The sequence below is a fragment of the Paraburkholderia sp. RL18-085-BIA-A genome (assembly GCF_046027075.1).
In the GTDB taxonomy this organism is placed as follows: Bacteria; Pseudomonadota; Gammaproteobacteria; order Burkholderiales; family Burkholderiaceae; genus Paraburkholderia.
The window spans coordinates 1-49,437 of the sequence record NZ_JARESU010000063.1 but is presented as its reverse complement, the minus strand read 5'-3'; the positions used below and the strand labels follow the sequence as shown (position 1 = coordinate 49,437).

Here is a 49,437-nt window from a genome sequence, read left to right as displayed (position 1 = left end):
CGCGTCGTCGCCAGTAAGGTATTCCAAGAGGACTTCCGCGGACAAGCCGCGACGTGATCTGTTCGAGGTGTTTCAGCTCGTTTTCGAATTGATAGTGCAGCATTGCCGTCCTTTGAGTGGCCACTCATGCGCAGGCAGCAATTATGTGGCGACCGGGCATACACGTCTGCACGCTACCGTACAGGGTTAGGAGCGAGTTGAACTTTTCACGCACGGCGCAGAACCGGCTGTATCTGGCAGTCGCGCTGAAAGCGACCTGGCGGTGTATTAACAGGCCGAACTCAATGCAGTGGCAAGACGGTTAAATGAGCGTCCGAGGAAAACCCTGAACTATGAAACGCCGGCCGAGCGATTTCAGCAAACTATTGCACCCAGCAGTTGAATCCGCAGCTTGTGGCATTGACGGCGTCGAATCAGGCGCCGGCCACCTTGATCGCACGCATCGCTTTTGCAAATCCCAGTATTCTGATGACTCGCTTGAGATTGTAGGCGAGCATCTGCAAGCTCATTTCAGTTGCGACGTGACCAGGCCTGCGTGTCAGGAAGTGTGTCGGACCCATCCAGTGCTTAAGCGTGCCGAACACGTGTTCGACCGTGCGGCGTCGCAGCGTCATTACATCGGGCCGGCGATCCAGCCAGCGCTGCTTCGCCTCAAGTACCACCTCCTGCTCCCATCGCCGGATGCGCCGGTAGTCGGCCGGCTTACACTGGCTCTTGAGGGGACAGCGCGGGCCCTTCGCCGTCACTCCATGTCGAGCGCATGCAATTCCAATGTATTGCAGGTGGGTGCGTGCGGGTATGAGTTGCTCGGTGTGGTCATACATCAACTCCACTACCGCCTGAGCATTGCGCGTCAGTTCTGCAAACGAATCGTCACTCGCATCGGCGTTCGGAAAGTCGGGAAACTGACGCGAAAGCCAGTATTGCTATCCCAGTGGACATACAGCGGATATTGCATGACCTGCTCCTTGCGAGCGGTGCGCCGACTGACGCTCACTGCGCAACGCTATGCAGGGGTGTTTTTCGTATGAGAGACAGCCAAGGAAGTCTGCACGCACGCTTCATTAGACGCTTCATGCACGAGTACGCAATGACTTTCTCGTTTCATGCCGACGCATCATCCGGGAAAGCCAGAAACCGCATACGCACAGGCTGATCTGTTCAGATAGCGCCCTGTTCTGGCTGGATCTCCATGCACTCCAGCCCATCCATGCGGAAGGGCTGCTTTCTACCGACATACGGGGCGAGTGACACAGACCCACAGGAGCGCCATTAACTCGTTCTCCCAGTTCTTCCAACGCTGACTGTGAACCCACCATGGCCGGTCAATGGCCACGCCGTTTGGTTCGACCAGCGGATCTGCACCGGCCAGGGACACCGGCACGGTCGGTATCCGGTCGATACACGGCACAAGAATGTATGTCTTCACCTTCTTCACCTCGACGGCTTTGGTGTAGACAACTGGCAGGATAGGCGCTGGCGACTGCGGCGTGTGCCCCGGTACAACAAGCAGCACCATATAGGGCAGCGCGCAGACGATCGGACGGACGTCAAGCCGAACGGAACGGCCTGACCGCAACTGTGCAGCTTTACGCCTTCCAGGATGCCCGCCATGATCGCCTCCATTGTGGCTTTCGAGGAGTCGTGCCACGCGACGAAAGGCAGAACACGCGGAGCGTGTCAGGCCCTCATGCCAGGTACGAAGCGCCCTGAATTTGCGTCTACTCCGCGGGGCCAAGGATTACGTCGATAGCGGCCTGGCCGGCGATCTCCGCAACAAAGTAGGCCCAGCGACGGGAAAACGGTCCGCCTCGGATCTTGATGCGCTCGCCGAGCGCTGCTACGCCGGGAGGCTTGACGGGTCCCTCAATACGAAACCAGACGTCGAACATGTCCTTCGATGTGGACAGCAAATCAACGTAAATTTCGAATCCGCGATATTCGACCGTTCGTTGCACAAAGACCTCCGGTTCCCGCACCGCCGCAAGACGGGCAAATCAATGGTGGGCCAACTTTTCTTCGGCCATCGCCGTCATGCGCGCGTCGCCCGCATCTTTTGCCGCGGATTCTGTCGCGAGATTCCCCCCCAGAAACACGATCCCATGAGGTCGCCGCAGTTGAGGTTCAGGAGCGGAATCAATCAAACATAGCCGCCCGCTTGCCCGGCAGTCTGACCTACAGCCCGTGGCTTTCCCGTGTTCGCAAATCCCATGACCACCTGCCGACAGAGATAGGTTGGAGAATCCCGCAGGAAAGAGTGCCTGATTCCTCTCACCGGCGCCATCGTGCCAGTTATTCTCCGCGGCCGCGAGAGAACTGACTCCAAGGGCAAATGTGCTGGGCGCGTGCCCATGCAACTCGCGCGTACTGAGCTTGAACCGCAGCCGTCTGCCGATATCGTCTGGCGAGCTGAATTCGTCGGACGAGGGAGAAAATCGGGCTTCGAGTGGCCAGACCCCGGGCAAAAAAGATGGGTGCCGTGAAATTGCGTCGAGGTACTGATCCTTTGTTGCAGGCGACCTGTTTCCCCCTCAGGCGTAAGTGTTGCCACCGGGCGCACCGTGCCTTCGTGACGTGGCGCGCGAATGTCCATTTTGGTCTCGTCAATTGCTCCTTGGGTCGGCACCCTTCTGCCGATTGCCCGCCGTCAACCGTAGCGAGACTTCGCAACCACCGCCTACGAAGGCGTGGGGGCGACATTGGCGACACGCCCGAAGGAGTTGTTCCTCCAGATGCACGCGCAGGGCGTGAGTATGCCTGCTTCCAGGCGGGTACCCGCACCGGGTGGCCGGTCGACTCTTACCTGCAGCCCAATGCAATGGGGATCTCATTCCGCCTTATCGAAGACGCCAGCTTCGAGATCCTGTCTGAAATGCTGCACCCAACCGGTTTCGAATCCGATGGGGTATTCCCTCGCAATTTGTGTTGATAGTCTGGTTACGGTGACATAGCCCTGCAGGCCGACGTTCTCGTCGCCCTTGGGGTCAGTCGTATCCGTTTCCAGCAGTTCGAATTCACCTTCTGCCAGTCCCTTGCGCTGCAAAGTCGCCACGAAAGCCTGGCGCTCATCCGGTTCGATCAGTTGCATCTTCCACCCTCCCGTCTGTCCGACACCGATATTCGTGGTCCCCTTCACGACGTCGCCATAACCCCAGAACGTTACGCAGTGCCCGAGTGCGTCGCTGCTGTGGCTGACGTTGTGAAAGCCGAATGCCATGCGCTCGCCAGGGTCCGATCGGGTTGCACTCGGGCATCACCAGCGTACAGCTTTTGTGCACGCGCTCGATGGAAAACTGTCAGGACAGTTTTGTCATAGTTCCTGCCTTCCTTCATGACCCGTCGCAATTTGCATCGCGGCGCGCATCGCCATGAGCGGTCGAAGCCGCCTGCACGTGTCACAAAAAGACGCAAAGCCACGCTCGAGGTATGTCCGTTCTGCGTAGTGCCCTGCGTTGAATCATCTCATCGCGTGACATTGTCCCGCCCGGGGATTGTTTGCACGGTGCCGCAATCAGCAGCGATTGCGGAAAGCGCCCGGCTCGTACCTGTGCCGATAGCAACGTCCGTTCGCTGGACGGACCGATGCGAATGGACGATCAGTCCATGCGCAGCCGATAGTTGAGGCTCGTTGGCCACAACAGGGCTACACTCAAAATGGGACAAATTCCGGAGCAATACCATGACCGACGCTACCCCCCAAAGCACCTTTCGCGGTCTTCCCCTGACGCCGGAGCAGGACGCAGAAGTCAGACACTACATAAAGAAGAAAGAGCAGCATGGCGCGCCGTGGGATACGCCGGAGTTGGAGGCCATGCTTCGAGACATGCTGGAGCCCCCGAGCGACGACGACGGAGGACTCGGTTCCGCCGTCGACGAAACGAAGGCGGCCACAGAACGCGCGACAGCTTCGGTCGACGAGACCATGGAGCCCATTGAGGCCTGCGAAGAGCGGAATGCTGCGATGGAAACCGAGGGTATGAGGGGACCGAAGCGTTGAATCCCGGGCAGGGCTCGCGACTGATGTTGAAATTCACCCGACGCGTTCGGACTGTGGCATGAGCCTGTTGGGAACCCGGAATCACATCGATTGCGGCGCCGACGGTCAGCTCTGCAATCAGCGCGCCCCGCCAGCGAGAAGAGGGGGCGCGCCGTATACTTCGATGCCTGCGATAGATGGAACGTCCGGTGGCGTTCCGTCTAATGAACGTCGATCGTGGATCTGAACGGCTCGCGTCGTTCCACCCTTTCGGCGCAACCGTGCGGAAGCGCAAAGAGCCGTGCCGCAATCCGCACCGGTATGATTGCGCGGACGTTGTACCCGTGGCGTCCTTTCGATGTATGTCCTATCTGCGAAAGGAGGAGACCGTGAAACGCGATATGAATCTGGCACTCGCAATATTGAAGACTCTCGAGGAAAACAAATCCCCGCACCTCAGCGAATTTGACATTGAAAGCGCGCTCAAGGACGCGTTCGACGTTTCGAACCGGGGTGTGGGGTATCAGTTGAACCTGCTGGCCGACGCAAATCTCGTCCGCCCGATGGGTAGCGACTGGCGGCTAACCTGGGATGGCCATGAGTTTTTGAAGTCGGCGGTCCCGAATACCTTCGAAGAGACCTGAAGGGCTCTAGTGAAGACAACCCGATTGCCGGGGCATCGCACAGGAGGCGCCGAACGCAAAAGTAGTTTGCCGAAGCGCGTTCGATTCCACGACTTGATGACGACCGCGCCCCAGCGTCCAGCCAGCCGGTTTTGTACAGCCGCATGTGCGGATATTCCTGGTCTGAGGAGAACATGGACCGGTTAAGGCATGCGATGCTTGAATATCACGAGCGCAGCAAGCATCGCGTCAGCGGCTACGCTCCTGGCCCCGGAAAACTCGACTGGGCGACCCAACCGGATCCGTTCCGGGTGTTTCACGGCGCACCGCGCATTGGTCTGCCGTTAGCCGCGGATAGCCTGACTACGCGCTACAACGAACTGCGCTGCGGCGCTTTGCCGCCCGTGCGCAGATTCGATCTTTCCAGTCTGGCAATCCTGTTCGAACTTTCGCTCGGCCTGTCGGCGTGGAAATCCTACGGCACCCAGCGGTGGGCACTGCGCTGCAACCCTTCGAGCGGAAATCTGCATCCGACCGAGGGCTATCTTCTGTGTCCCACTCTGCCCGGCTTGTCCGGTGGGGTCTACCATTACCTGAGCCGGGACCACTCCCTTGAATGTCGCGCTGCAGTGGATAACGAACGATGGAGCGAGGCGTTCCCGCAAAGTGGTGTCCTGGTCGGCATAAGCTCGATCCCCTGGCGCGAGGCTTGGAAATACGGCATGCGCGCCTGGCGTTACTGCCAGCACGATTGCGGCCATGTCATCGCCGCGGTGAGTTACGCAGCGGCAGCGCTTGGCTGGCAGACGCGACTGGTGGAGGCGGCTGCAGACGACGCGGTGGCCAACCTGCTTGGATTGAACCGCGGAGGAGATTTCGGGAAGGCAGAAGCAGAGGCGCCGGATGCCTTGCTCTGGATCGGTAACCCTGAACTGCCGCCTGATCTTGAGCGCATGCTGATCGTCTTGGATAGCGTACAGTGGCACGGACACGCGAATCAGCTGAGTCCAGGACATGTGAAGTGGCCGGATATCGATTCGATCCATCGCGCCACGCATAAGGCCCGTACTCGCGAATCGACCTTGCCGAATCCGGAAAAGCGCCCGTCGCCCGCGGCGCCCGCCCTTGATCTCAGCTTTGCCCGGATCGCGCGGCAGCGTCGCAGCGCGGTGAATTTCGACGGTACTACGTGCATCGCCAAGGCGGCGTTTTTCAGCATGCTGGCCTGCCTGTTACCACGTCATGACACGCCGCCATGGAATGCGCTGATGTCTCCTGCAGCAGTGCATGCAGCGCTAATGGTGCATCGCGTGGGCGACCTGGAGCCAGGCCTGTATATGTTCGTGAGAAATCCGGGCGCGCTGCCGGATCTCAAGCGATCTCTACGTCCAGAATGGCTGTGGCAAAAGACCGGCCCCGATCATCTGCCACTCTATCTTCTGCTGCCTTACGATTTGCGCGCCACGGCAAAGTTGATCTGCTGCCACCAGGATATCGGCGCCGATTCCTGCTTTGCGCTGGGAATGATCGCAGGATTCGGAATCGCGTTGAAGCAGCCATGGCGTTATCGCCATCTGTTCTGGGAATGCGGCATTCTTGGCCACGCGCTCTATCTCGAAGCCGAAGCCGCCGGCGTGCGTGCGACAGGAATTGGCTGCTTTTTCGATGATGAAATGCACACACTGCTCGGCGTGGAGGATCACACCTGGCAAAGCCTGTATCACTTCACCGTCGGCGGCGCGGTAGACGATCAGCGCCTGTCTACATGTCCACCGTATCAGGTTCAGCGTTGAAGCGAGAGCCTCACGTCCCGATCGTGGTGAGGCGGTATTTTCCACGAGGGCCCGGCGATTGAACGTCACACACAGTCCTTGTTTTCCTTATAGGCGCGGCGAACCAAACGTATTGGCGCGAGAATAAAAAGGAAAGCGACTTTCCCGCATGCGAAGAACAGAACCGTCGCCAGAAAGTTTGCTTTAAGGTCTCTCTTTTCCAAGGCTGAAATGGTTGAATGCATCTCTTTGAAGTGATTGAAGCGGACATTTTCTCGGGTGATCTCAACTGGAAAGGCATAAGCGGTCGCTTCGGCCGAACGTTGCCACGCTAATCTCCGCGAATGTCTCCTACAATCGGAGGTGTGCATCCCGTTCTCGGCCACCCGCGGCTCCTGGGCCGGTTCCAGCCCAAGACCTTGCCCGTACCGACACCGAAAGCCTCACCGGCTGTCGCGCCAACGCCGCAAGCGTAGCGGCGTGGCACCGCGGGTAAGCAACCTTATAGAAGTCGACGTGCGCGTAGAGCGCCTTGAACTCGTTTTGGTAGACGTTGCAGACGTATTCTTGGTGAACGGTCATTGCACCGATTGGGCACGCTCCCATCATCGGGTCTGTCGATCCGCAGTCCGGGCACTTCGCTACTCCATCCTGCACAATAGTCTTATTACATTCACCTGAGCTGAGCGTCACCATGATCTCCGGGAGCGGTGCGCCTCTCCGCGAAGAGTAGGCGATCGCTGACGGGTATCCGCGGCGTCCTTTCAATGATGGCTACGCTGTGACAAAGGCAACGCTGGATAACCTTCGATGCCGGTCAAGCAATGATCACACTCCCCTTTTCATCCCGCCTCATGCAGCGGCGATTCATTCACCTAGTCCACCAAGTCGGCCCGCACGGTGCAACGCGGATTCACGAGCCACGCGACGAACGCGTCGTGCCATCGCTCAGACGCGTTCACGTCGAGGTCGTACTCCTCGTCGAGTCTGCCGTTGTCGCGGAGAAACACGTCAGCACATCGCGCCCGTCCCACTATGCCACGGCGAAGCCGGTCAGGTCCGCGGTCGTTCCGCGCGGCTGATCGCACAGTAGCATCGCCAACTGCGATTTGAACTCCTGGAATGTCATGGCTATCTTCCAGTGGAGGCACAACCCTCGGCATGAAAGGTGGCTAGATCTCGTCAGGGACTTCGTCGCCGAACTTGTCTGCAACGTAGGCACGCATGGCGGCGATCAGCGGAGTGTTTCCGTAGAAGCAAAAGCCGGCCGGTGTGGATGCTGCGTAACCGCCATGGTGTAGTGCGCCAGCATTAGTGTTGACCCGGGGCAGACAGTAGTCTTCGCGTTCGATGATCGGGCCGCCCTGAGCCCAGTCCGTCGACGGCGAAAAGGCGGCGTCAATTTCGACGGACTTCTCGTGTTTGTTGTCGCAATCAACATACGCCACCCAGCAGAGGCCATCCTCCACCTTTGGGTTTGATAGGCCTTCCGCTTTAGCAACCCAGTAATCGAGTTGCGCACCTTCCAGATCATTTGTCTTCACAGGCTCTCTCCATCGGGCACTTCCTGGCCGAACTTGCTGTCGACATACCAACGCATAGCCGCTGCCAGATCATCATCTCCGAGCCACCAATCACTCCCCGACCGTGCCTGGGCGGCGATCTCCGCCGGTCGTCCGACCTGAGCAATCAACTGTTCTTCGAATACCGGATCCACGATAGAACTGATCTCGATTTGCTCGTGCGCAAATGATCGGCTGCGTCTGCTCTGGGTTGCGCAGACCCTGTCGTTACCTTCGGCTCGTGACGGGCACGCGGGAGCCGAGCTCCCTTCGTGACAAAAAAGTCCGCACGACGGCATTGTCTGGAATTGGGCGTCATGTCCTTTTCTTTGGGGCACCGTCTGACAGGTCATCCGCTCGAAGCGTCGCGTTGGCCGCCACAAGGAACGTCGCACCCCGCTCAAACAGCGCTGTATTGACCGCGTCAAACGTCTCCGCCAGCAACTTTCGGCTTGCCTTGCTCTCACCGCTGGTGTCTTCCACAGTGACCGCTTCCTTCTTCAGGCGTTTAACGAGCTTCGCGGCACATCGACTGTCCAGTGACTGATCCGCTTCAAGGTCTGGATGTGACTGGCCAGTGCGACGAGCGCCGACTGGGTAGTTTGAGTCCCGGCGAGTTCCGTGTCAGTGTTTTTTTACTCACGATGCTTCTCCAATGTCAATTTCTGGGGCCCATCTTGAGCGCCGGGCATGTCACATGCGGAAATTCGTAGACTGCCTGGACTCGGACCGTATTCAAGGCTTCCGCCACAGCAGCCAGGCTCGTTGCGTCTGTCCGACTGAACAGATAGATGGCGCTCCGCTTCGCCAGGATCAGCGCCGCCTCGTCCACGCTCGCGACGACGAGATGGGCACCCACGGCGACAGTGACGAGCACGACGAGACCACTGCCGCAGACCTCGAGATCAGTCAATGCACGGTCGCGAACCACCGAGCCGCGATCATGAAGAAGCCCGGCTGCCGCTCGCTGCCCGCGTTGGCCCGTCCGGCGCTTGCCGCTGCTTCGCTCGATGCGCAAGCGCCATTGCCGGCGCACAAGGATTCCGGGGAGGCGCCCGGCGTGCGAACGTTGAAAATGACAGGTCGGATCCGATGATGGACGACTCGTCCTGCCACCGGCCCCCCCATCACAGGCGTTCAACGTCGCTGGCCCGCGATGGCCACTTGATCAGGTAAGCAAACGCTTATCTTCGTTTTGCGTGCAATGTCTTCCTGTGCGACTTCTGATGATCGGGTGCAACGGTGATTTTCGTCACGCCGCCGATCGAGGGAGGATCGCTAGCTGGAAATGTGTCCTCGACAGCTTCGTCGATGTTGTGTTCACTCTTTTCGCTATTCGGATGCTTCTCGGGATGCTGGGTGCGCATGATGACCTCCGCTAACTGGTAGCTAGGGCGCTATGCCCCGGACATTCGAGGCAAAGCATGGTGTTATGGGCGAAACCACGCCCTGCGGCTAGCCGGGGCGCGCGCAACTTCGCCGCAGGACTTCTGTTGGAACGAAAACACGAAGCGTAAAGTCAGGGACAGGTTGTGCGCGAATGCGCGCCTTACAACAGCGGTCACGAAATGGCCGGTCCACGCAGGGCGTAACGTCACGTTCTCACCTGCGACCGAACAGGTCTGTACGGTAGCGGTCAAGACCGCTTACCCACTGCTTCAATCGATGCTCGTATATCATCGACCGAACGGACCAGCCAGGTTGATTTGCGGACAGTGTCTGCAGACATCACAGCGGCCAACGACAGCAGTCCGCAGATCTGAACGACCTAAGCGCCGGCCAGTTGGACCCGCTGATCGTCATGACCGGCCGGCCCACAAACAACCAGAGCCTCAGTTCTCGAGGCGTGTGCGGATTGCCTGCAGTTCCCGTCGCCGGCTGGCAATCGATCTTGGGCAAGTCATCTTCAGGGAAGCGAGCGGGTCAAGTGCGATCTGGTTTTGATTCCGCTCCCGTTCAGTGTCACGCCCGCATCCATCGCGGCCCGTCGATCGCGAGTCCCTGTATGGACGAAAGCGCTACCGCGCGTTCTACGCAATCCTCAGACGAACGAAGACGGGTATCTTGATCGTGTCGAGCACGTCCGCAAAAACCACCGTCGCAGCAAGGCCCCCCGTGACCAGTGCGACGGGCAGCGACGTGATCGCGATTCCACCAACGGCAAGGATCACGGCGATCACGACATCTGTCACCGACAATCACACCCGCTATCGTCAGGTTGCCGATTCGCCATGCATTGGGCGACGGCGAGGGATCGACGTTGTCCGTCGTCACGACATAGCGAGAAAATCACCGGCGATCATGAGAATCACCATCAGCAACGAAGTCAGGATTGCATGCCCCGTCATCAGCAGACCGAACACCAGCAGGAGCGCTGTCACAATCTTCTTGATGATCGAATTCAGCGTATAGCTGAGGATGCGCTGGAACCCACGACACGACCCGCGCGAGATCGATCTCGACGAAGATCCAAAGCCCTTTGCCGTCGTCCATATCTAGTTCCAGCAGTGCATATGTATCGTCATTAGGCGCCGGAATAACGTGCTCGCTTCGGTCATACATCCGCTGCACCCTGTCCTGCGCATTGCATTCGAGTTCTTCGAACGAGTTTCCGCTCGCATCGGCGCCAGGAAAGTCGGGGCAGCTGCCGCGATCGAGCGCCTCTCCGTTTCGATGGACATACAGTGGGTATTGCACGAGCAATTCCGAAGTCGCGCGATGGGAATCGCCGCGAGGCATCGATCATCCCGCCAACCCACTCTCGTGTCTGTACACTGATGGACTTTCCTAAAAGCCGGCGATCGGTAACTTGCTGCCGGATTGCAAAGACAGATTCGAAACCGGGCAGTTCGTACGCTGTCGTACCGTGTGCCGTTGCATTGCCTCGTTAGCGATTGAAAGCTGAGGTGGCTGGCCGGCCTGCATGCCCAACAGGCCTCCTACTTTCCGCGCTCACGGCTGGGCGCCATCATCCGTGGCCGCCTGTGCCTCGAGCGTGCTGTCGACCATCGCCTGGGCCTCGCTAACGATGCGTGTCAGGTGATCCTCGCCGCGGAAGCTTTCCGCATAGATCTTGTAGATATCTTCGGTGCCCGACGGGCGCGCGGCGAACCAGCCGCTCTTCGTGACCACCTTGATGCCGCCAATGGCCGCGCTATTGCCCGGCGCCCGGTCGAGCACCTGCTCGATTTTTTCGCCGGCAAGTTCAGTGTGAGGAAACTGCGCGGGCGAGAGCCGTGCAAGCAGCGCGCGTTGCGGCGCCGTCGCCGCCGCCTGTACGCGACGTTCGACCGGTTCGCCCAGCCGCTGGGTCAGATCACGGAAAATCTCGGCGGGATCCCGGCCGGTGCGGGTCGTGATTTCCGCCGCAAGCAAAGCGGACACGATACCGTCCTTGTCGGTGCTCCACGCCGTGCCGTCGAGCCGCAGACAACTGGCGCCCGCGCTCTCTTCACCTGCGAAACCCAGAGAGCCGTCGAGCAGTCCATTAACAAACCATTTGAAGCCGACCGGCACTTCGTAAAGCGTGCGGCCGAGTTTTTCCGTCACACGGTCGATCATCTGGCTGCTGACTATCGTCTTGCCGACCGCCGCGTGAGCGCGCCATTGCGGTCGATTCGCGTACAGATAGTGGACGAGCACCGTGAGATAGTGATTCGGCGGCAGCAGCCCCGCGTCTCGGGTGACGATGCCATGACGATCGTGATCCGTATCGCACGCAAAGGCCACGTCGAAGCGGTCCTTCTGGTCGATCAGCATTTGCATCGCATAAGGCGACGACGGATCCATGCGAATCCGTCCATCCCAATCGACACTCATGAAGCGGAAGGTCGGATCGACCTCGTCGTTGACCACGCTGAGATTCAGGTTGTAGCGCTCGGCAATCGGCCCCCAGTAGTGCACGCCCGCCCCGCCAAGCGGGTCGACTCCCAGGCGGATCGGCGCGCCACGCACCACAGCCATATCGACGACATTGACGAGATCTCCAACGTAGGCGTTGAGGAAGTCATGCCGGTGCGTCGTCGTGGCGCGCAGCGCTCTTGACAGACACATGCGCAGCACGCCATCAAGCCTGCTTTCGAGTAACCCATTCGCCGCTCTTTCGATCCAACTGGTCACCGTCTCGTCGGCGGGGCCGCCATTCGGCGGGTTGTACTTGAAACCCCCGCTTTCTGGTGGATTGTGCGACGGCGTGATGACAATGCCGTCCGCCAGACCCGCGGGCCGGCCGCGATTGTACGCAAGGATGGCGTGCGACACGGCCGGTGTGGGCGTGTATTCGCCGTTTTGCGCGATCATGACCTCAACACCATTGGCAGCGAGCACCTCCAGCGCGCTCGCGTAAGCGGGTTCAGACAGTGCATGCGTATCGATGCCGATAAAGAGCGGGCCGTCGATACCATGCTGCTTCCGGTAGTGGCAAATGGCCTGCGTGATGGCGAGTACGTGCCACTCGTTGAAGCTGCGCGTGAACGCCGAGCCGCGATGCCCGGATGTGCCGAACGCGACCCGGTGCGCCGGGATAGCCGGATCTGGCTTGTCGGTGTAGTACGCCGTGACAAGCCGCGGCACATTGACCAGCATTGTATGGGGCAAGCGCTTGCCGGCGAGAGGACTGATGTTCATCGCGGTCTCCATGGGTAATCGCGAACCATGACGGCAACATCTGCAACGGCGGTAACAACGGCGCTAACGCCGGATCAACGCATAGCTCGAGCTTTCATGTCATGAGCCGTCGCGTTGGCATTCTCCGCTTCATCTACGCTGCCGTCTTGAGCGGACTCACACTGCGCCGGTAGCAGGATCACGTCCTGCGATTGCGAGCGCCAGCGCCGGATTCAGACTGTCCACCATCGACGTCGGCATGGGGATGGTCGCCCCGCGCTCCTTGGTGGTTTCATAAATGATGTTCATCGCACGAAGTTGGAGCGCATCCGGCTGATTTTCATAGACGCGAACCGCTTCGACGAAGTTCGCAGCAATGGCTGCTTCCAGTCCGACCAGGATGCCGATGATGATCAAGGGGGGCGCCAGATAGATGCTGATCCATTGGCCGGCGGCGGCACCGGCCAGCACGAATGCGACTGACAGAAACAAGGTGATCGGATTCATGGTTACCAACCCCGTCTTGTGGGTGGGCGCAGTCGGTCGCGGCGATCGGACAGGATCGTGTGTCATGCGGCCGTCTCTGAAGCACCTTGAAAGGACAAATTCAAGGCAACACAGACACGGTGCCTATCATTGAGATCGGAGTCGGTACGGTGCCGTACCGGCCACGCGCCGCCCCGCGGAGGTGCGGCCGCATCACGAGTCCGCGAGCGTAGAGACACTCGTAGCGTCTATCGACCCGGCACGCTAGCAGCCAAACAGGTCGGAATCGGCCGTTTGCCGGTCGCCTGCTCGCGGCGCAAACCGCTGCCATCGCGCTTCGACATCCCGCTTTCTGGTACGAAACCGTACCGACATCGTCGGCCGTGGCGTACATCGTGTAGACGATCTCCCCTGAGTCGTATAGCGGCACGACGGGGCGGCCAAAGACGCACGAAACAATCACGTCCGGTTTGCCCGGCCTGGTTGTCTGGCAATCGTTTCGCGCTGAATTCGTTTCTGTCGCGCCACAGACAATCGGGTGGGGCAGGACCCGAATAAAGCGAGGGAAACGGAGCGGGTTAGCCCGCGACATCCCGACGCTCTGCTCTGCTTTGCTTAGAAAGAAGACCGACTTGTTTAGTACTTCCCTGGCATTTCTCTCGAACGGCTTGCTTTCCCTGTTGTGGTGGCAGACTCTGCTGGCCACGCTGGTATTGACGCATGCCACGATAGTCAGCGTGACGGTCTACCTCCACCGCTGCCAGGCGCACCGCGCGCTTGATCTGCATCCGGCAGTGAGCCATTGTTTCCGCTTCTGGCTGTGGATGACGACGGGCATGGTTACCGGCCCGTGGGCCGCAGTCCATCGTAAGCATCACGCGAAGTGCGAGACCGATGACGACCCGCACAGTCCGCAAACCCGTGGTATCTGGAAGGTGCTGCTCGGGGGCGCTGAGCTCTATCGCGTCGAAGCGAAAAACGAAGAAACACTGCGCAGGTTCGGCCACGGCACACCGAACGACTGGATGGAACGCAACGTCTACGCGAAGTACCCGAATCTTGGCATAAGCCTGCTCTTGGTGATCGATGTTGCGCTGTTCGGCATCGTCGGCATGTCGGTCTGGGCCGTCCAGATGATGTGGATTCCGTTCTGGGCAGGCGGCGTGGTCAACGGCGCCGGACATTTCTGGGGTTATCGCAATTTCGGTACTGACGATGCGAGCACGAATCTGATCCCCGTCGGCGTTCTGATCGGCGGAGAGGAACTGCACAACAATCACCACGCTTATGCGACATCCGCAAAGCTGTCCAGTAAGTGGTACGAACTCGACATCGGTTGGACGTACATCTGCATCCTTTCCGCGCTGGGTCTCGCGAAAGCGAAAAAAGTGGCGTCCACACCGCATCGGGTCAAAGGCAAGGTGGTGCTCGACGACGATACGCTGCAAGCCGTACTTCGCAACCGCCACGAGGTCATGGCCGGCTTTGCAAGGGCGGCCGAACGCGCCTGCCGTGAGGAAATCGAGCGCATGGGGCACGCCAGCCGCCGCGAAAGGTACCTTCTTATGCGCGGTGCAACGATGCGGCTTCGCAACGGGCTGGAGGCCCAACGAAATCAGGATCGACGACCGTTGCCGGAAACATACGACCACAACCAGAAGCTACGTGCCTGCATGGAATTGAGGAGGGATCTGTCGGCGATGTGGGAGCGCTCCAATGCATCGCGGGAGCAGTTGCTCTCCCAGTTGCAGGACTGGTGTCGTCTTTGCGAGCAGAGCGGGATCAACGCGCTCAGGGAATTTTCGTTGAGTCTTCGACAATACGCCTGATCTGCAGCCCCCGTTCCGTCGCCGCTTACTGAGCACTGCCGGCGCAAAAGAATGACGCTGATCTATTCCGGGCAAACCAGGCGGAGGGCGATCGATGCGGTTGTTTTTACTGACCTGAACGCCACCGTACAGACTTACCGTACCGTCCGTGGGATCGTGCTATCTCAACCTGCGCGTTGCAGCGATCTTCAGCGTCAGATCGCTCTCACGATGCAGGCATTGGTGAGCTACCGGCGCTTTGTGCATCGCGACCTGAAGGGCGCGATCTGGGGAAAAAATATATCAGTTCACCCTACATCTTTCCGGTGGTCTGTTAGCGCTCGCGACGAACGCCACGCGGATGGGAGAGAAGAAATTATCGAAGGCGCTCCGCGACAGTCTACCGTCGTCGCATTCAATGCGTCCCGTCCAGTCGGCGACCATGCCGGTGCACCGAAACTGAAAAATCAGGTTCTGGCTATGGTGGCGCATGAGCTTCGCGCACCGCTCACCCCGCTGCAGTTCGCCACTCAGCTCATCCGCAGGGCGTCGGCGGACCGACCGGAGGTGCTTCGGTCGCTTGACATGATCGATCGGCAAATCGCCAACATAGCTCGGCTCGCCGAGGATTTGATGGACGTTACCCGGACCTATCGGGACGTCCTTCGCATTTGCCAGGATCACGGCGCTAAAAGAGTCGTCAGTGCAGACACGGCAAGCCACAATTGAGGCCGTTGCATGACACAATGCCGCCCGGTGCACGATCTATAATTTAGGCAGATTCCGGGCGCGCGTTGCAACACGGCGGCGTCATCGCCAGTTTCGTGGGGCCTGTTGTCCAACCGCCGTCGAGACCTGACATTGTCATGAACAATTTGGCGAGCAGGGGCAGTTTCTGGACAGCATGTCGGGGAGCGACACGTGGCAAACGAGCAAAATCCCAAACGGAATCACCTGCTCTCCGTTCTGCCCGAAGCAGAGTGGGCGCGCCTTTTCCCCCATCTGGTCAGCATTGATATGCCCTTGGGGCAGGTTGTATATGAATCCGGCGACCGGCTCAATCACGTTTACTTCCCCACCACGGCGATCGTCTCGCTACTCTACGTTATGGAAGACGGCTCTTCCGCCGAGATTGCGATCGTCGGGAACGAAGGGCCTCACCAACCAGCCATCAGCGATACTAAACCGTCAGCATTGTTGCGATCCGTTCAGTGACTCCCCGGCTTGGTGCGCTTTGGTCCCATCCGATTGCTGTAACATGGTTGGCCAGCGTTATCGAATGCATCGCTTCGTAAGAGGAGAAGCAATATGACATCGAACGAGATTGCCGAGACAAAGACGCGTGCGAGGATTGAACGCCTGTACGAGGCGTTCGCGCACCACGACCTGGAAATGTTGCGCGAAGTGGTTACTCCTGACTGGGAATACATACCCGAGCCGAAAGGGGCGATGCCCGGCCCCGACCAGATGGCATCGATATTTCAGAACATCGCTGCCGCTCTTCCTGACATGAAGATCGATATCCTCGACATGCTGATCCACGGCAACCGGATTGGAGTGCGAGCTGAAGTCACGGGTACTCAAACAGGGCCGCTTATGGGCATCGCGGCAACATCAAAGCGCGTCCGCTTTGCCATTCACTCATTCCACGAGATGCGGGGCGAGCTGGTCGCGAAGACCTGGCATCTCGAGGATTGGCTAGGCGTGTTCCAGCAACTCGGGCAACTGCCACGCCAACTCGATCTGCGGGAATAGCGCAAACAGGTTCCGCAGTCGCTTTCCTGACATTCGCACATCGATAGCTGCGAAGGTCAGGCTTCGCTACAAACGTATGCGTACTTTCCACCAGCAATCACGCCGTTCGAAACGAATGGGTGATGGGCACCCGTGCAATCATCTGAGGCCGGTTCGACGAGGGCTAGCCGCACCCGGAATGAAAGCCGTATCGAGCGGCGTGCCCTGCCCGTGTTGCCTCTGCTCAGATTCTGATACGCCACCTGAGTATTGACACCCGTACGCCTGGACAGCAGTTACTCGCCCATCACGTCGGACTGATGGGCTTTCTCGCCGTCATTCTGGTGGTGCTGCACCTCGGCTCACTGCAAAAGATGGCTGAACTCATGCGCTCGGCGCGTCCCGGCTGGATGCTGGTCGCGCATGCGGTTCAGCCCGGCACCTATGTCAGCGCGGCGTTGGTATGGCGCGAGACTTTGTGCGAGGCCGGACACCCCTGTCTCTACGCACCTTGACTCCACTCGGCATCGCCAAGGTCTTTACCGATCAGGTGCTGCCGAGTGGCGGCATCAGCGGCACGATGCTGGAGGTGCGCGGCCTGACCGGCCGCCGCGTCCCTACCGGGATAGCAATGGCAGACATGAATTTCGAAAAATACAGCATCAACATCGTCGTGCTGGGGAAATCGGGCGCGGGAAAGAGCAGCTTCTGCAACTACTTCTTCGATATGCCTGAACGATTTTCCACGGGACGCGGCAAGCCCGTGACCACATGGGAGCAAAACTTCCAATCTCACGAATTCGAAAAGCAGGGATTCGCGTTAAAGATGTTCGACAGCGTTGGTCTCGAAGCCGACAACTATTCTCAGTGGACCTCCGATTTCCGACGTTTTCTCACCGAACGCAACGTGCCCGATGAACCCGGCAAATGGGTTCACGGTTTTTTTTTACGTGATCAACGCGAATTCCGCACGATTCGAAGACGTCGAGGCAAGCCTGATCAAGGAGGCGTCCAGGCATTCGGCGCCGCTGCAGATCATTCTCACCGACAGCGACGGGGACGGCAAAGACAAGGCAAATACGCTAGCGGCAGTCATAAGGCGGCAGTTCCCGGCGTTGACCATCCATCAGGCCTGCTCGGTGACCGCGCGCAAGCGGGGCGGTCAAACTGTTGATGCATTCGGACGTGACGAGGTACTCGCCTCATATCTGGAGCAGTCGCAGTCATTCCTGCGCCAACGGCTAGGCGTCGTGACGTGTCGGAAAGTGCGGCGTAGCTTGGTCGAACTGAGGGATCGGGTTGTCGAGAAAATCAAAGCATCCAGCCTGAACGTGTTCAACGTTTCCGATTTCGACCCCGATCAGATGCTCGCGATGCCGGATCTCGAGCAGAAGTTTTCTGAGTACGATTTCTTCCGCGACTATCTGTCATCTTTCGGATTCAAATCCGGAGATGAGTACCCCTACGAACTTCTGCAGGCAGTGTCAGCGAGTTTCGAGAAGATCGGATCTAGCAGCACGGCAAAGTTTGAGCGCCTCGGCGAACAACTCGAAAGCGGCACGTTCGGACAAAAGGTCTCGGCTTTGTTCAACATGGGAAAAATCGCGGTTACCCTCAAGAGCACGCTTGCCGATATATTCGGGAATGCGATCAACGAGTGCATCGAGGAGGTCGACCGATTTGAGGCTCATTGCAAACGCGATGACGAGTCATTCAACGCAATCTCTCGAGCCACGCCAGTCGTCGGCTCAATGTTCGGAATGCGTTGACTGGAGCATCAGGCATGCCGCTACTCGTTCTGGCCGGATTCGTTTTCGCTGTCTTTGTGACGAACAAGAGAGGACATCGTGATGGATTCATCTCGACCGTCAACAAGCTGCTTAACTGCCTGTTGGCCATCATGGAGCTGTTCGTCTTCGCCTGTATCGCCATGGCGCTTTCAGGAATTGGCAAGAGAGCATAGTGACTTGGTCGAGTGCGTTGTGGGCGTCGGAACTTTCAATGCGCCTTTGATTGCGCCGGCTGGAACACGCGTGGGCGGTCGTTCAAGACCGACGGATTCCCTGTGTGTCGCCTGGCTGCGAGGGTCGAAAATCGAGGCGTCTTTGGCTTTCGCCTCGGATCGACCGCGCCATGATTAGTCTAAGCCCATAACCGACACGTAAATTTTCACTACTATCGAGGTTCCCTGCCAATTGCGCTAAAACGCGTTCGCGAAGTTTCTCCTGGCCGGTTGGAGATAGCAGGTCGACATCGTATGTCGTCGAGAGAAACTGGTCCCAAAGTTCCAATGGGTCTTTACGAACGACAAATTGACGTCAAGAAATTGGCAGTCGGTGAATGATGACGACAAGAGAGTTCTCCCAGCCCCCTTCGGCCCCTGTTCCAGGGCATCTCCGTTTTCAAAGACGGAGTCTTCCTGCGTTCATCGAGATGAATTTATTTTCACGGTTCCACAATCGACCCGCCAGGCGCAAGCGGCTACGCTTTCGCTTGATCGATCTGCAAACAGCCAACGCGTGAGGAATCGGTCGTACACTCTGCACACTTGCGGATATTGCAAATGAAATCCTTGGCGAGCGCAATGGCATTTGCTGGAACCTTGGCGGCAGCATCCGCGTTTGCACAGTCGACTCCCTCAGTCGACACGCAATCGACGAACAGAGCAACGTTGAGTGCGCCGAATTCGCCCGTTCAGATTCTCATCGAATGAGCTATTTTTTGCTACGATGGGCAAGGACGCAGTTGAAGGTCCGCCAAACTCACACCATCGCCTGTGCAAATACCGCTTTGGCATGACCTTCGGGTGGACGACAACGATTCTGCGGCGGCTTGCTTCAACAATCCGGATGCAAGCGAGTGGTCGCCGAAGAAGCGGGTGAAGCGCACATCGAGCTTGCCCGCATTTTGGTGAGCGTCGGCCACGTGTGTCCGACGCTCGCAAAACCTATATTACGTTAGCCCATCATCATGATTTACGTAGACGAATTGAAAAGCGGCGCCTGGAGCGCTCGCGGTCCGCAAGCCCAACATTGCCGGCTGTTTTCGGACGATCCGACGCCCGATGCGCTGTTTGCAATGGCCTTGCAAATCGGACTTGATCCCGCCTCGTGGATCCCCGCACGCGCGGCCGACGGCACCTTCACGCCGAACGGTGCGCCGTACTACTGGATTCGCCTCGACATGCGAGCGAAAGCTGTCGCTGCCGGCGCACTGCGCCTTAAGAACAAGGACGCCGACCGACTTCTGGCGCGAGTCACGGTCAATGTCTCGAACATGCCAATGCCGGTTGCGGACTAGAAGGGCGTGTTCGCACTAACTGCAGTTGAGCATATGGTTGAGTGATGGAAATCACTGAAGCCCAATATCAACGGATCGAGCATTGCCTGCTGCGACAGCGCGGCAACGTGAGCCTGGGGCCGACCAATCGACCGCTGCATCTGTCGATGGACAAAGCATATGAGGGCGACGAGACCCGGCAACTGGCGCTCGATCCGGGATTCATTTCCGTGGTCCCACCGAAAAGCACGCGTCTCCAGCCTTGGAAATACGATCGTGAAATGTACAAGCGCCGTAACGAGGTTGAGCTACTGCTCAGGCGACTCAAAGGCTTTCGCCGGATCTTTTCTCGATTCGACAAACTGGACATCAAGCAGCTTGGACTCTTTCACGCCACCAGCGGCGGCGAGGCAGCGCTGGCTGTCCACCACCGGCGTATTGCCATCCGGTCATCGGGCCCGTCTGCAGCGTGATATCAATGTCATCCAGTTTTCCTAGGAAACTACCTCCACCGATGGGCGACACCCGACCCACCTCGGCCGTTGGAACCAGCGCGAGGTGAACGGCGATTTCAGGGGCCAGCGGTCATTCATGCACGCGTGCTGCCCGTCAAGTCATTGGCCCAAAAAACCGTTTGTGGCTGCAAGATGCAGTCGTTCGGCAACGCCTTCCAAGTCTTTGCCACCCAGCCAGGCGCGCCATACTGCCTCGCGCGTCACATGTTTGTGTCGTGCCCGGCTTGCCACCGTTTCATAAAGGCAATTTCTTTCTTTTGCGCCTTGATGATGTTCTTCGCCAGCGCCCTCATTTGCGGATCCTCGCCGTACTTGAGCTCGACTTCGGCTTGGTCCACCGCTCCTTGGTGATGCGGGATCATGTGCGCCACAAAGTCCGCGTCTGTCTCTCCTGTGTATCCGGGGGCACTCATATTTTTCATCATCTTCGCTGCGTTGTTCTCGAAGGCCTGCGTTGATGCAGGCAGCGGACCGCCGGCTTGTGCAGGCGTCTCCATTTTTCCAGCGGGCATGCTCATCTGCCCATTCGCCACGGCACCTGATTGCTGCGCGCTCGCGTCGAGTGCCATGCCAGACAACACGATTCCGACGTGGATCGAGAGGACGATAAGTAAACGGTTGGCTTTCATCTGAATATGCTCTCAAAGTGGGTAACTTGATCGTTAGCGGGCGACCACGGTTCTCATCAAAGACCCGCATATTCATCATCAACCTTCCCGTCGCTGGAAGGTCAAGCGCACGGGGACCAGAGTCGACTTTCTCGGAGACGCAGACTTGCAGCTGTGCGAGCCGAAGCTTTGGCCGACGACTTACCGGATTGGGTCCGTATCTCAATGTCCGGTACTTGAGCGCCCGAGACGTTCGAACGGCGAAGTCTAAGCGCCGTCCAGTGTCCGAATGTGGCCGAACTCTGCCCGATGCCGACGCGCGCCAGAACTCTCAAACCGCGCATCGCGCGGAGGACCGTAGCCGGCGTTCGGCCAACGTAGCAAAAGGACGCGTGCTTCCTTATATTTTCCCTTCACGTCGCCTACACTCCATCATCGCCGCTCGACAAGAGACATCGAACATGACCCCCGAACAGCGCTTCCATTCGTACGTGACTGCTGGGACTGTTTTAGTCATGTTTTATTTTATTCAGCGCGTCGTCCCGATGCTGACGTTTCCACCTCGGTTTGAGCAAATATTTCACCCTGCTTTAACATTATTACTCTCCGCTGCGATCTACCAATTCTTGGCGTCCCATCCGGTGTCGCTCGACGGTCGCCCTGCGGCGTTCGTCATCCTTCGGATCCTTGCACTGGCAAGAATCCGGCTCTGCGTACATCCCTTTTTCCTGTCGGTCAACAATCGCACCCATGGATTCTTTCCTCATACTCGCGGCCGATCCCACTGCCTGGGTTGCACTTGCAGCGCTGATCGTGATGGAAGTGGTGCTCGGCATAGACAATCTCATCTTCATTTCAATCCTCAGCAACAAGCTTCCGCCCGCGCAGCGCACGCGTACCCAGCGTATCGGCATCGCGCTTGCGCTCGTGATGCGACTCGGTCTGCTCGGCACCATCGCGTTAATCGTGCGCCTCACGCAGCCGCTGTTCGAACTGTTCGGCCATGGGTTCTCGTGGCGCGATCTGATCCTGATCGGTGGCGGCCTGTTTCTCGTCTGGAAGGCGACGACGGAGATTCATCATCATGTCGGCCACGATGAGGAGAACGGTGCAGGCCAAGGACGGGCGGCCTCGCTAACACCTTGGGCCGCCATCGGACAGATTCTTGTTCTCGACCTCGTGTTCTCGATCGACAGCATCATCACCGCAGTAGGCATGACCGAGCATATTCCGGTCATGTTCATCGCCGTGATTGTGGCGGTGGCGGCGATGCTGTTCGCCGCTGGACCCTTGTCGCGCTTCATCGACCGGAACCCGACGTTAGTCATGCTTGCGCTCAGCTTCCTGCTCGTGATCGGCATGACACTGATTGCCGAGGGCTTCGGCACCCATGTCCCCAAAGGCTACATTTACGCGGCGATGGCATTCTCAGCGTTCGTCGAGGGTATGAACATGCTCGCGCGACGAGCCAGGGCAACGAAGCGGGCAGGCTGATGATCGGGGTAGGCCTACGACCGGTCGGCCGGCGACCAGGAATGCAGGTGCAACCCCGCGCTCCTACCTTCCGTGCGGTCCATTGCACCCTTCTCACGGACGGAATGCGTCGATGGCGGGTATCGCGGCCAGGCGTCTCGGCAGAGCTGGCATCTGGCTATCAAGCCAGGACACGACGGGCCTTGCAGTGTTCACCAGGATAGCGGGATCAGTTCTCGTGGGCTGTCTTCACGAACAGCCTGATGTGAGTGGCATACGGAATCACCCGCCGCCATCACCGGCTTGGGGCGGCGGGCACCGCGGGCGCGCCGTCTGCGACGGGCAGAGGCCATGATGGCCGTCTCGGCGACAGTAATGGCCCCTCGCCGACCCGCACCGGTCAGTTGCGGTAGCGGGTGCGACGACTGCGAGCAACGGTATCGCCCCAATTCGACTACTCTTGTCTAAACACTCGAACTCGATCTTGCTCATGAACGTCGTCCGCCCACTTAAACGCGACTTTGGCAGGCCCGGTCATGGCTGGCGGCGGCGCCTGTACGCCATCGTTGTTGAAGCCGACACGGACGCCGGGCGGCGCTTCGATGCCTTGCTGCTGTCGGCAATCATACTCAGCGTCGCTGTCGTCATGCTGGACAGTGTCGAGGCTGTTCGCGCCCGTGAATTGGTAGTACTCGATGTTCTAGAGTGGCTCTTTACGCTGCTGTTCACTGCCGAATACATTCTCCGGCTCCTTTGCGTGGAACGTCCGTTGCGTTATGCATTGAGCTTTTTCGGTGTCGTCGACCTCATATCGATCCTGCCAACCTATCTGGCCATTCTCCTGCCAGGCTTTCATGTCCTCGTGGACGTCAGGCTGTTGCGCATGCTGCGCATCTTCCGCATCCTCAAGCTGCCCTTGTACTTCGACGAGTCCCAGGCTCTCTGGCGCGCGTTCGTCAGGAGTCGGCACAGGATCATGGTGTTCCTCGGTGTCGTGCTGATTCTAATCGTGGTACTCGGCACGGTTATGTATCTTGTCGAGGGACCGTCGAACGGCTTCACGAGCATCCCGGTCAGCATGTACTGGGCTGTGGTCACCATGACCACCACAGGCTACGGTGACATTCATCCGAAGACTCCGCTCGGGCAATTCGTCACGTCGTTGGCCATCCTGCTCGGCTATGGCGTAATTGCGTTCCCGGCGGGCATGGTCGGTGGAGAAATGGTAACGGCCATGCGGCAGAGGCAGCAGCCCGCCCGCGCCTGTCCGCAATGCCATACCGCAGGGCACGATGGTGATGCAATCTATTGCAAACACTGTGGCGCACAGCTTCCCCCAATTGACGGTCGATAGCCGGGTCACCCACAGCGAGCGGCTCTGATGCAATGGACGAGACTTCTCTGACCGCTCAGCTGCGCTCGCGAAAATGGCGTCACCTGCCGCTTGCGCCGTATTGGTATTTGGCAGCGTCACATAAGTCTGACGCCCGCGAGAAACGCACCGCGTCCCTAAAATTGCCCTCTGGGAGCCGCTCATGTCAAAAAGTCGAAGAAAAGGCTGCGCGACGTGGACTGGTTCAGTCTATTCAAACGGGATAGGCCGCACGCCAGCGTATCGATGGCTCTCGAGTTCTTTTTTCGGCGAGACGAGTTCCCGGCACAGTTACGCGACGAAGAGATAGCTCAATTTCTGGAACGTCGGATCACCACGCCCGTCGAGGGTACGACGATCGACAACTACGTTTATGGCATTGCGTGCGTCCTTGCCCTCTCGCTCCCTGATCCGGTGCTCCGCGTATTGCGATCTAAGCCCGACGACCGCGGCTCGCTCTCCGTGTTGGATGCCTTCCTTGTGCACGGTTATGACTCCCACCATCTCAGCACCGTAATTTTCCAGTTTTTTAACATTTACAGAACCGAACCTGACGGCTTCGACAATCCCGAAGACACCTTGCAAGCGATCAGTGACGCTGTGGACCAGATTCTCGCGGACGGGATATACAGGGCGCTCTACTTCGCATGGCAAATCAGTAAGGATCGCGTGGAGCATCACTTTCGTGAATCGCAGGTAGATGCCCCGGCGGACATGCCGTCCGACGGGCTGGGAGGGCTGTTCAGCCCTCCCTTCCTTTCAGGCATCGCTGAAGAGGACGCTGAGGCCGCTGCCAGCGCCTTCTCGCCTGGTTACGCCCGATCGCGGTGGTCTCTCAAAGCGGCTCAGGATGACGTCGAGCAGGCCTACGCGCCGCTGACATTCAAAGACGCAATTGCCGCGCGTGGTTCCGAAGGATTTCTGATCGGACTCTGCGCGTGCGTCGGCGCGCTCGTCCTGCTAATCAACGCGCTAACCAGCGGCGGCCTCAGCCTCATCGCAAACGCACATGCCCAAACCGCGACGGGTGCACCGAGCCATGAATTTACGCCGCCCGTTGGGCTGCCGCTGTCCGTCTGGGTCCCGATGGTAATTGGGTTCTATCTCTTCCTGCTCGCGGTTCTAGTCGTGTTTCTGTACAAGGGCTACCTGGCATCGCCCAAGAGCGAGAAAGCGGCAGCCTTCATCGATCGCTTCGGGACGCTGGCGCTGGGCGTCCTTCCCGGAAAGGTGACCGGCTTCTAGATCCGACATAGATGCCAGAGCGGATAACCCCGCTCTGGCATCTATGTCGCTTACGCGTTCCAGACGGGAAAATTTCTGACACCCTCAGAATCTATGTAAGCTCGCAAGCAAGCCCACAATGAAAGTACTCAGGAGGTGCGTGTATGAAAGCTCCTTGCGGATCGATGTTGAATAAAACCTCAATATCTTTTGGCGAGAGAATCATGACCAGCACGAACTACGACGCGTTCCGCCTTTCCACGATCGCACATGGTAACCACAAAAGTCTCACCAGTACTTGCCCCTGCAGGTTCAGCGTACCGACAACGAATACTGAAAGAAGATAACGAAAACGTCATCAGTGGGTCAGTTCCAAGACACTTCATTTGCCTACAGTAGAAGTCTCAGATTGCAAAACCGGAACAGATTCCATGAAGTTGATGAGACGAGTCCTCACAATCGTCGTGCCGTCATGCATCGCGTTCGGGATGGCGGGCCATGCGTTCGCCGATCAGGATAGTCAGACACTGGTCCCGCCGTCCGTCGCAATTCAGCGCACGCCGGAAGAGTTGCAGCAACTTGTTGCTCCCATCGCGCTGTATCCGGATCCCCTGGTCGCACAAATTCTCGCGGCAGCCACACATATCGCGGAAGTCGTCGCAGCGGACCGCTGGATGCAATCGAATTCCCAATTGACGGGGGACGCACTGGCCGCTCAAGTCGATCAGCAGGTCTGGGATGCCAGCGTCAAGGCGCTGACAGGATTTCCCGCCGTGCTCGCGAACATGGACCAGAATGTGGTCTGGACATCATCACTTGGCGACGCGTACCTGAGCCAGACCCAGCAATTGATGGCGGCCATCCAGACGATGCGGCAGCAGGCCAGCACAGCGGGCAACCTGGAAATCAACCAACAGGAAACGGTAACGAACGATGGTGGATTGATCAGCATCCTGCCAGCCGATCCCGCAGTCGTGTACGTGCCCGAATACGATCCATCGCTCGTGTATGGCGCGCCGATGGCGCTCTGGCCGGGCTGGTATCGCGATCCGGACCTCTACCTTGATGGGCCGGGAATCGTGTTCGGCGTTGGATTCGATTTGGGATATTTCGGCGGCTACGGATGGGGCTGGCGACACTGGAGGCCCGACTGGCATCATCGGGCGGTATGGTTCGATGGCGGCCAGTATGTGTGGCACAACCGCAGTCTAATCGACGCCAATCACTTCTTTCACGGCAACGATGGTTTCAATTCTCCGCATGGCGCTTACGACATGCGCGGCATGTACGGCGCGGCGCGCACGCATCTGCCGGCGATGTCGCCGCGACAATTCGTCGGATCGCATAGGGTTCCGGGCGTCGGATTGAGCCGGTTCGGGGGAATCGGCCCTGAAGGCTTCGGTCGCGCAGAGTTCGGTAGCGGGCGTCCGGGCTTCGGCTCGACGGGACGCGCCGAGATAGGACACATGAGCGCAGGCGCCCGTGGGGGAAGCGGACGCGGTTAGGCGCAGTGCCAACGTCCCGCCCGCGGTCAATGTCACCGCGCTGGTTCCTGGCGGCTATTCGGCGACACCCAAAGTCTCGCCGCGTCGCGCAAATGTCATTTGTGCGTGCAGGCATTCTGTCACCGCTTGGCACATGGCATCATTGATTCGCCCCTGTCGAACACGCCCAAGGCGTGGCGCCTACGTGGAGAGGTCGAACATATTGTCGACGATCTTGGTCAATCGGTCGAATGACCGTAACTGGCCGCTCAGTGCCTCAGGCGTGACGCATATCTCGACCCGACATAGACGCTCACATTGCCCAAAGCGGACATTGGAAGAGGCTTACCACACGACGCGTGTGAATTCGAGTTCAGAGGGTTACGTCGTTCGACGACGGCGGTAAATGCGGCCTGCTGGTCGCGAGCATCACCCCTGCCAGCACGACAATTCCGGTGAGAATGCCCGACAGCCGCATCAGCGCAGGTACCGGATCGGCCGACCAATGATGGTCCTGCACGAATACCATGATGAACGCGATCGTGAATTGGCGGCCAACGTAGCTTGCTCCTTCCCGCCCCGTCTGCACGTGACATCCTATCCATACGCCGACAGACAGCGCGAACATGCACAGTATCACTTGCCCCTGCATCAAGGGCAGCAGGGCCACACCAAGCGAACCGGCCAGCAGACAGCCGGCCACGCGTTGCACCATCTTTTCCATGACCGGCTGTTGTGTTCTGTCTGCTGGCAGACCTGCAGGCAATATCAGCACCGCGATCGCCGTGACCATTGCCTGAGCAAATCCAGGCACATGCAAAACATAGGCAAGGGCTGCAAGGATTGCGATGGCAAGTACGCCCTGCAAGCACAGCAGCATGCGCGTCGGGCGCATCGCTTCTGGAGACAGCGGAAGAAATGGTGCTGAAGGCGCCGCGGATTCGCCCGCTGCGCGAACGGTTGCAGACACCGATGGCCGCCCGTTCTTCGCATACCGTTTCGGCCCGAAGTGAAACACGCTCGCCACCAACAGGCAAGCGAGCGTTCCAACCATGACCTCGGCAACTCGCAGTGCTGCAAATAATTCAGTTGATCGCACTGACGCGAGCTTATGCGCTTCGTAAGTCACCATCAGGGCAGTCACTCCGCCCAGGACCCAGGCGTACGCCGCTCTGGGCCCGTTGGCCTGATAGACCGTCACACCGCCGATTGCCCCCAATACGGGCACAAACAGCCAGGGCCTATCGCCGATCCATGGCCCCACCATGGTTCCAAGCGCCGCGCCAATCAGAGTGCCTATGATGCGGTGTGCGGCACGTTGCACTGAGCCTGCGAAACTCGTTTGCATCACGGCGAAGCCGCTGATTGCTGCCCACCATGTGTCTGTAAGATGCAATGCGTTCGCGGCTGCCACCGAAAGTGCGACCGAAAGCATCGCTTCCGTCCCGAATGTCGCGCGCTCCCTGGAAGGCTTCCAGGCTGCCAACTCACGTCCGAGCGACGATATGGCCGTCCGGCAGATTTGAGCAAGTGTGCCCACGAGCATCGTCCACCCCTCCGCAGTCTCGTACGAGTAGAGCGAGGAACACAGACCAGCGGATCCGTCAGCCCAATCAGCAACGCACCTGGCAGAGCAACATCGGTGACCGTCGTCGCTGAGCTCCTATGTTTGGCCTGTGCGCCGTCACTTTCATCGAGCAGGGTATTGGCTGGAGGTTTTCGGCGTCGTCGGCCGATTGAAAATCATCTAGCGGATCTCCTGCCGCCGCCCTGCCGGGCGGCGGGGTTAAAGTGAGTTTGCCAAAACCGCTTTAACCGGAAGGAGGTCATCATGAACTATAGCGGCATTGACCTGCATTCGAACAACAGCGTGGTGAGCGTGATCGACGAAACGGACCGCGTGGTCGCCGAAAAGCGATTACCGAACGACCTGGCAATGATTCTGGCGTTCCTTGCCCCGTGGCGAACCGAGCTGGCAGGCGTCGTGGTCGAATCCACGTACAACTGGTACTGGCTTGTCAACGGCCTGCAGGCCGCCGGCTTCGTGGTACATCTGGCCAACACTACGGCAATAAAAAAATATGATGGTCTCAAGCACAGCGGTGACGAGACCGACGCGCGCTACCTGGCCCACCTGCTGCACCTGGGGATCCTTCCCACTGGCACCATCCTGCCGGTGAAGCACCGTGAGGTGCGCGACCTGGCCCGCAAACGCATGCAACTGATGCGCAGCCGCACCAGCCACATCCTCGCCGTCGAGAACACAACGGCGCGTCAGTACGGCACGCGAATCACGAGCAATCAGGTCAAGAAACTGGACCAGGCCCGTGACCAGAGATTCCAGCAACTTTATCCCTGCTTCGGTCTAACGTTTCAGCGTTCCTTGCAGGCTCGCGGTGTACCTCAGAAAATGACCTTTGCTTAGCGCCACGTCGAGAAAGCGCTCACAGTGTTCGGCTGCTTACATGGGTAAGCATTTTCACGTCGGGGAGGTCGCTCGCCAGGTGGGCGCACGACCTTTCTTCGGCATTCGCTGTTTCATGAATGAGCGACGCCCGAGGCTACAAGGTCAAGGATGTGGGCTGCACCTGCCCTCGAAAAAACCTTGACTGACCGTCTCAGGGCGTGACTCCGGACGCCCGCGATATTCGCTGCACTCAGCCTCTATTTCGCACTCGGCGAACTCTGCCGAAAATGCGATCGCAACGGCATATAGCCAAACCGGCTTCTATATCGAAACAACGAACCGGCACCGGTGCGCATGACACACTGTTGGTTTATCCGTATTTCTTTCAACCGTTCGACGGGGGAAGCCCTCGCCGAGGTTCAGGAACCCGGGCTGCCTTGCAATTCCTCGCGCATCAACCAGACGATGTCGATCGCGCGGTCGAGCACATCCGTCAGCGAAACCGGGAAAACCCCTGGGCGACGCGGTTAAGCCCCCCTTGCCCAGTTCTGTCACGGTTTTAGCGTTCACGTCGAATGATCATTACCCTTGGGATAACAGACGCGTCCCAAGCGTCATTGAACCGGTGCACCTCGCTCCCTAGACTTGCCTCACGTCCTGAGCGAGAGTCCACATGTCCAGTCAAAGTCAGCCCCATTCCCGCTGGGCCACGCGCCGTGCGGAAAAACTTCGCCGCCTCGCGCGGGTTGCATCGATCGCGGATGGCATGGTGCTACCCACCGAGCGCATCGTCGATGTCCTGCAGGCGCTCGTCGCCTCGGGCGACCGCGTGGTCGTCGAGGGCAACAACCAGAAACAGGCGGATTTCCTGTCGCGTTCCCTCGCGAAAGTCGATCCAGAAGTCGTCCACGACCTGCATCTCATCATTCCGAGCGTGAGCCGCGCCGAGCATCTCGATCTCTTCGAGCGCGGCATCGCCAGAAAGCTCGACTTCGCGTATGCCGGCGCGCAGAGCCTGCGCATCTCGCAGTTCCTGCAGGACGGCATCCTCGAAATCGGCGCGATCCATACCTATATCGAACTCTATGCGCGGCTCTACGTGGACCTCACGCCGAACGTCGTACTGTGCGCCGGCTACAAGGCGGATCGCCAAGGCAATCTCTACACGGGTCCGAGCACCGAAGACACGCCGTCGCTCGTCGAAGCCGCCGCGTTTCGCGACGGCATCGTGATCGCACAGGTCAACGAGATCGTCGACGATCCGAAGGACCTGCCGCGCGTCGATATCCCCGGCTCGTGGATCGATTTCGTGGTGCAGGCCGACAAGCCGTTCTTCATCGAGCCGCTCTTCACGCGCGATCCGCGCCTCATCACGCCGATCCAGGTGCTGATGGCGATGATGGCGATTCGCGGCATCTACGAGAAGCATCAGGTGCAGTCGCTCAATCACGGCATCGGCTTCAACACGGCCGCGATCGAACTGATCCTGCCGACCTACGGCGAGAAGCTCGGTCTCAAGGGCAAGATCTGCCGCCACTGGACGCTCAACCCGCATCCGACGCTGATCCCCGCGATCGAAACCGGCTGGGTCGACAGCGTGCACTGCTTCGGCGGCGAACTCGGCATGGAAGCCTACGTCGCGCAACGGCCCGACATCTTCTTCACCGGCCACGACGGCTCGATGCGCTCCAATCGCACGATGTGCCAGCTCGCGGGGCAATACGCGGTGGACATGTTCATCGGCTCCACGCTGCAGATGGATGGAGAAGGCAACTCGTCGACGGTGACGCACGGGCGGCTCACCGGCTTCGGCGGCGCGCCCAACATGGGCCACGATCCGCACGGCCGGCGCCACGCGACGCCCGCGTGGCTCGATCTGCTGCAAACGGACAGCCCGCTGGAGCGCGGCCGCAAGCTCGTCGTGCAGATGGTTGAGACGTTCCAGGCGGGCGGCCAGCCGACCATCGTCGAATCGATCGATGCCGTCGAAGTCGGCCGCGAATCCGGCATGCCGCTCGCGCCCGTGATGATCTACGGCGACGACGTCACGCACGTGCTGACCGAGGAAGGCATCGCGTATCTCTACAAGGCGCGCTCGCTCGAACATCGCAAGGAGATGATCGCGGCCGTCTCGGGAGTCACGCCGATCGGTCTCAAGAGCGACGCAGGCAAGCTCGCGGCGCTGCGCCGCGATGGCTTCGTCGCGCTGCCCGAGGACCTCGGCATCCACCGCAGCGAAGCGAGCCGGTCGCTGCTCGCCGCGAAGAGCATGGCGGATATCGTCGACTGGTCGGACGGACTGTACGAGCCGCCCGCACGCTTTCGGAGCTGGTAATGCGCGAGAACCTCGCAATGAACGCGGCGCGGCCGCTGCGCCAGGCGCCGGACCTGGCCGAACGTTTCGGCGCGCATGTGGTGGAAGCGCTGATTGACGAAGTCACGCTCGCGCCGAAGCCCGGACTCGTCGATATCCGCAGCCGCGGCGCGCATCACGATCTCGACTGGAAACTGATGTGCGCATCGGCGCTCGCATTGCAGCCGACGTTCGTCGAACTGGCGCGTGCAGGCATCGAAACGCAACCGCTGCTCGCGCTGCGTGAGCGCATCGGCGCAATCGGGCGCGTTGGCGAAGCGCGCATGCTCGACGCGACCGGCGGCGTGAATACGCATCGCGGCGCGATCTGGGCGCTCGGGCTGCTCGTCACCGGCGCAGCGCATGACCTGGCGGACCTCGCGCCGGAGGCAGTCGCCGCACGCGCCGGATCGATTGCGCGCGTGCAGGATCGCCACGCGCCCGCGCTGACCGGCAACAAGGGCGAGCAGGCGTGCCTCGACTACAACGTCGGCGGCGCGCGTGGACAGGCGCAGGCCGGCTTTCCGCACGTCGTGGACGTCGCGCTGCCGGAACTCGTGCGTTCGCGCATGCGCGGCGACAGCGAAACGGCCGCGCGCCTGAACGCGCTGCTCGCCGTGATGGCGAGCCTCGACGACACCTGCGTGCTCGCGCGCGGTGGACCCGACGCGCTCGCCGAGATGCAGGACGGCGCGCGGCGCGTTCTGGAGCAAGGCGGCGCCGCGGCGCTCGCGGGGCGCCGTGAACTGAAGGCGCTCGACCGCCGTCTCGTCGAGTTGCACGTATCGCCCGGGGGAGCCGCCGACCTGCTCGCCGCCGCCCTCTTTCTCGACCGGCTTCAACGCGAAGCTGCTCACACGTCGAACGCATAGGAGCACACATGGAAACCATCGTCCTTGAATTCCCGGCGGGGCAACCCGTACAAGGCCGCGCGCTCGCGGGCGTCGTCGCCTCGGGAGACCTCGAAGTGCTGCTCGAAGCGAACGCGGCGCACCGCACCGTCGTGAGCATCACGACTTCCGTCGACGGCAAGGGCCACCTCTGGCAGGCCGTGCTCGAACGCATCTTCCGCGACGGGTCGCTCCCCGCCGCGAAGCTCGAAATCAACGATTCGGGCGCGACGCCGGGCGTCGTGCAGATGCGCATCGGGCAGGTCTTCGAACAACTGAAATCAACCGGCGGAGCGTGACGATCATGGATACACAGCAACTGCTCGAACGCCAGAGCTTCATCGAGCTCGATGCGCGCAGCCGCGCGAACAAGCTGCTCGATGAAGGCACCTTCAGCGAACTGATCGATCCGTTCCAGCGCATCACGTCGCCGTGGCTCATGCGCCAGGGCATCGTGACGCAGGCCGACGACGGCATGGTGGTCGCGAAGGGAACCATCGACGGGCAGCCAGCCGTCGTGCTTGGCATCGATGGCGGATTCCAGGGCGGCAGCATGGGCGAGGTGTCGGCGGCGAAGATCGCGGGCAGCCTCGAACTCGCCGCCGAGGACAACCGCAAAGGCATCCCGACGCGCGCCGTCATCCTCTTCGAAACGGGCGGCGTGCGCTTGCAGGAAGCCAATCTCGGGCTCGCGGCGATCGCGGAAATTCACGCAGGCATCGTCGACTTGCGGCGCTACCAGCCGGTGATCGGCATCACGGCCGGGCCGATCGGCTGCTATGGCGGCATGTCGATCGCGGCGGGACTGTGCAGCTATCTGATCGGCACCCGCGAAGCGCGCCTGGGCCTCAACGGTCCGGCGGTCATCGAACAGGAAGCGGGCATCGCCGAATTCGATTCGCGCGACCGTCCGATGATCTGGAGCTTCACCGGCTGCGAGCAGCGGCATCGTACGGGACTCGTCGACGACTACGTCGCCGACGACGCCGACGCGATCCGCGCGGCCGTCATCGAACGCTTTCGCGCGGGGCGGCCCGAGGCATGCCGCAGCGAGCGCGTCGCGGGTTTTCTGACGCGGCTTTCCGAGGTCGATCCGGGCGTGCAGGCCACGCCAGAACAGGCGGCCGCCATCTACGGCAAGGGGTTTCAGTTATGAGCACACAAGAGCTTTCGAAGCGCGGCGCAGTCTGGCTCGACGCGCTCACTTACAGCGCGCCGTTGCAGGCCGGTTATCCGCCGTCGGTGCGGGTCGCCGATGCGCGGTTGGGCGACCGTCCCGCGCGCTTCATCGCCGTGGTGCCCGACCCGGACAATCCGTTCCCGCGGGCGCGCGGCGGCGAGGTCGGTCTCGTCGAAGGATGGGAAGTGGCGCGCGCGGTGCGTGAGGTCGTCGATGCGGATAGCAAGCGTGAAGAGAAGCGCGCGATCGTCGCGGTGATCGACGTGGCGAGCCAGGCGTACGGCCGGCGCGAGGAAGCGTACGGCATCCACCAGGCGCTCGCCGCCGCCGCCGATGCCTACGCCAGCGCGCGTCTCGCGGGCCATCCGGTGATCGGGCTGATCGTCGGGCGCGCGATGTCGGGTGCGTTTCTCGCGCACGGCTATCAGGCCAACCGCCTCATCGCACTCGCCGATCCGAAGGTCATGGTCCACGCGATGGGCAAGGAATCGGCGGCGCGAGTCACGCTCCGCTCAGTCGCCGATCTCGAAGCGTTCACGGCGCGCGTCCCGCCGATGGCCTACGACATCGACAACTACGCATCGCTCGGGCTGCTCTGGAAACTCCTGAGCGTAACCAACGCCGATGCGCCGACCAGCGCCGATCAGACCACCGTCGAGAAGGCGCTGCAGGTCGCTTTCGACGACATCCGCAACGACCCGTCGCGCGGTCTGGAAAGTCGGCTCGGCAGCGAGCACCGCGCGGCCTCCGCGACGGTTCGCCGCAAGCTTCGGGAGCAATGGCGGTAGAGCTTCGCTTCTCGCACCCGCTCGTCAGAAGCCAATAAAGGTATTACAGGAGACATGAAATGATCATCTATGGAACTGCACTTCTCGCGTTCTGCCATCTCGCGGGACTCTTTCTCGGCGACCTGCTCGGCGTCGCGATCGGCGTGAAGACGAACGTCGGCGGCGTCGGCATCGCGATGCTGCTGCTGATTTTCCTGAAGCTCTATCTGCACAAGAGGGGACTGCTGCCGAAGGAAACCGAATTTGGCGTCGGCTTCTGGGGCGCGATGTACATCCCCGTCGTGGTGGCGATGGCCGCCAACCAGAACGTCGTGGCCGCGCTCAAGGGCGGCCCCGTCGCACTGCTTTCGGCATTGGGTGCTGCGGCCGTCTGCGCATGCTGCATCGCCGTTCTTTCCCGGACCGGTCGCGATAGCACGTCGTTCGTGAACGCTCCGCATCTTGAAGAAATCTGAAGCAGGAGTCAGTCATGTTGCAAATTCTCGATAAAAATCTGATTCAGAACGGCCTCGTCACAGCGTTCGCGCTGGTGGGCCTCATCATGTGGGCGTCGTCGCTGATTTCGCGCAAGCTGACCTTCGGACGCGTGCACGGCTCGGCAATCGCGATCGTGATCGGCCTCGCGCTCGCCTATGTCGGCGGCGCATTCACCGGCGGACAAAAGGGTATCGCCGACTTGCCGCTCTTCACCGGCATCGGCCTGATGGGCGGCGCGATGCTGCGTGATTTCGCCATTGTCGCGACCGCGTTCGAGGTACAGGCGACCGAGGCGCGCAAGGCGGGAATGATCGGCGTGGTGTCGCTGCTGCTCGGCACCGTGCTGCCGTTCATCGTCGGCGCGAGCATTGCTTACGCGTTCGGCTATACCGATCCCGTCAGCATGACGACCATTGGCGCGGGCGCGGTCACGTATATCGTGGGACCGGTGACGGGCGCGGCGATCGGCGCGAGCTCGGATGTGATCGCGCTCAGCATCGCGACGGGCCTCATCAAGGCGATCATCGTGATGATCGGCACGCCGCTCGCGGCCGGTTTCATGGGACTGAAGACGCCACGCTCCGCGATGATCTTCGGCGGCCTGGCGGGCACGGTGAGCGGTGTGAGCGCGGGGCTCGCCGCGACCGATCGTCGGCTCGTGCCTTACGGGGCGCTGATCGCGACGTTCCATACGGGCGTCGGCTGCCTGCTCGGACCTTCGCTGTTGTTCTTTGCGACTAAGGCTTTGATGGACGCTTGATGCGCCTGGGAGAATCCTCTTGTCTACCGCTCATGAACCGTTTCGCCCGCACGACCTCCTGTGGATCGGCGAGCGGGAGGACCTTCGTTCGACATCGGAAGTACCTGGATGGGCTTCGCGCGAGTGGCTTTCGCACGCGCCGGTGGTCGTGCGGCGCGAAGCGGTCAGCGAGCAGGGCGTGGTGCCGGTCGGGCTTCGCGGTCGTGCTCGCAGTCAGCGGTTCGCCGCTCACGTGGCGCACGAGCGCATCCGTCTCAGCGTCACGCCCGAGGCGCTCGCCAAAGGCCGCGCCTGGCGGACGAAGGCCGCACTCTCCACACTGCCCTGCGTGCGCGCACTGAGTCGCATCGCGCTAGAACTCGACCGGCTTCGGTTGACGTGGGGCATCACCGGCAGCGTCGGCTTTGCGCTTGCGAGCGGCGTGAGCACGCTGCGCCAGGACAGCGACCTCGATCTGCTGCTGCGCGCATCGAAGCCGCTGCCGCGCGACGAAGCCCGCTCGCTTCTCTCGTTGCTGCAAGCGTCGCCGGCGCGCATCGACATGCAGGTCGACACAGGCCACGGCGGGTTCGCGCTCGCGGAGTGGGCCGGCAACGCGGATCGCGTTCTGCTGAAGACGGGGCGTGGCCCCTTGCTCGTATCGGATCCCTGGGTTGGCGACGCATCATGAGCGTACTGTTCACATTCCCCGGTCAGGGCTCGCAGCGCCCGGGCATGTTGCATGCGCTCCCGTCTCACGCCGAAGTCGCTCGAACACTGCGAGAAGCCAGCGACACGTTGGGCTACGACGTCACATCGCTCGACGATACCGATTCGCTGCGCTCCACCGTCGCGGTGCAACTTTGCGTCTTGATCGCGGGCGTCGCTCAGGCGCGCGTGATGAGCGCCCGCGGCTATGAACCCGACATGGTGGCGGGGCTTTCGATCGGCGCCTATCCGGCCGCCGTGATCGCGGGCGCGCTTCAATACGCCGACGCCGTGAAGCTCGTCGAGCTGCGCGGCCAGTTGATGGAACGCGCCTACCCAAGCGGCTACGGCATGACTGCGATCTTCGGCATGACACAGCGGGCGCTCGAACGACTGATCGCGCAAGTGAACAGCGCGGCCACGCCCGTGTTCCTTGCGAACATTAACGCAGAAACGCAGATGGTCGTTGCAGGAAGCGATGCTGCCATGCACCGCCTTACGACGCTTGCGATCGAACACGGGGCGCAACGCTGCGAGCGTCTCGACGTGGCGGTTCCGTCGCATTGCGCTTTGCTCGACGCACCGGCGGTGGCGCTCGCCGATGCCTTTGGCCAGATCACCGTGCGCGCGCCTCGTCTCGTGTATCTGAGCAGCAACATTGCACGCCCGCTTTTTGACGGCCCGCGCATCGTGGCCGATCTTGCGGGCAACATGGCGCGGCAGGTGTGCTGGCATGACACGGTGAGGCTTGCGTGGGAACGAGGCGCACGCCTCGCCGTCGAGATGCCGCCGGCCAACGTGCTGACACGGTTAAGCAGCGCGATTTTCACAGAGGGGATCGCCGTGAGTTGCAGCGAGACGGCGCTGCCGGATCTTGGCGCGCTGATCGAGCGGGAACGGGTGCGCGAGTGAGGGCTGAAACCTCAGCCAGCCCTTCTCGTGCAAAGACGGCAGACGGCCATCAGCGCCAACAGGTTCGGGTCGCGTTCGCGTGCGTGCAGAAAGCTGACACCGATTGACTGCCGCATCAGGTATTGCGGCTTGAGAGGAATGAATTGCACCTTGTCGCCGAACACGCCGCGCACGCGGCCTGGTAGTAGCGTATATCCGACCCCGCCGCTCACAAGGTTCATCAGCGAAAAAATATCGCCGACTTTCATGGTCACATTCGGCGTGAAATCCGCGACGCGAAACGCCTCCATAAAGCCTCGATATGTCACGAATCCCTCGCCGAGGGAAACGAAGGTCTCGTCGCGGCAGTCCCGCAAATCGACCGCCTCCTGGTTCGCGTAGGGTGAACCGGCCGGCGCCGCGAAAAAGATGTCGTCTTCGAAAAGAGGGATGGATTCGACTTCGGGCTCGCCGTCCGGCAAGGCCATCAGGGCCGCATCGACGGTGCCCTGCTTCAGCTTGTCGAGCAGTTCGGCATTCGAACCGAGCACGAGTTCGACCTGGAGCGCCGGCCGCCTTACCTTGATGTCGACGACGATGTCAGGAACGGTCCTGATGGTCAGCGAGTATAGCGAGCCGATCTTCAGCCGGTCCGACGAATACCCCGCCGCCTCACGGGTTGCGTGAATGCCGGCGGACATCAGAGTGAGCACCTCTTGCGCCACATCGGCTAGCATTTGCGCAGCTTCCGTCGACTTGAGGTTGCGGCCTTCATGCCGGAACAGTGCACATCGTACGCCCTGTTCGAGCGAGTGCAGCGCACGATGCACGCTGACCGTGCTCACGTCCAGCGCCTCGGCCGCCTTCGACAGGTTTCCCGTCTCCATGAATGCGAGCAGGAATTCCAGCTTGCGAAAGGTGATCTCATCGTCGATTCGGTCGCGCATTTCGATCCACGGAATGGTCGAAATTGACAATTATCGGCGCATGAGACCGCTGGACAAGTAGCGATAACCCCGCATTCTTCGCGACAAACGGGCGGCGATCGTTCGATCATCCCGCTCGTCACGAAGAGGCGGAGGTCATTGGCCTGGTTCGACGTCGCAGGCGTTCGCGCATCTCGTCCCGCAGGCCAAGTTCTCGCGTGACGACCTCGACGTCAGTCGCAACGTCTGATAGCAGCAGCTCTGGAGCAGTCCAGGCTGTAGTTTCGAGGTAGGGGCGGGCGCGCAGCACGCGTCGGTGTAGGCAGATACCCGGTGGAACCAGAAAATCGCTGGTCCACCGGGCACCTGACAACTCCGCGCTCGACGCCAGACTCGACTGTGGCCACCGGAGCGGGCCCGGCCACGCTCTTGCGGGGTGCTTTTTCGCGGGCGCCTTCTTAGCCGCAGCCGACACAGGCTTCTTCTCCACCGCCTTCTAAGCCGGCACCTTCGCGCTCACCGCCTTCTTGCACCGCGGAAACAGAATTCACGGGCTCATTTTCTTCTGTAGTGGCTGGTCCCTCCCCGCGCATCGGTCGGGTCTGCTAGCTGCCCTGATAGATATCGCAGGACAGGCCCACCACGCACGGGGCACCATTTCTGGCTCTGCCGCTGCCGCTGCTTCCGCCGGGCTGGGGTCCGTATCCCAGGTCAGGGCTGCGGTCCATAGTCGTGGCCGGCTGGGCAGTTGTCATGGACTGCTGGGAAGCTGACGGGCCGGCGGTGCCCGAAGGTTGCATGTCCTGCGAATGAGCGGCGCCCGCAGCGAGCATTGATACCGCACTGATTACAGCGAAAAGTTGCACTTTCATCTCGTCACCTCTTTCTTGTCGACACCAGGCACGGCGGCCCGGTTAATTTCCGTGGTAAATATCGCAGAACGTCCCCGCACGACAGGGCGCACCGTATAGCGTTCGCCCGCCCGTTTGCGTTCTGGACATCGACATGCCACCCACCGAGGTGTCACGCACCTGTTCCGGTGTCGGCGCCGCACCCTGCTGTTTGGCCGACTGATTCATTTGCACAGAGGGAGTTTGCTGCGCGTCCTGTGCAGACGCGGCACCGGCTGCCGTCAATAGGCAAAGCGCACTTGCCGTTACCATCACTTGTACTTGCATCTCGACGCCTCGCTTGGTGAGCAAATTTCCGCGCGACCACCTCGGGATACTTGCGGCTTCACTTCCGCCCCCCGAGCAGCGAGGCTCCCCTGCATCGTCGGTGAAGGGGAAGAAACCTGGGGCAACGGTGGTCTTTCGGGAAATGCGGAGCAACATCGTCGGTGAATCGACGCAAGACTGCCGCGACCGAGTCCGACCGTGTGGATGAGGGTGCTGCGTCGCTAAATATGTATGTGGCTGATTAGCGCTGGCAGATAGGTGCTGAAGAGTCGCACGGAAATCTGCACGTGGCGACCTCGTGGGTCCGCAACGGCAATAGATTGCGTTGCTCAATTTGTTATAGACCAATGCCAGCACGGATATCAGACAAATACGCAGTAGTTTTGGCATTTTTGCGATTCGCCAACACTATGGACTGGACGGCGAAGGGAGAAGGGACGCGTGGGCCGAGCCGTTGCACGAGCCCGCGGAGAAAGTGAGTCCCGTCGGGGTCCCGTCGCCCCCGGAGCGGGATGCGCCCGGCGAGCGAAAGGGTTGGCCCTGGCCCGAACCAAAGACGACGACCTGACCGCTGCCGTCGCGACGTTTCAGCCAGATTCAAGGTCGCCAGCACGCCTCGACTCAGCCTTGGCGACATCACCGTCAACGACGAAGTCTGTCACGTGAAATGGGCCGGCGACCAATTTCACGAGTCGGCCGCGTGACGAAGCCGTCGACGCTGGTCAACGCGTTCACCCGAGCGTGCAGGCATGCGCTAGTTGCTTGTCGAGTGAGCCTGTCGCGATGTTGACGCCGCGTGCAGTCCGCTGTTATCGCTACTGGCCGTTTTCTTTTGGGCAGTTCCGTGGTCTGTTGACGTCGCTATTCGCGCCGCTACGGGTACCCATATTCAGACCATTGGCCTTCCCGCGGTTACAACGTCCCGTCGGAGGGCTGCTGCGCGCCTCACCGACGCCACTGCTCATGACATCCGGCGAACCGTATCCCCTCTCATTCGGGGCCTTCATCGGACCGGCCCCGGGTGTTACCGTCCCGCCAGCAGTGCCGCCAGCTTGCGCGCATGTTATTGCCAACAGTGCCATCACGAGAGCCGAAGCGTAAAAAGTCCTACTGTTATGTTTCATGGCCCACCTCCGAAGAGGGTATCTCCTGCAAGCGTCTGCCGCTCACGAACGAAGTGCCGCAAGATGCGTGCCTTGGGTCGCTCATTCGTCGCCTTTGCAACGGCAGGTAGGCGATAGAACCGACAACGGACGCTCACTCCGTATCCGAAAATGCCGCCCTCACAATGGTCCTTAGCATTGCTCGCGCTCCGCCGTGGCCTGCCGCTCAGCGGCTATGCCACCGTGACCTGCTTTGGTGGCATAGCCGCATTGCCTTGACCACCAGACGCGCGAATGGTCGCTACGACAGGCTGCATCGCGCCTCGCCGCGAAGACTGCAAAAGCGCCATGGCGATGCGAGCGGGTGTGGACCCCGCCAGGCCCAACAGGCACTGCCGGAACTCACCCCTAGCAGGTCTTTTTCATTTCATTATTGGAAGCCGGCGGTCCATCGCCTTTTTTTGCGTCGGCTTTTTCCTTTTCCACTTGCTGCAAGAGTGACCCATCGTGTTCGCGCCGCACGCGCCAGACATCGTATCCGTCGCGCCACTCGCGTCCGGCGTGCCATTGCGGTGCCGCCGCGGCCGGCGCTGCCCGTCAGGATTGGCCCGCCTCCTTGTTTTCCAGGAAGGCCCCATTCCGCGCGCCGACACTGAGCTCCTCTTGAACGGTTAAGGGGAGCATCTGGTGCGCAACGGTTGCCCGCCACGTCGACTACCAAGCGTCGCGAAGACCACCGCGATACGGGAAACAAATCGCCGATGCAGCATGCCCGTTCGTCCGGAGTGACTGGCGGATTCAACCGGTGGATGCAACACTACCTCACTGGGCGGAGTCGGAATTGCGGAATAGTCCTTGCTCGCCTCAGTCATATCCAACGCAACCGGAGACCGGCATGGCCACCACCCCGAAAGAATCGAACCGCACAAGTGAAAAGTCCGAGAAGGATGTCGACAAGGCTGTTGAAGACACTTTCCCCGCCAGCGACCCGGCGGCGACGAGTGGAACCACCCGCATTGAGTCGGAGGACGGTGAAGAAGTCGATGAAGATTTCGCCCGAGTAATGAGAGGCGCACGTAAGGAGGCATCATGCCAGACACATTCAAACCCGGCGAAATCGTCAGGACGTCAGGTATCTATTTGGTCGTTCTTGAAGGTGGCGACAACGAGGGCCGGACATATGATGCTGCATGCGTTGAGGGCGACCGCTTCCCGGGAACACGCACGGGCGCCGGCGCGCACTACGAGCTGAAGCACGGGCCGCCCTATTCAAACCGGCACCCTGAGTTGAATCCGGCCAGGTAACGGACATTTGGTCGGCGCGCGGCGGCAAAAACACAAATGAAAAATATCAAACATGAACGACGAGAAGGCGGCGGGTTCGACACGCCTTCGGGGATGGATGGTCGCGGAGTCAATACGAATCTGCGACGCGTTGAAGGGCGGCGCCTTTGCAGTACGCAATAAAGGATAGCGGTTGCTCCGAGCGATTTGAGCACCGCCTGTTTGGCTTACGCAACCTGTCGCGCGAAGATGATTGCTTCCATTGGCCGAACCGTCACCGAAATAACGCACGCTGGACCACCTGATGTGCTTCCATCGACTTCGTGGATGTGAACCTCCCCGGTTTGTGTCACGGTCGCGAACTCCATGGCCTCAGACTGGTTGCTGTATTGGCTGACGAGTACTGTGCCGGCCGGGCTCAGGGTCGAGTCAACGACGACCGATATAGAGATGGTCTCTTCGGTATTCGTGTTCGTGACGACGACCACTTCGCTATCGTTCAAAATGCGCGCGAACGCCAGCACACCGTTGGGGTAAGGCGAAACCCCGTAGGTTGCGCCGTCGCCCGAGACAGGACGGAAGTAGATTCTGCCGTAGCGTAGCGCCGGAAGCGCACTGCGCACCGCTGATACCTTCTTGAGCTGCATATAGAACGGATGGGCGTCGTCAAAGGGGGTGCCGGGCTTCCCCCAAAGCGCCTCCCGCGTCGCTCTCTCGCTACCTCCTGCACCATGAAGCCCTTGCTCCGTGCCGTAATAGATGCATGGGATTCCCGGCAAACTGAGTAGAGCCGCCATCGCCATGGTGACCTGGTTGTCGTAGTGGTTGGGATTCGACGGGTCCACGTAGTAAAAGCGGTTCCACTGGTCGTGGTTGTCGAGGAATGTCACGAAGAACCGAGCGGCTTCCCCGTGTGAGCTGATGACACGTTCTCGACATTCTTGCGGTTCTGATACATCGCCGCCAGACTCGAGGGTGCGCTCAACCCCTTCAACGTCGTCGTCAACGCGTAGAACAGCGGATAGTCGAGCGCCGCATCGACTCCAACCATATCAGTTGAAGACGCGAACACGTTGCGGCCGATAAACCTGGCTATCTGGTCCTCGCTGCCCCACACCTCTCCAAATGTGAAGAAATTCTTCTTGCCCACACTTAACGCGAACTCACGAATGGCGTTACCGAAACGATCTCAGCGAACCTGGGGTGCCTCGTAATCGTTGTTGTAGTCGTCCCGGTGATGTGTCAAGTTGCCAAAGAGGGCCTGGGCGCCTGGCAAAGTCGCATCGTCAAGGTCATAGAGCACGGTCTGCTCAACAAGAGCGCCCACAGCCTCTTCACGATATTCCTTCGTGTAGACAGCCTTGGGGATTCGATTGTAGGGAGTCGCAGCTAAAAGAGGAGACGGCCATGCGCCTCCCAGGACCATCAGGCATATCGTCGTTTTCTGCCGTTACTGGCGGTTTTCCTCATGTTTCTGGCACCGTCGGAGTGCTGCAGTCGGGGTAAAACGCCACGTAAGCCGCCGTAGACCGTTATCGAGCCTGTGACAAGCTGTGGAACAAGTCCAACCCGCCACGAAAAAATCAGTGTTCGTCGGCGCGCCTTGTCGATGTTGCAACTGCGCTGCTCTAATGCCTTCGGCGCCTTGGTCGCATCGCCGCCGCTGATTTCACGCCTCTGTTAAAAGAGACTTGGCCTGTACAAGAAGAGCGTGCGACGCGGCGAACTCATTGCGTCCAGCCATTGTGAGGGCGGCGTGGCCCGTGCGTGCAAACAACTCGTCGTTTGATGTTGCAACCACATGCGAAGCGGTGCCAATCTGGTCGTACCGACGAAAGAGTTCGAGCATCCGGAGCGCGTCTGCCCGCAGGTCCTGGGGACCGACCGTGGCAAGTATTTTCGCCGCTGCTGCTAGTTGTTGCGTGACCAGCAGGAATTCAGAACGGTCCATGGCACTTACCTCATAAGACGCCGTCGCCAGCTGTCCGAAGCGTCCGGCGATGGGGCTTCCGATTTTGGAACTGGCGAAGATGCGACGCTGCGATTGCGCGTCCGCGTCTGTGCCGCACAATCACACAGGCTTGCACGATATGAACGCCGCCGCGTCGCAGCAGTGGCAGTAATTCAGTCCGTCAACCTGCGATAAGCGCTCAAATGGCGTATGAGACCCTGCTGGTCGCCACGCGTCTCGAGCAGGATTGCCAGATTGTGATGTGCGTCGGCATAAGACGGGTCAAGCTCGATACAGCGCTTATAACTGCGCTCAGCGTCGTCAAGCCGGCCCAGTTCCTCATATGCGATGGCCCGGTTGAAATGCAGGACGGAGTCTTCAGGAAAGTGGGACAACGCCTCATTAAATGCATGAAGCGCGTCGTCGCAACGCGCTTCGAGTTCACACAGCAGCGCCCCCAGGTCAACGTAGGCTGCGTAGAACGGTTCGGGCGATACCGCTATGGCCTTTCTGTATGCCTGTTCAGCACCCTTGATATCCGACGTTCTAAGCTGTTCGGCGAGGTCGTACCATTTCTCAGCGTGGCGTGCGAGGTCTTTGTGTCCAACTTCCATGTCGAGGAACACGACATCGCCCTTGATTTCAGCGACTTCAAAGTCCAGCAGGAGTTGCCCGGTGACCGCATCCCACTGGGAGGGCCCGGTCTTTACTGCCACATCGTTCCCGACCGCCGTTACGCGAATGCCGGTTAGCGGCAGTTCATCCGGCAGTACCTCCCTGAGCCGCGAAAGCGCCTGAATTATCTTGCGCGGCGGTATCTGGGCACTGCGCAACTGCAATGCAGTTCGAAGCAGAACGACATCCTGAAAGGTAAATCGATACCCGTTTCGCGGCCCACGAGTGGGCGTGACGAATCCAGCTGTGACCAGACCAGAAACCACGTGGCGGGAAACCCCGAGCATCGATTTCAACTCGCGCATCGAAATCTCGCGCGCGGTATCTTTTGATATCACTTTCGTGCCCGGACCTTTGCGGGTTCCTCGGCAGGGGCTTTGAGTGCACGTGCAGCGGGCTTGCGCGTCTTCGGGGCAGCCGCAATTTCCGTGACAGGCTCCGCGCTCTTGCGCCTCGGTGCTGAAGCGGGTTTTGCCTTTGCGCTTCCCTTAAGACTTGCGCGCAAGGCTTCCATCAGGTCAATGACTTCAGCGCCGCCCGACCCGGCTTCCACCGGCTCGTTCGTGACCACCTGCTTGCCTTCAATTTTCTCGTCGATAGCTGCAAGAATGCGCTTCTTCTCTTCGTCCTCGTACGCAGTCGGGTCGTAATTGTCTTCGGCGCCCTGTTCGATAATCTGAAGCGCTAGCTTCAATTCGGCGTCGGACACCTGCACGTGTTCGATATTGAACTCTTTCAGCGGGCGAACCTCATCCGCATAGAGCAACTGTTGAAACACGAGTCCGTCAGCTTCGGGCCGCACCTGTACGATTCGGGTCTTGCCTTTAGAGGCCCATTTGGCAAGTGCGCAACGGCCACTCTCTGCCAGCGCCTGCTGCAATAAGCTGTATGGCTTCCCACCGCGTTTGTCTGGAGTAATGTAGTACGCCTTCTCGTAGTAAACCGGGTCAACCGCTTTCTCCGGGATAAAGGCCACTATCTCGACGACGTGACTGGCGGCGTCCTCAAGAGCTTTGAGTTCGTCGGCACTGAACACGACGAACTTGTCCTTTTCGAATTCGTAGCCCTTCCTCATGCTCGAACGTTCGACGACAGCTCCTGTCGTCTCCGAGATGTACTGCTGCTTCACCCGGGACCCGTCTGGAGCGAGCATATTGAACCTGACTTCAGACGAACTCTCCGTCGCGGAGTAAAGCTTGACAGGTATGGAAACGAGCCCGAATGACAGGGATAGGGAGGCGATTGAACGAGCGGGCATGGACTTCTCCTCGCGGGTGGGCGGGTTCAGCCAGTCGGCCGGGCAATGCGTGTGCCCCGCCGGAGCTCCGAACTGTCTGGTCGAACCCGGAACGTCCCACGTTCCAGCGCCGACCAACAGACGATTTATTTTAGGCGCTTTAACGCTGATGCCAACGTCTGCTTGTTTGACCAGTAATCCGCCCAGGGGTCCTGCGTCTGGAAGCTAAGATGCTCGCGGGCCGTCTGCACCGTCCATTGCGCCCCGATCTTCAGCGCGGACAGTTGCTCCCATGAAACAGGCATCGAAACCCCCATGCCGGACCGTGCGCGGGCGGAAAAGGCCGCCACCGTTGTCTGCCCAATCCCGTTGCGCAGGTAGTCGACATAAACCCGGCCGATTCGGTTGGACGCCCCGGATGTGGCGGAAAAGCGTTCGGGAATCGTCTTCGCAAGATGCCGAACAAACGAGCGCGAGAACGACTTCACCACGTCATAGTCCAGTCTGGGGGTCAACGGCACCACAATGTGCAACCCCTTGCCGCCGCTTGTCTTCAGCCATGCCTTCAGCCCCAGTTCCAGCAGGAGCGTGTGTACAAGAAGTGCCGCCTCCTGAACCTGCCCCCACTTAACTCCTTCACCGGGGTCCAGGTCGAAGATAACCCGGTCGGGCTTGCCGATGCGCTGAACGGTTGAATTCCAGGTGTGGAATTCAACGACGTTCATCTGGGCGGCTGACATCAACGCGTCCGCAGTGTCGACGGTCAGCAGCGGCGGGTGATTCAGCCACAAATCGCGGTCATGCGCCTCAAGACCGGGCATGGCCGTCTTTTCGGCGTGCTTCTGGAAAAACAGCTGACCAGATATACCGGTAGGCGCGCGGACCATCGCAAGCGGTCGGTCCTTCAGGTGGGGCAGCATCCACTCAAGAACGCTTTCGTAGTACCGGACCAGGTCGAGTTTTGTGACCCCGGTCGACGGGTCAACGATACGCTCACGATGCGTGACTTTGACCTGAGAGACAGGAGCGGGCATTAGCGTTTGCCCCGCCTCGCGGACTACGCGCCGCGACGGCTTATCGACGCGCAATCCCTTGAACGACGCCTGTCGCACGACGCCTTCTGCAGTCCACTCGGCAAACTCAACCTCGGCAACAAGGTCGGGGCGAACCCAGCGTTCGCTGCCGGCGGCACGCCTAGACCAACGCCCCGGCCTTGACACGGCGACGTCAAATGGCGCCGCATCCACTTCGAGCGGAGTCAGGCGGGCCCACAAGTCTCCGCCAGTCCGCGCGTCCCAGCCGGTGCCGACGCTGCCAGCGTCGTGAAGCTTGTTGCCAACATAGTATCCGAGCAGCAGGCTGCCGACCTCACAGTCCTTGCTTCCTCGAGCGGTGAAGCCACAGACGACAAGCTCTTGCCGCAGCCGCCACTTCGCCTTTAGCCACGTCTGCGTCCTTCCCGATTCATATCGCGCGTCGCGGCGTTTCAACATCAGGCCTTCAAGACCCAAACCAGCTGCGGCCTCGAATATCTTGGCCGCCGGAGCGTCGAAGTCCTGACTGAACCGTATGCGCTCGCCCTCGTTCTTGAGCAGTTGAGAAAGCAGCGCGCGCCTCGCCCACAGCGGGACGTTCCTCACGTCCTTGCCATCAAAGTACGGCAGGTCGAACAGAAAATAGACGATTTCCAGGTTCGCAGTACCGTCTATCGCATTCTGGAGAGCACAAAAGTTGGGCAGGCCGTCGTTGAGCACGACTATTTCACCATCCAGCCATCCGCTGGAGACAGGGAGCTTCCCGACCTCTGCGGCCAGACCTGCAAGCTTTTTCGTCCAGTCGTGGCCGCCGCTCGTGAAAAGTCGTACGCGTCCCTTATCGACGCGAGCAAGCATTCGGTACCCGTCAAGCTTCGCCTCTGTTATCCAGTCGCCACTCGTCGGTAGCGACGAAGCTAGCGTCGCTCGCTGCGGCTGGAGTTTAGCGGGAAGCGGCGCGCTGACTGCACCAGACAGGTCTATCGCCAGCTCGCGACCGCGCGCGGGCCGCGCGGCCTTCGGCTCCCGTTCTTCAATGAAGCCGAGCGGCTTCGTGGTGACGCTGTCGGGAAGCGCCTTGATGACGTCGTATTCCGCAAGCGCTTGCGCCCACTCGTCGCGCTTTTTGAAGAGTATCCACTGGTCCTGCCTGTCTTCCGGCTTGGCAATTCGGACCAGCTCCCACAACCCGGCGAGCTTTTCACCGTGGAGTCGGAATACGAGCTTGCCAACTTTCATGCCCTCGTGCGGGTCCCCGACCGGCTCCCACGTGCCGCGGTCCCACACGAGCACGGTGCCGGCCCCATACTGCTTTGGCGGAATCGCGCCTTCGAAGCTCGCGTAGTCGACCGGATGGTTCTCGACGTGAATCGCCATCCTCTTTTCCTTTGGGTCATAGCTTGGGCCTTTGGGCACGGCCCACGACAACAGGACTCCATCAAGCTCGAGCCGAAAGTCGTAGTGCAGGCGGCTAGCCCAGTGCTTTTGCACGACAAACAGCGATGGGTGGGCATCCCCTGAGGCTTCGCCAGCCAATGGCGCGGGTTCTGGCGTGACATGAAAGTCACGCTTCTTCCGGTAGTTGGACAGCGGCAACCGTGTCCGGTCAGAGGGGGCGGGCATTGTCAAAGTTTAAGACCATTTGCCAGGCGCGCCGTACATCCTGGCATGCCGGGATTGAAGGCGGCCGCTGTTGAGCAGCGAACCCTGCGAACGTCCGCGGGAGAGCGATTCAGCTGCTCGGCTGACACTCGTAACCCTTATATGTCCGCGGCTTCATGCGGTGGTCACCACAGCGACCGATGAAAAAATCCAGACGTTGCACACAAAAACCTCACGGGCTGTATGTATGCCAATGACGAACGCGCCGGACACAAGAGTGGCCACCGTTATTGAGCTATGCGGATATGGCGACGCGGTCTGCGCGCGGGCTCGGCTGCAACACCGGCATCCTGCAGCGCTTCAAGGTAGATAGGGGCTCGTTGCCGAAGCCAGTCCCGAGCAGGCCCGATTGCGAGCAAATGCCGGCCAAATGCCACTTGTAGAGTGCGCTCAACCAACATCAACGGATAGTCTGGAGCAAGTACCTCGACGACGCATAGTGCAACCTCAAGTCTGCGCTCATATCGCGTCAGGTTCGCCGCGAATCGGGCGTTGCGATGGACGAAGGACCTTCCATCAGCCAGTTCACCCACCGCAGTTGCTGCCAACAATGCCAGCGCAAAATCACCAGTAAAGCAGCCCGTTCTCTGCATCAGAGCCAGCACTTTGCCTTGTCGGAAACTGTTCATGCGGGCGAGTGAAGCAACAGTTCGGTCGGGCAATCGACCAGGAACAGGCAGCTCGGGTCCCCGAGCACACCGCGATTGGAGGACCAGCGAGCCAATTTTCATCCTGGTGGTTGGGCAGTTGGAGCATCTGCATCGCCACCGAAATCGAACTTGCTGAAAGTACCGTACGCTCGTGGACGTCACAATTTGCCCCGTTAGAGCCGAGCCAGAGCAGCACTGATGAACCGATCCGCAGGCAATAGACAGACCCCGCCAAAAAGGCCTTGTAGTCAAATTTCGACGTCCGCGCTCTTCTGCTGGAAGATAGTTATGCTTATCTTCATACGTCAGTTGAATTGTTAGTCGAGGGTGTTGAAAAACTCGACGAAGTGCAATGGAGGCTGAAACTGGTCACCGCACGGTCCGACGCTGCCGCGCGTTCGCGAGCTGCGTCCAGTTCACCCACGTGCTCAGCTGTCGGGGAACTGTTGAACACGAGCGCATCTCTGTTAGCGTTCAATGCGAACGCCCGTGGCCTCCGCCACCGCCCCAGTAATGGCCGCCGCCGCCCATACCACGCCCTGGGTATCCGTGGCCACCCCAGCCGCCATGACCGCCCCGATATCCATGGCCCCAATAGCCGTGGTGGCCCCAGTAGCCGTGCCGGCCCCCGCCGTAACAGCATCCGCCCCAATAGCCGAAGCTCAGTGACACCGATGGTCCCCACCACGCGGGCCAGCCGTAGTACGGATACGCGGCGGGGTAATACGCAGGCACGACGAAGACGGGCGCGGCTGGTGCGGTATGGGTGTTCGTCGATGCAGC

The 49,437-nt window shown here is 60.2% G+C and carries 46 protein-coding genes and 7 pseudogenes; 28 read left to right on the top strand and 25 right to left on the bottom strand.

Annotated features, from left to right (window positions below):
• Positions 1-413 precede the first annotated feature (413 nt).
• The 3 genes and pseudogenes from P0D89_RS31670 to P0D89_RS31660 all read right to left on the bottom strand — a co-directional run.
• A pseudogene (locus P0D89_RS31670) lies at positions 414-731 on the bottom strand (transposase); the annotation flags it as partial.
• Positions 732-1,721: 990 nt separating this feature from the next.
• The gene (locus P0D89_RS31665) at positions 1,722-1,958 is read right to left on the bottom strand and encodes a hypothetical protein (RefSeq protein WP_097391535.1); all 237 of its coding nucleotides are present in this window, start codon (positions 1,956-1,958) and stop codon (positions 1,722-1,724) included.
• Positions 1,959-2,827: 869 nt separating this feature from the next.
• On the bottom strand, positions 2,828-3,088 hold the full coding sequence (locus P0D89_RS31660) for a transcriptional regulator (protein WP_408364023.1): 261 nt from the start codon (positions 3,086-3,088) through the stop codon (positions 2,828-2,830).
• 591 nt (positions 3,089-3,679) lie between these two features.
• Between P0D89_RS31660 and P0D89_RS31655 the strand changes: the two genes are divergently transcribed.
• The 3 genes from P0D89_RS31655 (at position 3,680) to P0D89_RS31645 (ending at position 6,392) form a co-directional block, all read left to right on the top strand.
• Positions 3,680-3,997 carry a hypothetical protein gene (locus P0D89_RS31655; protein ID WP_408364017.1) on the top strand — a complete coding sequence of 106 codons (318 nt, stop codon included), beginning with the start codon at positions 3,680-3,682 and terminating at the stop codon, positions 3,995-3,997.
• Between the two features lie 368 nt (positions 3,998-4,365).
• Positions 4,366-4,620 carry a DUF2513 domain-containing protein gene (locus tag P0D89_RS31650; RefSeq protein ID WP_408364015.1) on the top strand — a complete coding sequence of 85 codons (255 nt, stop codon included), beginning with the start codon at positions 4,366-4,368 and terminating at the stop codon, positions 4,618-4,620.
• Between the two features lie 194 nt (positions 4,621-4,814).
• Entirely contained in the window at positions 4,815-6,392 is a 1,578-nt protein-coding gene (locus P0D89_RS31645; RefSeq protein WP_408377683.1) for a nitroreductase family protein, read from the top strand.
• A 65-nt stretch (positions 6,393-6,457) separates the two neighbouring features.
• Here P0D89_RS31645 and P0D89_RS31640 read toward each other — a convergent pair whose 3' ends face one another.
• The 10 genes and pseudogenes from P0D89_RS31640 to P0D89_RS31595 all read right to left on the bottom strand — a co-directional run.
• Positions 6,458-6,757 (bottom strand): hypothetical protein, encoded by a 300-nt coding sequence (locus tag P0D89_RS31640; protein WP_408377681.1) that lies wholly within the window; start codon positions 6,755-6,757, stop codon positions 6,458-6,460.
• Positions 6,758-7,543: 786 nt separating this feature from the next.
• A complete protein-coding gene (locus tag P0D89_RS31635) occupies positions 7,544-7,915 on the bottom strand; it encodes a phage protein NinX family protein (protein ID WP_408364009.1) in 372 nt (123 codons plus the stop codon).
• Positions 7,912-8,088 carry a hypothetical protein gene (locus tag P0D89_RS31630; RefSeq protein WP_408364007.1) on the bottom strand — a complete coding sequence of 59 codons (177 nt, stop codon included), beginning with the start codon at positions 8,086-8,088 and terminating at the stop codon, positions 7,912-7,914. Before P0D89_RS31630 ends, P0D89_RS31635 begins: the two co-directional genes overlap by 4 nt.
• Before the next feature lie 160 nt (positions 8,089-8,248).
• Positions 8,249-8,416 (bottom strand): hypothetical protein, encoded by a 168-nt coding sequence (locus tag P0D89_RS31625; RefSeq protein ID WP_408377679.1) that lies wholly within the window; start codon positions 8,414-8,416, stop codon positions 8,249-8,251.
• A 175-nt stretch (positions 8,417-8,591) separates the two neighbouring features.
• Positions 8,592-8,969, bottom strand: a complete 378-nt coding sequence (locus P0D89_RS31620) for a hypothetical protein (RefSeq protein ID WP_408377677.1) — start codon at positions 8,967-8,969, stop codon at positions 8,592-8,594.
• Between the two features lie 148 nt (positions 8,970-9,117).
• Positions 9,118-9,300 (bottom strand): hypothetical protein, encoded by a 183-nt coding sequence (locus tag P0D89_RS31615; protein WP_408364002.1) that lies wholly within the window; start codon positions 9,298-9,300, stop codon positions 9,118-9,120.
• 663 nt (positions 9,301-9,963) lie between these two features.
• Complete coding sequence (locus tag P0D89_RS31610; protein WP_408364000.1) at positions 9,964-10,113, bottom strand: hypothetical protein; 150 nt, start codon at positions 10,111-10,113, stop codon at positions 9,964-9,966.
• A 109-nt stretch (positions 10,114-10,222) separates the two neighbouring features.
• Positions 10,223-10,630 (bottom strand): type II toxin-antitoxin system HicB family antitoxin, encoded by a 408-nt coding sequence (locus tag P0D89_RS31605; RefSeq protein ID WP_408363998.1) that lies wholly within the window; start codon positions 10,628-10,630, stop codon positions 10,223-10,225.
• 255 nt (positions 10,631-10,885) lie between these two features.
• Entirely contained in the window at positions 10,886-12,559 is a 1,674-nt protein-coding gene (gene pgm / locus P0D89_RS31600; protein WP_408363996.1) for a phosphoglucomutase (alpha-D-glucose-1,6-bisphosphate-dependent), read from the bottom strand.
• A 133-nt stretch (positions 12,560-12,692) separates the two neighbouring features.
• Positions 12,693-12,940 (bottom strand): annotated as a pseudogene (locus P0D89_RS31595) (slipin family protein); the annotation flags it as partial.
• A 716-nt stretch (positions 12,941-13,656) separates the two neighbouring features.
• On the opposite strand from P0D89_RS31595, the gene P0D89_RS31590 reads away from it, so the two are divergent.
• The 10 genes and pseudogenes from P0D89_RS31590 to P0D89_RS31545 all read left to right on the top strand — a co-directional run.
• Positions 13,657-14,853, top strand: a complete 1,197-nt coding sequence (locus P0D89_RS31590; protein ID WP_408364021.1) for a DesA family fatty acid desaturase — start codon at positions 13,657-13,659, stop codon at positions 14,851-14,853.
• Between the two features lie 51 nt (positions 14,854-14,904).
• Positions 14,905-15,561, top strand: a complete 657-nt coding sequence (locus tag P0D89_RS31585) for a histidine kinase dimerization/phospho-acceptor domain-containing protein (RefSeq protein WP_408363994.1) — start codon at positions 14,905-14,907, stop codon at positions 15,559-15,561.
• 192 nt (positions 15,562-15,753) lie between these two features.
• Positions 15,754-15,987, top strand: a pseudogene (locus P0D89_RS31580) (Crp/Fnr family transcriptional regulator); the annotation flags it as partial.
• 153 nt (positions 15,988-16,140) lie between these two features.
• Complete coding sequence (locus P0D89_RS31575) at positions 16,141-16,587, top strand: ester cyclase (RefSeq protein ID WP_408363992.1); 447 nt, start codon at positions 16,141-16,143, stop codon at positions 16,585-16,587.
• A 299-nt stretch (positions 16,588-16,886) separates the two neighbouring features.
• Positions 16,887-17,081, top strand: coding sequence for a hypothetical protein (locus tag P0D89_RS31570; RefSeq protein WP_408363990.1), 195 nt, complete (start codon positions 16,887-16,889; stop codon positions 17,079-17,081).
• Positions 17,078-17,740, top strand: a complete 663-nt coding sequence (locus tag P0D89_RS31565) for a hypothetical protein (protein WP_408377675.1) — start codon at positions 17,078-17,080, stop codon at positions 17,738-17,740. The genes P0D89_RS31570 and P0D89_RS31565 overlap by 4 nt, the downstream gene beginning before the upstream one ends.
• Positions 17,706-18,335, top strand: coding sequence for a hypothetical protein (locus P0D89_RS31560; protein ID WP_408377673.1), 630 nt, complete (start codon positions 17,706-17,708; stop codon positions 18,333-18,335). Before P0D89_RS31565 ends, P0D89_RS31560 begins: the two co-directional genes overlap by 35 nt.
• A gap of 14 nt (positions 18,336-18,349) precedes the next feature.
• Positions 18,350-18,529, top strand: coding sequence for a hypothetical protein (locus P0D89_RS31555; RefSeq protein ID WP_408363984.1), 180 nt, complete (start codon positions 18,350-18,352; stop codon positions 18,527-18,529).
• A gap of 1,007 nt (positions 18,530-19,536) precedes the next feature.
• A complete protein-coding gene (locus P0D89_RS31550) occupies positions 19,537-19,866 on the top strand; it encodes a hypothetical protein (protein WP_408363982.1) in 330 nt (109 codons plus the stop codon).
• 140 nt (positions 19,867-20,006) lie between these two features.
• Positions 20,007-20,318: pseudogene (locus tag P0D89_RS31545) on the top strand (hypothetical protein); the annotation flags it as partial.
• A gap of 242 nt (positions 20,319-20,560) precedes the next feature.
• On the opposite strand, the gene copM reads toward P0D89_RS31545, so the two are convergent.
• Positions 20,561-20,989, bottom strand: a complete 429-nt coding sequence (gene copM / locus P0D89_RS31540; RefSeq protein WP_408363980.1) for a CopM family metallochaperone — start codon at positions 20,987-20,989, stop codon at positions 20,561-20,563.
• 729 nt (positions 20,990-21,718) lie between these two features.
• Between copM and P0D89_RS31535 the strand changes: the two genes are divergently transcribed.
• From P0D89_RS31535 to P0D89_RS31520, 4 genes are all read left to right on the top strand, one after another.
• Positions 21,719-22,462, top strand: a complete 744-nt coding sequence (locus P0D89_RS31535) for a TerC family protein (protein WP_408363978.1) — start codon at positions 21,719-21,721, stop codon at positions 22,460-22,462.
• Positions 22,463-22,931: 469 nt separating this feature from the next.
• Positions 22,932-23,795 (top strand): ion transporter, encoded by an 864-nt coding sequence (locus tag P0D89_RS31530; protein ID WP_408363976.1) that lies wholly within the window; start codon positions 22,932-22,934, stop codon positions 23,793-23,795.
• Positions 23,796-24,008: 213 nt separating this feature from the next.
• On the top strand, positions 24,009-25,058 hold the full coding sequence (locus P0D89_RS31525) for a hypothetical protein (RefSeq protein ID WP_408363974.1): 1,050 nt from the start codon (positions 24,009-24,011) through the stop codon (positions 25,056-25,058).
• A 410-nt stretch (positions 25,059-25,468) separates the two neighbouring features.
• Entirely contained in the window at positions 25,469-26,542 is a 1,074-nt protein-coding gene (locus P0D89_RS31520; RefSeq protein ID WP_408363972.1) for a DUF3300 domain-containing protein, read from the top strand.
• A 352-nt stretch (positions 26,543-26,894) separates the two neighbouring features.
• On the opposite strand, the gene P0D89_RS31515 is transcribed toward P0D89_RS31520, so the two are convergent.
• Positions 26,895-28,067, bottom strand: coding sequence for an FUSC family protein (locus P0D89_RS31515; protein WP_408363970.1), 1,173 nt, complete (start codon positions 28,065-28,067; stop codon positions 26,895-26,897).
• Between the two features lie 285 nt (positions 28,068-28,352).
• Here P0D89_RS31515 and P0D89_RS31510 point away from each other — a divergent pair.
• A pseudogene (locus tag P0D89_RS31510) lies at positions 28,353-28,844 on the top strand (IS110 family transposase); the annotation flags it as partial.
• Positions 28,845-29,206: 362 nt separating this feature from the next.
• Here P0D89_RS31510 and P0D89_RS31505 read toward each other — a convergent pair.
• A pseudogene (locus P0D89_RS31505) lies at positions 29,207-29,413 on the bottom strand (PLP-dependent aminotransferase family protein); the annotation flags it as partial.
• A 188-nt stretch (positions 29,414-29,601) separates the two neighbouring features.
• On the opposite strand from P0D89_RS31505, the gene mdcA reads away from it, so the two are divergent.
• From mdcA to mdcH, 9 genes are read left to right on the top strand one after another with little or no spacing between them, the layout of a single operon-like run.
• The gene (gene mdcA / locus P0D89_RS31500) at positions 29,602-31,263 is read left to right on the top strand and encodes a malonate decarboxylase subunit alpha (RefSeq protein ID WP_408363966.1); all 1,662 of its coding nucleotides are present in this window, start codon (positions 29,602-29,604) and stop codon (positions 31,261-31,263) included.
• The gene (locus tag P0D89_RS31495; protein WP_408363964.1) at positions 31,263-32,153 is read left to right on the top strand and encodes a triphosphoribosyl-dephospho-CoA synthase; all 891 of its coding nucleotides are present in this window, start codon (positions 31,263-31,265) and stop codon (positions 32,151-32,153) included. Before mdcA ends, P0D89_RS31495 begins: the two co-directional genes overlap by 1 nt.
• 8 nt (positions 32,154-32,161) lie before the next feature.
• The gene (locus P0D89_RS31490) at positions 32,162-32,470 is read left to right on the top strand and encodes a malonate decarboxylase subunit delta (RefSeq protein WP_408363962.1); all 309 of its coding nucleotides are present in this window, start codon (positions 32,162-32,164) and stop codon (positions 32,468-32,470) included.
• Between the two features lie 5 nt (positions 32,471-32,475).
• The gene (locus tag P0D89_RS31485; RefSeq protein WP_408363960.1) at positions 32,476-33,327 is read left to right on the top strand and encodes a biotin-independent malonate decarboxylase subunit beta; all 852 of its coding nucleotides are present in this window, start codon (positions 32,476-32,478) and stop codon (positions 33,325-33,327) included.
• Positions 33,324-34,139, top strand: coding sequence for a biotin-independent malonate decarboxylase subunit gamma (gene mdcE / locus P0D89_RS31480; RefSeq protein ID WP_408363958.1), 816 nt, complete (start codon positions 33,324-33,326; stop codon positions 34,137-34,139). The genes P0D89_RS31485 and mdcE overlap by 4 nt, the downstream gene beginning before the upstream one ends.
• Positions 34,140-34,198: 59 nt before the next feature.
• On the top strand, positions 34,199-34,594 hold the full coding sequence (gene madL, locus P0D89_RS31475; RefSeq protein ID WP_408363956.1) for a malonate transporter subunit MadL: 396 nt from the start codon (positions 34,199-34,201) through the stop codon (positions 34,592-34,594).
• A gap of 14 nt (positions 34,595-34,608) precedes the next feature.
• Complete coding sequence (madM, locus tag P0D89_RS31470; RefSeq protein ID WP_408363954.1) at positions 34,609-35,376, top strand: malonate transporter subunit MadM; 768 nt, start codon at positions 34,609-34,611, stop codon at positions 35,374-35,376.
• 19 nt (positions 35,377-35,395) lie between these two features.
• Entirely contained in the window at positions 35,396-36,046 is a 651-nt protein-coding gene (locus P0D89_RS31465) for a malonate decarboxylase holo-ACP synthase (protein ID WP_408363952.1), read from the top strand.
• Positions 36,043-36,975: a malonate decarboxylase subunit epsilon gene (gene mdcH / locus P0D89_RS31460; protein WP_408363950.1), complete on the top strand. Its 933-nt coding sequence runs from the start codon at positions 36,043-36,045 to the stop codon at positions 36,973-36,975. Before P0D89_RS31465 ends, mdcH begins: the two co-directional genes overlap by 4 nt.
• A gap of 11 nt (positions 36,976-36,986) precedes the next feature.
• Here mdcH and P0D89_RS31455 read toward each other — a convergent pair whose 3' ends face one another.
• Positions 36,987-37,901 (bottom strand): LysR family transcriptional regulator, encoded by a 915-nt coding sequence (locus P0D89_RS31455; protein WP_408364019.1) that lies wholly within the window; start codon positions 37,899-37,901, stop codon positions 36,987-36,989.
• A 3,155-nt stretch (positions 37,902-41,056) separates the two neighbouring features.
• Between P0D89_RS31455 and P0D89_RS31450 the strand changes: the two genes are divergently transcribed.
• Positions 41,057-41,413 carry a hypothetical protein gene (locus tag P0D89_RS31450; RefSeq protein ID WP_408363948.1) on the top strand — a complete coding sequence of 119 codons (357 nt, stop codon included), beginning with the start codon at positions 41,057-41,059 and terminating at the stop codon, positions 41,411-41,413.
• A gap of 259 nt (positions 41,414-41,672) precedes the next feature.
• On the opposite strand, the gene P0D89_RS31445 is transcribed toward P0D89_RS31450, so the two are convergent.
• From P0D89_RS31445 to P0D89_RS31410, 8 genes and pseudogenes are all read right to left on the bottom strand, one after another.
• Entirely contained in the window at positions 41,673-42,335 is a 663-nt protein-coding gene (locus tag P0D89_RS31445; RefSeq protein WP_408363946.1) for an alpha-amylase family glycosyl hydrolase, read from the bottom strand.
• Positions 42,332-42,595 (bottom strand): hypothetical protein, encoded by a 264-nt coding sequence (locus P0D89_RS31440; protein ID WP_408363944.1) that lies wholly within the window; start codon positions 42,593-42,595, stop codon positions 42,332-42,334. The genes P0D89_RS31445 and P0D89_RS31440 overlap by 4 nt, the downstream gene beginning before the upstream one ends.
• Before the next feature lie 519 nt (positions 42,596-43,114).
• A complete protein-coding gene (locus P0D89_RS31435; protein ID WP_408363940.1) occupies positions 43,115-43,396 on the bottom strand; it encodes a hypothetical protein in 282 nt (93 codons plus the stop codon).
• Between the two features lie 173 nt (positions 43,397-43,569).
• Entirely contained in the window at positions 43,570-44,376 is an 807-nt protein-coding gene (locus tag P0D89_RS31430) for a tetratricopeptide repeat protein (protein WP_408363938.1), read from the bottom strand.
• Positions 44,377-44,405: 29 nt separating this feature from the next.
• The gene (ku, locus tag P0D89_RS31425) at positions 44,406-45,329 is read right to left on the bottom strand and encodes a non-homologous end joining protein Ku (RefSeq protein ID WP_408363936.1); all 924 of its coding nucleotides are present in this window, start codon (positions 45,327-45,329) and stop codon (positions 44,406-44,408) included.
• Between the two features lie 125 nt (positions 45,330-45,454).
• On the bottom strand, positions 45,455-47,965 hold the full coding sequence (gene ligD / locus P0D89_RS31420) for a DNA ligase D (RefSeq protein WP_408377685.1): 2,511 nt from the start codon (positions 47,963-47,965) through the stop codon (positions 45,455-45,457).
• Positions 47,966-48,231: 266 nt separating this feature from the next.
• The gene (locus P0D89_RS31415) at positions 48,232-48,633 is read right to left on the bottom strand and encodes a hypothetical protein (protein WP_408363932.1); all 402 of its coding nucleotides are present in this window, start codon (positions 48,631-48,633) and stop codon (positions 48,232-48,234) included.
• Positions 48,634-49,128: 495 nt separating this feature from the next.
• A pseudogene (locus P0D89_RS31410) lies at positions 49,129-49,437 on the bottom strand (hypothetical protein); the annotation flags it as partial.

Bases quoted from the DNA above. Each gene is read 5' to 3' on its own strand.
- P0D89_RS31660 (WP_408364023.1), bottom strand. From the start codon at position 3,088: ATGCAACTGATCGAACCGGATGAGCGCCAGGCTTTCGTGGCGACTTTG.
- P0D89_RS31655 (WP_408364017.1), top strand. From the start codon at position 3,680: ATGACCGACGCTACCCCCCAAAGCACCTTTCGCGGTCTTCCCCTGACG.
- P0D89_RS31645 (WP_408377683.1), top strand. From the start codon at position 4,815: ATGCTTGAATATCACGAGCGCAGCAAGCATCGCGTCAGCGGCTACGCT.
- P0D89_RS31615 (WP_408364002.1), bottom strand. From the start codon at position 9,300: ATGCGCACCCAGCATCCCGAGAAGCATCCGAATAGCGAAAAGAGTGAA.
- pgm (WP_408363996.1), bottom strand. From the start codon at position 12,559: ATGAACATCAGTCCTCTCGCCGGCAAGCGCTTGCCCCATACAATGCTG.
- P0D89_RS31585 (WP_408363994.1), top strand. From the start codon at position 14,905: ATGACGCTGATCTATTCCGGGCAAACCAGGCGGAGGGCGATCGATGCG.
- P0D89_RS31575 (WP_408363992.1), top strand. From the start codon at position 16,141: ATGACATCGAACGAGATTGCCGAGACAAAGACGCGTGCGAGGATTGAA.
- P0D89_RS31570 (WP_408363990.1), top strand. From the start codon at position 16,887: ATGGGCTTTCTCGCCGTCATTCTGGTGGTGCTGCACCTCGGCTCACTG.
- P0D89_RS31555 (WP_408363984.1), top strand. From the start codon at position 18,350: ATGCCGCTACTCGTTCTGGCCGGATTCGTTTTCGCTGTCTTTGTGACG.
- P0D89_RS31550 (WP_408363982.1), top strand. From the start codon at position 19,537: ATGATTTACGTAGACGAATTGAAAAGCGGCGCCTGGAGCGCTCGCGGT.
- copM (WP_408363980.1), bottom strand. From the start codon at position 20,989: ATGAAAGCCAACCGTTTACTTATCGTCCTCTCGATCCACGTCGGAATC.
- P0D89_RS31535 (WP_408363978.1), top strand. From the start codon at position 21,719: ATGGATTCTTTCCTCATACTCGCGGCCGATCCCACTGCCTGGGTTGCA.
- P0D89_RS31530 (WP_408363976.1), top strand. From the start codon at position 22,932: ATGAACGTCGTCCGCCCACTTAAACGCGACTTTGGCAGGCCCGGTCAT.
- P0D89_RS31520 (WP_408363972.1), top strand. From the start codon at position 25,469: ATGAAGTTGATGAGACGAGTCCTCACAATCGTCGTGCCGTCATGCATC.
- P0D89_RS31515 (WP_408363970.1), bottom strand. From the start codon at position 28,067: ATGCTCGTGGGCACACTTGCTCAAATCTGCCGGACGGCCATATCGTCG.
- mdcA (WP_408363966.1), top strand. From the start codon at position 29,602: ATGTCCAGTCAAAGTCAGCCCCATTCCCGCTGGGCCACGCGCCGTGCG.
- P0D89_RS31495 (WP_408363964.1), top strand. From the start codon at position 31,263: ATGCGCGAGAACCTCGCAATGAACGCGGCGCGGCCGCTGCGCCAGGCG.
- P0D89_RS31490 (WP_408363962.1), top strand. From the start codon at position 32,162: ATGGAAACCATCGTCCTTGAATTCCCGGCGGGGCAACCCGTACAAGGC.
- P0D89_RS31485 (WP_408363960.1), top strand. From the start codon at position 32,476: ATGGATACACAGCAACTGCTCGAACGCCAGAGCTTCATCGAGCTCGAT.
- mdcE (WP_408363958.1), top strand. From the start codon at position 33,324: ATGAGCACACAAGAGCTTTCGAAGCGCGGCGCAGTCTGGCTCGACGCG.
- madL (WP_408363956.1), top strand. From the start codon at position 34,199: ATGATCATCTATGGAACTGCACTTCTCGCGTTCTGCCATCTCGCGGGA.
- madM (WP_408363954.1), top strand. From the start codon at position 34,609: ATGTTGCAAATTCTCGATAAAAATCTGATTCAGAACGGCCTCGTCACA.
- mdcH (WP_408363950.1), top strand. From the start codon at position 36,043: ATGAGCGTACTGTTCACATTCCCCGGTCAGGGCTCGCAGCGCCCGGGC.
- P0D89_RS31455 (WP_408364019.1), bottom strand. From the start codon at position 37,901: ATGCGCGACCGAATCGACGATGAGATCACCTTTCGCAAGCTGGAATTC.
- P0D89_RS31450 (WP_408363948.1), top strand. From the start codon at position 41,057: ATGGCCACCACCCCGAAAGAATCGAACCGCACAAGTGAAAAGTCCGAG.
- P0D89_RS31435 (WP_408363940.1), bottom strand. From the start codon at position 43,396: ATGGACCGTTCTGAATTCCTGCTGGTCACGCAACAACTAGCAGCAGCG.
- P0D89_RS31430 (WP_408363938.1), bottom strand. From the start codon at position 44,376: ATGCGCGAGTTGAAATCGATGCTCGGGGTTTCCCGCCACGTGGTTTCT.
- ku (WP_408363936.1), bottom strand. From the start codon at position 45,329: ATGCCCGCTCGTTCAATCGCCTCCCTATCCCTGTCATTCGGGCTCGTT.
- ligD (WP_408377685.1), bottom strand. From the start codon at position 47,965: ATGCCCGCCCCCTCTGACCGGACACGGTTGCCGCTGTCCAACTACCGG.
- P0D89_RS31415 (WP_408363932.1), bottom strand. From the start codon at position 48,633: ATGAACAGTTTCCGACAAGGCAAAGTGCTGGCTCTGATGCAGAGAACG.